At 48.4% G+C, this 57,671-nt stretch carries 56 protein-coding genes and 4 riboswitches (2 of these 60 only partly in view); of the genes, 39 read left to right on the top strand and 17 right to left on the bottom strand.

Annotated elements, in window-relative coordinates; genetic code table 11:
- Window positions 1–45, bottom strand: partial view of a LysR family transcriptional regulator gene (locus tag OHJ21_RS10775; protein WP_207797470.1) — the 5' end (the start) only. It extends 834 nt beyond the left edge of the window; only the first 45 of its 879 coding nucleotides appear in the window; it begins with the start codon at window positions 43–45; the stop codon falls past the left edge of the window.
- Window positions 46–152: 107 nt separating this feature from the next.
- Here OHJ21_RS10775 and OHJ21_RS10770 point away from each other — a divergent pair, with 107 nt between their 5' ends.
- The 6 genes from OHJ21_RS10770 (at window position 153) to OHJ21_RS10745 (ending at window position 6,328) form a co-directional block, all read left to right on the top strand.
- Window positions 153–719: a chromate transporter gene (locus OHJ21_RS10770; protein ID WP_100537635.1), complete on the top strand. Its 567-nt coding sequence runs from the start codon at window positions 153–155 to the stop codon at window positions 717–719.
- Between the two features lie 11 nt (window positions 720–730).
- Window positions 731–1,273, top strand: coding sequence for a chromate transporter (locus OHJ21_RS10765; protein ID WP_486020026.1), 543 nt, complete (start codon window positions 731–733; stop codon window positions 1,271–1,273).
- A 378-nt stretch (window positions 1,274–1,651) separates the two neighbouring features.
- Window positions 1,652–1,897, top strand: a complete 246-nt coding sequence (locus tag OHJ21_RS10760; RefSeq protein WP_127593143.1) for a hypothetical protein — start codon at window positions 1,652–1,654, stop codon at window positions 1,895–1,897.
- Between the two features lie 239 nt (window positions 1,898–2,136).
- A complete protein-coding gene (locus OHJ21_RS10755; protein ID WP_394055250.1) occupies window positions 2,137–3,924 on the top strand; it encodes an ABC transporter ATP-binding protein in 1,788 nt (595 codons plus the stop codon).
- Window positions 3,921–5,783, top strand: coding sequence for an ABC transporter ATP-binding protein (locus OHJ21_RS10750; RefSeq protein ID WP_326118348.1), 1,863 nt, complete (start codon window positions 3,921–3,923; stop codon window positions 5,781–5,783). The genes OHJ21_RS10755 and OHJ21_RS10750 overlap by 4 nt, the downstream gene beginning before the upstream one ends.
- Before the next feature lie 68 nt (window positions 5,784–5,851).
- Window positions 5,852–6,328 carry a GNAT family N-acetyltransferase gene (locus tag OHJ21_RS10745; RefSeq protein ID WP_100537630.1) on the top strand — a complete coding sequence of 159 codons (477 nt, stop codon included), beginning with the start codon at window positions 5,852–5,854 and terminating at the stop codon, window positions 6,326–6,328.
- Between the two features lie 41 nt (window positions 6,329–6,369).
- On the opposite strand, the gene OHJ21_RS10740 is transcribed toward OHJ21_RS10745, so the two are convergent.
- A complete protein-coding gene (locus tag OHJ21_RS10740) occupies window positions 6,370–7,215 on the bottom strand; it encodes a chemotaxis protein (RefSeq protein WP_100537629.1) in 846 nt (281 codons plus the stop codon).
- Between the two features lie 239 nt (window positions 7,216–7,454).
- On the opposite strand from OHJ21_RS10740, the gene OHJ21_RS10735 reads away from it, so the two are divergent.
- Together OHJ21_RS10735 and OHJ21_RS10730 are read left to right on the top strand one after the other, a co-directional pair.
- On the top strand, window positions 7,455–8,282 hold the full coding sequence (locus OHJ21_RS10735; protein WP_100537628.1) for a sensor histidine kinase: 828 nt from the start codon (window positions 7,455–7,457) through the stop codon (window positions 8,280–8,282).
- Complete coding sequence (locus OHJ21_RS10730) at window positions 8,279–8,932, top strand: response regulator (RefSeq protein WP_100537627.1); 654 nt, start codon at window positions 8,279–8,281, stop codon at window positions 8,930–8,932. The genes OHJ21_RS10735 and OHJ21_RS10730 overlap by 4 nt, the downstream gene beginning before the upstream one ends.
- A gap of 74 nt (window positions 8,933–9,006) precedes the next feature.
- On the opposite strand, the gene OHJ21_RS10725 is transcribed toward OHJ21_RS10730, so the two are convergent.
- The 3 genes from OHJ21_RS10725 to OHJ21_RS10715 form a co-directional block, all read right to left on the bottom strand.
- Window positions 9,007–9,354 carry a hypothetical protein gene (locus OHJ21_RS10725; protein WP_100537626.1) on the bottom strand — a complete coding sequence of 116 codons (348 nt, stop codon included), beginning with the start codon at window positions 9,352–9,354 and terminating at the stop codon, window positions 9,007–9,009.
- A gap of 256 nt (window positions 9,355–9,610) precedes the next feature.
- Entirely contained in the window at window positions 9,611–11,317 is a 1,707-nt protein-coding gene (locus OHJ21_RS10720; RefSeq protein ID WP_100537625.1) for an ABC transporter ATP-binding protein, read from the bottom strand.
- Between the two features lie 65 nt (window positions 11,318–11,382).
- Window positions 11,383–11,724: a hypothetical protein gene (locus OHJ21_RS10715; protein WP_100537624.1), complete on the bottom strand. Its 342-nt coding sequence runs from the start codon at window positions 11,722–11,724 to the stop codon at window positions 11,383–11,385.
- 196 nt (window positions 11,725–11,920) lie between these two features.
- Between OHJ21_RS10715 and OHJ21_RS10710 the strand changes: the two genes are divergently transcribed.
- Window positions 11,921–12,421, top strand: a complete 501-nt coding sequence (locus tag OHJ21_RS10710; RefSeq protein ID WP_165789717.1) for a nucleoside deaminase — start codon at window positions 11,921–11,923, stop codon at window positions 12,419–12,421.
- Window positions 12,422–12,462: 41 nt separating this feature from the next.
- Here OHJ21_RS10710 and OHJ21_RS10705 read toward each other — a convergent pair whose 3' ends face one another.
- From OHJ21_RS10705 to gcvT, 4 genes are all read right to left on the bottom strand, one after another.
- Window positions 12,463–13,245 (bottom strand): arylamine N-acetyltransferase family protein, encoded by a 783-nt coding sequence (locus OHJ21_RS10705; RefSeq protein ID WP_100537623.1) that lies wholly within the window; start codon window positions 13,243–13,245, stop codon window positions 12,463–12,465.
- Window positions 13,246–13,653: 408 nt separating this feature from the next.
- On the bottom strand, window positions 13,654–15,111 hold the full coding sequence (gcvPB, locus tag OHJ21_RS10700) for an aminomethyl-transferring glycine dehydrogenase subunit GcvPB (RefSeq protein ID WP_100537621.1): 1,458 nt from the start codon (window positions 15,109–15,111) through the stop codon (window positions 13,654–13,656).
- Window positions 15,108–16,457, bottom strand: a complete 1,350-nt coding sequence (gene gcvPA, locus OHJ21_RS10695) for an aminomethyl-transferring glycine dehydrogenase subunit GcvPA (RefSeq protein ID WP_100537620.1) — start codon at window positions 16,455–16,457, stop codon at window positions 15,108–15,110. The genes gcvPB and gcvPA overlap by 4 nt, the downstream gene beginning before the upstream one ends.
- Window positions 16,454–17,566 (bottom strand): glycine cleavage system aminomethyltransferase GcvT, encoded by a 1,113-nt coding sequence (gene gcvT / locus OHJ21_RS10690; protein ID WP_394055258.1) that lies wholly within the window; start codon window positions 17,564–17,566, stop codon window positions 16,454–16,456. The genes gcvPA and gcvT overlap by 4 nt, the downstream gene beginning before the upstream one ends.
- A 109-nt stretch (window positions 17,567–17,675) precedes the next feature.
- A riboswitch (glycine riboswitch) is annotated at window positions 17,676–17,781 on the bottom strand.
- A 3-nt stretch (window positions 17,782–17,784) separates the two neighbouring features.
- Window positions 17,785–17,886, bottom strand: a riboswitch (glycine riboswitch).
- A 189-nt stretch (window positions 17,887–18,075) separates the two neighbouring features.
- A riboswitch (glycine riboswitch) is annotated at window positions 18,076–18,197 on the top strand.
- Between the two features lie 178 nt (window positions 18,198–18,375).
- On the opposite strand from gcvT, the gene gcvH reads away from it, so the two are divergent.
- Window positions 18,376–18,765 (top strand): glycine cleavage system protein GcvH, encoded by a 390-nt coding sequence (gcvH, locus tag OHJ21_RS10685; RefSeq protein ID WP_100537618.1) that lies wholly within the window; start codon window positions 18,376–18,378, stop codon window positions 18,763–18,765.
- A gap of 116 nt (window positions 18,766–18,881) precedes the next feature.
- Here gcvH and OHJ21_RS10680 read toward each other — a convergent pair whose 3' ends face one another.
- Window positions 18,882–19,796, bottom strand: coding sequence for a DMT family transporter (locus OHJ21_RS10680; RefSeq protein ID WP_394055261.1), 915 nt, complete (start codon window positions 19,794–19,796; stop codon window positions 18,882–18,884).
- Between the two features lie 98 nt (window positions 19,797–19,894).
- On the opposite strand from OHJ21_RS10680, the gene OHJ21_RS10675 reads away from it, so the two are divergent.
- The 6 genes from OHJ21_RS10675 to OHJ21_RS10650 all read left to right on the top strand — a co-directional run bounded on the left by OHJ21_RS10675 (window position 19,895) and on the right by OHJ21_RS10650 (window position 29,368).
- Window positions 19,895–21,370: an aminotransferase-like domain-containing protein gene (locus tag OHJ21_RS10675; protein WP_394055263.1), complete on the top strand. Its 1,476-nt coding sequence runs from the start codon at window positions 19,895–19,897 to the stop codon at window positions 21,368–21,370.
- 68 nt (window positions 21,371–21,438) lie between these two features.
- Entirely contained in the window at window positions 21,439–22,623 is a 1,185-nt protein-coding gene (locus OHJ21_RS10670; protein ID WP_394055265.1) for an NAD(P)/FAD-dependent oxidoreductase, read from the top strand.
- Between the two features lie 39 nt (window positions 22,624–22,662).
- Window positions 22,663–23,523, top strand: coding sequence for an RNA polymerase sigma factor SigJ (sigJ, locus tag OHJ21_RS10665; RefSeq protein ID WP_394055267.1), 861 nt, complete (start codon window positions 22,663–22,665; stop codon window positions 23,521–23,523).
- A gap of 256 nt (window positions 23,524–23,779) precedes the next feature.
- Window positions 23,780–25,849: a catalase gene (locus OHJ21_RS10660; protein WP_486020025.1), complete on the top strand. Its 2,070-nt coding sequence runs from the start codon at window positions 23,780–23,782 to the stop codon at window positions 25,847–25,849.
- Between the two features lie 256 nt (window positions 25,850–26,105).
- The gene (locus tag OHJ21_RS10655) at window positions 26,106–27,389 is read left to right on the top strand and encodes a histidine--tRNA ligase (RefSeq protein WP_394055271.1); all 1,284 of its coding nucleotides are present in this window, start codon (window positions 26,106–26,108) and stop codon (window positions 27,387–27,389) included.
- A 191-nt stretch (window positions 27,390–27,580) separates the two neighbouring features.
- Window positions 27,581–29,368: an ABC transporter substrate-binding protein gene (locus tag OHJ21_RS10650; RefSeq protein WP_394055273.1), complete on the top strand. Its 1,788-nt coding sequence runs from the start codon at window positions 27,581–27,583 to the stop codon at window positions 29,366–29,368.
- A gap of 52 nt (window positions 29,369–29,420) precedes the next feature.
- Here OHJ21_RS10650 and OHJ21_RS10645 read toward each other — a convergent pair whose 3' ends face one another.
- Entirely contained in the window at window positions 29,421–29,627 is a 207-nt protein-coding gene (locus tag OHJ21_RS10645; protein ID WP_100537610.1) for a hypothetical protein, read from the bottom strand.
- Window positions 29,628–29,782: 155 nt separating this feature from the next.
- A complete protein-coding gene (locus OHJ21_RS10640) occupies window positions 29,783–30,706 on the bottom strand; it encodes a cation diffusion facilitator family transporter (RefSeq protein ID WP_100537609.1) in 924 nt (307 codons plus the stop codon).
- A gap of 262 nt (window positions 30,707–30,968) precedes the next feature.
- Here OHJ21_RS10640 and OHJ21_RS10635 point away from each other — a divergent pair, with 262 nt between their 5' ends.
- Complete coding sequence (locus OHJ21_RS10635) at window positions 30,969–32,072, top strand: threonine aldolase family protein (RefSeq protein WP_486020024.1); 1,104 nt, start codon at window positions 30,969–30,971, stop codon at window positions 32,070–32,072.
- Window positions 32,073–32,112: 40 nt separating this feature from the next.
- Here OHJ21_RS10635 and OHJ21_RS10630 read toward each other — a convergent pair whose 3' ends face one another.
- Window positions 32,113–32,526 (bottom strand): hypothetical protein, encoded by a 414-nt coding sequence (locus tag OHJ21_RS10630; RefSeq protein WP_326113323.1) that lies wholly within the window; start codon window positions 32,524–32,526, stop codon window positions 32,113–32,115.
- A 249-nt stretch (window positions 32,527–32,775) separates the two neighbouring features.
- Complete coding sequence (locus OHJ21_RS10625; RefSeq protein ID WP_394055278.1) at window positions 32,776–34,056, bottom strand: XRE family transcriptional regulator; 1,281 nt, start codon at window positions 34,054–34,056, stop codon at window positions 32,776–32,778.
- Between the two features lie 379 nt (window positions 34,057–34,435).
- Between OHJ21_RS10625 and OHJ21_RS10620 the strand changes: the two genes are divergently transcribed.
- The 8 genes from OHJ21_RS10620 to OHJ21_RS10585 all read left to right on the top strand — a co-directional run bounded on the left by OHJ21_RS10620 (window position 34,436) and on the right by OHJ21_RS10585 (window position 41,216).
- The gene (locus OHJ21_RS10620; RefSeq protein ID WP_394055280.1) at window positions 34,436–34,711 is read left to right on the top strand and encodes a CD3324 family protein; all 276 of its coding nucleotides are present in this window, start codon (window positions 34,436–34,438) and stop codon (window positions 34,709–34,711) included.
- 261 nt (window positions 34,712–34,972) lie between these two features.
- The gene (locus OHJ21_RS10615) at window positions 34,973–35,845 is read left to right on the top strand and encodes a phosphotransferase family protein (RefSeq protein ID WP_394055282.1); all 873 of its coding nucleotides are present in this window, start codon (window positions 34,973–34,975) and stop codon (window positions 35,843–35,845) included.
- Between the two features lie 50 nt (window positions 35,846–35,895).
- Window positions 35,896–36,432 (top strand): GrpB family protein, encoded by a 537-nt coding sequence (locus OHJ21_RS10610; protein ID WP_394055283.1) that lies wholly within the window; start codon window positions 35,896–35,898, stop codon window positions 36,430–36,432.
- A gap of 81 nt (window positions 36,433–36,513) precedes the next feature.
- A complete protein-coding gene (locus OHJ21_RS10605; protein ID WP_326113328.1) occupies window positions 36,514–37,023 on the top strand; it encodes a GNAT family N-acetyltransferase in 510 nt (169 codons plus the stop codon).
- A gap of 54 nt (window positions 37,024–37,077) precedes the next feature.
- Window positions 37,078–37,524 carry a hypothetical protein gene (locus OHJ21_RS10600; protein WP_394055286.1) on the top strand — a complete coding sequence of 149 codons (447 nt, stop codon included), beginning with the start codon at window positions 37,078–37,080 and terminating at the stop codon, window positions 37,522–37,524.
- 277 nt (window positions 37,525–37,801) lie between these two features.
- Window positions 37,802–38,176, top strand: coding sequence for a VOC family protein (locus OHJ21_RS10595; protein WP_486020023.1), 375 nt, complete (start codon window positions 37,802–37,804; stop codon window positions 38,174–38,176).
- Window positions 38,177–38,207: 31 nt separating this feature from the next.
- Window positions 38,208–38,822: a histidine phosphatase family protein gene (locus tag OHJ21_RS10590; RefSeq protein WP_486020022.1), complete on the top strand. Its 615-nt coding sequence runs from the start codon at window positions 38,208–38,210 to the stop codon at window positions 38,820–38,822.
- A 183-nt stretch (window positions 38,823–39,005) separates the two neighbouring features.
- A complete protein-coding gene (locus tag OHJ21_RS10585; RefSeq protein ID WP_394055290.1) occupies window positions 39,006–41,216 on the top strand; it encodes a stalk domain-containing protein in 2,211 nt (736 codons plus the stop codon).
- A gap of 205 nt (window positions 41,217–41,421) precedes the next feature.
- Here OHJ21_RS10585 and OHJ21_RS10580 read toward each other — a convergent pair whose 3' ends face one another.
- Complete coding sequence (locus tag OHJ21_RS10580; protein WP_165789656.1) at window positions 41,422–41,592, bottom strand: hypothetical protein; 171 nt, start codon at window positions 41,590–41,592, stop codon at window positions 41,422–41,424.
- Between the two features lie 36 nt (window positions 41,593–41,628).
- Window positions 41,629–42,702 carry a YncE family protein gene (locus OHJ21_RS10575; protein WP_326113332.1) on the bottom strand — a complete coding sequence of 358 codons (1,074 nt, stop codon included), beginning with the start codon at window positions 42,700–42,702 and terminating at the stop codon, window positions 41,629–41,631.
- A 20-nt stretch (window positions 42,703–42,722) separates the two neighbouring features.
- On the opposite strand from OHJ21_RS10575, the gene OHJ21_RS10570 reads away from it, so the two are divergent.
- From OHJ21_RS10570 to OHJ21_RS10560, 3 genes are all read left to right on the top strand, one after another.
- On the top strand, window positions 42,723–42,959 hold the full coding sequence (locus OHJ21_RS10570; protein WP_486020021.1) for a hypothetical protein: 237 nt from the start codon (window positions 42,723–42,725) through the stop codon (window positions 42,957–42,959).
- A gap of 397 nt (window positions 42,960–43,356) precedes the next feature.
- Window positions 43,357–44,007: a type A chloramphenicol O-acetyltransferase gene (gene catA, locus OHJ21_RS10565; RefSeq protein ID WP_394055294.1), complete on the top strand. Its 651-nt coding sequence runs from the start codon at window positions 43,357–43,359 to the stop codon at window positions 44,005–44,007.
- Window positions 44,008–44,180: 173 nt separating this feature from the next.
- Window positions 44,181–44,510, top strand: a complete 330-nt coding sequence (locus OHJ21_RS10560) for a four-helix bundle copper-binding protein (RefSeq protein ID WP_394055296.1) — start codon at window positions 44,181–44,183, stop codon at window positions 44,508–44,510.
- Window positions 44,511–46,293: 1,783 nt separating this feature from the next.
- Here OHJ21_RS10560 and OHJ21_RS10555 read toward each other — a convergent pair.
- Entirely contained in the window at window positions 46,294–47,499 is a 1,206-nt protein-coding gene (locus OHJ21_RS10555; RefSeq protein ID WP_486020020.1) for an MFS transporter, read from the bottom strand.
- 133 nt (window positions 47,500–47,632) lie between these two features.
- On the opposite strand from OHJ21_RS10555, the gene OHJ21_RS10550 reads away from it, so the two are divergent.
- The 11 genes from OHJ21_RS10550 to OHJ21_RS10500 all read left to right on the top strand — a co-directional run.
- The gene (locus tag OHJ21_RS10550) at window positions 47,633–48,868 is read left to right on the top strand and encodes an aminotransferase class I/II-fold pyridoxal phosphate-dependent enzyme (RefSeq protein ID WP_326113336.1); all 1,236 of its coding nucleotides are present in this window, start codon (window positions 47,633–47,635) and stop codon (window positions 48,866–48,868) included.
- A 167-nt stretch (window positions 48,869–49,035) separates the two neighbouring features.
- Window positions 49,036–49,875: a DUF6597 domain-containing transcriptional factor gene (locus OHJ21_RS10545; RefSeq protein ID WP_486020019.1), complete on the top strand. Its 840-nt coding sequence runs from the start codon at window positions 49,036–49,038 to the stop codon at window positions 49,873–49,875.
- 100 nt (window positions 49,876–49,975) lie between these two features.
- Complete coding sequence (locus OHJ21_RS10540) at window positions 49,976–50,410, top strand: VOC family protein (protein WP_486020017.1); 435 nt, start codon at window positions 49,976–49,978, stop codon at window positions 50,408–50,410.
- A gap of 23 nt (window positions 50,411–50,433) precedes the next feature.
- A riboswitch (purine riboswitch) is annotated at window positions 50,434–50,533 on the top strand.
- A 66-nt stretch (window positions 50,534–50,599) separates the two neighbouring features.
- Entirely contained in the window at window positions 50,600–51,763 is a 1,164-nt protein-coding gene (locus OHJ21_RS10535) for an MFS transporter (protein WP_486020016.1), read from the top strand.
- A 352-nt stretch (window positions 51,764–52,115) separates the two neighbouring features.
- Complete coding sequence (locus tag OHJ21_RS10530; RefSeq protein ID WP_100537589.1) at window positions 52,116–52,589, top strand: MarR family transcriptional regulator; 474 nt, start codon at window positions 52,116–52,118, stop codon at window positions 52,587–52,589.
- A gap of 74 nt (window positions 52,590–52,663) precedes the next feature.
- Complete coding sequence (locus OHJ21_RS10525; RefSeq protein ID WP_486020015.1) at window positions 52,664–53,245, top strand: nitroreductase family protein; 582 nt, start codon at window positions 52,664–52,666, stop codon at window positions 53,243–53,245.
- On the top strand, window positions 53,245–53,691 hold the full coding sequence (locus OHJ21_RS10520; protein ID WP_486020014.1) for a nitroreductase family protein: 447 nt from the start codon (window positions 53,245–53,247) through the stop codon (window positions 53,689–53,691). Before OHJ21_RS10525 ends, OHJ21_RS10520 begins: the two co-directional genes overlap by 1 nt.
- A gap of 227 nt (window positions 53,692–53,918) precedes the next feature.
- Window positions 53,919–54,836, top strand: a complete 918-nt coding sequence (gene hprK, locus OHJ21_RS10515; RefSeq protein ID WP_100537588.1) for an HPr(Ser) kinase/phosphatase — start codon at window positions 53,919–53,921, stop codon at window positions 54,834–54,836.
- A 157-nt stretch (window positions 54,837–54,993) separates the two neighbouring features.
- Window positions 54,994–55,788 (top strand): DUF2935 domain-containing protein, encoded by a 795-nt coding sequence (locus tag OHJ21_RS10510; RefSeq protein ID WP_100537587.1) that lies wholly within the window; start codon window positions 54,994–54,996, stop codon window positions 55,786–55,788.
- 272 nt (window positions 55,789–56,060) lie between these two features.
- A complete protein-coding gene (locus tag OHJ21_RS10505; RefSeq protein WP_486020013.1) occupies window positions 56,061–56,450 on the top strand; it encodes a YkvA family protein in 390 nt (129 codons plus the stop codon).
- A 290-nt stretch (window positions 56,451–56,740) separates the two neighbouring features.
- On the top strand, window positions 56,741–57,671 hold the 5' portion of the coding sequence (locus tag OHJ21_RS10500; protein ID WP_486020012.1) for an arylsulfatase. It continues 563 nt past the right edge of the window; 931 of the gene's 1,494 nt are visible here — the first part of the coding sequence; the start codon lies at window positions 56,741–56,743; its stop codon lies beyond the right edge, outside the window.

The following is a 57,671-nucleotide window of genomic DNA, read 5'->3' as shown; positions in this document are numbered from 1 at the left end:
TTCTGCTACTGCCCGAAATATTTCAAAATGTCGAAGAGTCATCATTGATGCTTCCCCTCTCATGAATAAAACTAATCGTTATTGCAAAATAATATCATTTTACTAATCGATCATCAACCTCCATAATAACAGGGTGACAAGGAGGCGAACTGATGATAAGCCAAAGAACCAAACTATATCTCTGGCTTCTGGGCATAAATTTGTTTATCAGCACATTTACATTTGGCGGTGGGTATGTTGTTGTTCCGATGATTCGGAAGTATTTTGTATCCAGGAAAAAACTACTCAGCGAAGATGAACTCATTAATATGGCTGCTATCGCACAGTCCTCACCAGGAGCAATCGCAATCAACTTGTCAACTCTCGCAGGGTTTCGGGTAGCGGGGATGACGGGCGCTGTAATCAGCTGTATTGCTGCTGTCATTCCATCCCTCGTCATATTGGGATTCATCTCTACGTTCTATGTTGCGTTTGCGGCGGATCCGTTAATCTCCGCAGTATTGAGAGGAATGCAGGCAGGCGTTGCAGCCCTTATCGTTGATTTCGTTGTGGATATGTGCAGTATGATGATCCAAGAACGTTCTCTATTTCTTACTCTGATGATTCCGGCAGCATTTTTAGCGAATTTTATCTTTGAAGTCAATGTAGCCATTATCCTCATCTCGTGTTGTTTTTTATGCATAGTGCGAGTGCGGCTTAATGAAAGGCGGCAGAAATAATGGGGGAACTATTGAAACTGTTATGGGTCTTTTTTCAAATCGGTTCGTTCAGTATCGGGGGTGGGTACGCCATCATCCCGTACATTCAGGAACTGGCAGTTCAAAAATACGCATGGGTATCACAAAGGGTTTTTACCGATATCATTACCATTTCGCAAATGACACCCGGCCCATTAGCAGTAAACACCTCCACATTTGTTGGCTTACAGGTCGCGGGGATACCGGGCGCAATGATTGCAACTTTCGGCTGCGTGATTTCAGGTGTCGGCATTTCTATTTTGCTGTATCGCTTTTTTCAAAAATTCAATAAATCGATCTATGTGTTTGAAGCTTTGAATGGCCTGAAGTCGGCTTCACTGGGGCTTATTATTTCGGCTGCTGCAACCATATTGCTAATGACGTTTCTTGGGACTTCAGCAATAAACGTGGCTTCTAAAGTGAATGGGATTGCTGTAAGTGTATTTACAGGATCTTTGTTTGTATTAAGAAAATGGAAGATGAACCCGATCCTTCTCATGGTTCTGACGGGGATACTGGGAGGCATTATTTATTAAAAAAAGCTTCGCGGCTCGTCGCGCAGAAAACAGCGGAGCTGATACTCCGCCGTTCCGCAAGTGTTAGTAGGATGGGATCGAAGTTATCCGATCGAGGAGGGATCAAGGAGCCAGGTTCCGGCTTGTTTGAATAAATGCTTGCGTAGCATACGTTTTTCGCGCTTGTTTGTGTGATCTCAAACATAACTTATGTTATGTAAACTAAAAATTAAAATCAGTTAATACGAAAAATATAGCATATAGCAGAAGGGATGGGGTTTCATGGAAATGATCATATCCTCACTTTACTTAACTGGATTTTAGGCTGCCTTCATCTCTCGTTAAGGTTTGGACCTTATACTAAGTATGTCACTACAAGTGATGGAAGGAGCAACGCAGATGAATAAGAAAAACAAAATGAGCATGTGGTCGATAGGACTTGGGAGTGCTTTTCTGATGATGATGCTAGCTAACCATGACAATGTGCATGATGGACAAGCCCGATCCGGTATCGCTTCAAGTGCAGTCAGATCCAATATTGCCATCCAATCCGTTGATAAGAGCCCGGCAGTCAAAGTGCCCGAGAACCAGGAAATAACCCCCGAAATGATTAATCAATTCTTAAAATTAGTGGCAGAGACATAAGATAGTGTTGATTCTCTATACGTAACGGTTTTGAAGACCAGTTCCCTACTGAGGGGGCTGGTCTTTTTGGCGTGGGGCTCAATAGAGTTCTTAAACAGAGCGATTTTGCGGCAGCAGATGATCAATAATCAATCGGCTGTAATTTTTTTCGAATACAGGAACCCATGTTCTTGTCATATCTTCCCAGGAAGCTTATTATTATCAAGAGGGTTAACCTGAAGCGGGGGGATTATAGACGAATGCAAAGCGATCACACGTTAAACAGCAAGCGAAGGACCACGGGGGTTGGCATGTACCGGGAGATGTTAATCCGATACGTATTCCCGCATAAGAAACTGCTGGCAGCCCTAACGGTGCTGCTGTTATTTTCAATCGGGCTGCAACTGATAAATCCGCAGATCATCCGGTATTTTATCGATACGGCTCAAGGAGAGGGAAGTCTGACGTCCCTTTACTATGCGGCAGGTTTTTTTATCGTATTTTCATTGCTCCAACAAGGCGTTTCTATTGCGGCTGCTTACTATAGCGAGAATCTGGGCTGGACGACAACCAACAAGCTTCGCGCTGAATTGGCGGAGCACTGCCTGTCGCTGGATATGAGCTTTCACAAAACCCAAACGTCGGGTTCTTTAATCGAACGGGTCGATGGCGATGTGAATGCGCTTGCCAATTTCTTCTCCAGCTTTATTATCCATCTGTTCGGCAATCTGCTCCTTATGATCGGAATTCTGGCTCTTCTGTATCGGGAGAACTTCTGGATTGGATTTGTCATGACCGTGTTTGTTGTCGGCAGCATTTACGTCATTCAACATATCCGGCGGTTTGCAATACCGGTATGGAAGCGCTGGCGCGAGCTGAATGCGGATTTCTACGGATTCATTGGCGAACACCTCGAAGGCACTGAAGATACGCGTGCTAACGGGGCGGCAGGATATGTCATGAATCGATTCTACGAGATGGCCAGGCGGATGCTGCCGGTTCGCGTTCGTGCGTTCATCGGATTTTTTCTGATGTGGAGCACAACGATATTGGTGTTTGCGCTTGGCAATGCGGCCGCATTTATCGTCTGCGCCATACTATGGAAGAACGGACAAGGCGGTTTGACAATCGGCTCCATATATTTAGTGTTTTATTATACCGAGCTGCTAGCCAAACCGATCGAGAAGATCCGCACCCAATTGGAGGACCTGCAAAAGGCAGATGCCAGCTTGATGCGAGTCCGGGAGTTGCTTGCAACCGAGCCCCAGATTAAAGACGGACCCGGAGCTCCGCTTCCGGCAGGCCCGCTATCGGTGGAATTCCGCAACCTAAACTTCACCTATGAAGAGGGCGGGCAGGCTACGCTCGAAAATCTTCAGCTGCGGCTCGAGCCGGGCCAGACTCTGGGGCTGCTCGGGCGCACAGGCAGCGGCAAAACGACGATCGCCCGCCTGCTGCTGCGTTTCTATGATCCTCAGGAGGGAAGCATCGAGCTGGCAGGAACGGATATCCGGGTCTGCAAGCTTCATGAACTGAGGCGCAAGGTCGCGATGGTTACGCAGAATATTGAGATTTTGGAAGGGACTGTTCGTGATAACCTGACCTTGTTTGATGAAGGCATCGAGGATAGCCGAATTATATCCGTGCTAGAGGAGCTTGGGCTTGGAGACTGGTATGCTTCGCTTCCCGAAGGGCTCGATACGAGCCTGGCCTCGGGCGGTGGGAGCCTGTCGGCCGGTGAGGCCCAGCTGTTGGCGTTTGCCCGCGTCTTTCTGACGGATCCGGGTCTCGTCATCCTTGATGAAGCATCGTCCCGCCTTGATCCGTTAACGGAATACCGGATTGAAGCAGCCATTACGCGTCTGCTGCAGGAGAAGACATGTATTATCATTGCCCACCGCTTGGCCACGGTTCAGCGTGCCGACCGGATTCTTATTCTGGAAAATGGCAGAATGCTCGAAAGCGGTCGCCGGGAAGAGCTTGCCTCAAACCCGCAATCACGGTTTAGCCGCATGCTTGCCGTTGGAATGGAGGAGGTGCTGGCATGAAAACAAGACATTTCTTCTGGAGGCTGATTCTGTACCGGCCGGGTCTGTATCTTATCAACCTGCTGGCATGGTCCCTTATTCATATGGCACCGCTGGTTCCCGGATTGTTAACCAAAGCTTTCTTCGACCATTTGGAAGGTACATATGCTTTTCCCTACGGCGTTTGGGCAATTGCCGTGCTGCTCATTGGCGCTGCATTAGCCCGAATTGCACTGATCTTCGGCGGTTTCATGACAGACGTGCATTTCCGCTTCCGGATCAGCACCTTGCTTCGCCGCAATATGCTGTCCCATGTCATGAAAGAGCCTGGAGCACGGGCAATACCTTGCTCGCCCGGAGAAGCCATCAGCAATTTCCGGGATGACGTCGATCAGGCCGAAGAAGCGACAAGCTGGTCCGTAGATACGTTAGGACTTATCGGTTTCGTCATTGTTGCCAGCTGGATTCTTATATCCATCGATTTGCAGCTGACGATTCTCGTATTCGTTCCTTTGATATTAGTGGTCACTGCGGCCCAGATTGCGACCGCACGCATTCAGAAATACAGGGCGGCAAGCCGGGAATCGACGGCCAAGGTAACCGGTGCGATCAGCGAAATGTTTGCCAATGTGCAAGCCATTCAAGTCGCAGGGGCTGAGAAACGCGTAGTGGAACGGTTTGTAAGCCTTAGTGAGAAGCGGCGCCAGTCCATGGTGAAGGATAAGCTGTTAACGGAAACCTTGTCTTCCGTATTCACCAACTCCGTCAATCTCGGCACAGGATTGATCCTCGTGCTTGCGAGTCTTAAGATGCGAAGTGGCGATTTTACGGTCGGGGACTTGTCGCTCTTTGTATATTATTTAACTTTTGTCACACAGCTTATATCGAACGTTGGCAACTTCATGACTTACTACAAGCAGATGGGCGTCAGCTTTCAGCGCATCCAATCCATGCTGCAAGGGGCACCGGCTTCGCTGCTTACGGCAGCCAATTATATCGGTATCGGTAAGTTTAAGAACAAACGGAATAAAGAGAAGGAAGCTCATCCTAATCGCTGGGCACAGAGAGATTCGTTGACCAATGGAAGACACAATCCTTCCGCTGTTTCCGTTGCCGAAGACGGCATGGAAACGGCTATTATCGAGGCACCGCCCCTCTCGCTGCTTGAAGCGCAAGGGCTGTCGTATCAATATCCCGAGACCGGACGCGGCATCTCGAATATTAATCTGACCCTGAAGCGTGGTACCTTTACTGTCGTTACAGGGATGATCGGCAGCGGTAAAACGACGCTGGTTCGCACCCTGCTGGGCTTACTGCCAGCTGAAAAGGGCGAGATCCGGTGGAACGGTGAGAGGATAACAGAACCCGCTGATTTCTTTATACCTCCACAGAGTGCGTATACTGCGCAGATCCCCAGGCTGTACAGCGATAAACTGCGTAACAACATCCTGTTAGGTATAATCGAGGAGCCGGGCAGTCTGGACCGCGCACTACATGCGGCTGTAATGGAAGAAGATATCAAGCATCTGCAGCAGGGCCTGGAGACGATGGTAGGACCACGAGGAGTCAAGCTGTCCGGCGGTCAAGCTCAGCGGACAGCGGCCGCAAGGATGCTGGTACGGGACGCGGAGCTGTATGTATTTGACGATTTATCCAGCGCATTGGATGTTGAGACCGAGCGTAAGTTATGGGAGCGGCTGTTCAGCGAGCGCGGCGGGGCGACTTGCCTTGTCGTATCACATCGAAAAGCAGCACTTCACCATGCGGACCATATCATCGTGTTGAATGGCGGAGAGATTGAGGCTGAAGGCACGGCAGAACAGCTGCTGGCTTCAAGCGAAAGCTTCCGGCAGCTGTGGTATGGCGAAGAAACAGGTTAATAAGCAAGATTGCAATCGATAGAGTAAAAGATGTATCCATTTCACCAATGACAGAGGAGATATCCCCCATGCAAAAAGCGGAACAAATTCAGCTGGAATTCCGTTCGGCAGAACACCTGCCTATCTTGAATGAATTCGAGCTTCCGGATGATCAAGTCCAATTTACCGCTCATCCGAAAGAAGCATTAAACCTAGTGGAAGGTCAGTTTCCCATCGTTATTTTAGCTGATGATCATCCTGTCGGCTTCTTTATCCTGCACGCCACGGAGCGCGTCAAGGAGTATACTAGCAATTCTCATGCCATGCTGCTTACTGCCTTATCCATTGACCATCGTCAGCAGCGTAAGGGGTATGCCAGAAGAGGGATGCTTGCGCTGCCATCGTTCATTCGAAGTCAGTTTCCTTCCTGCGATGAAGTGGTGTTGGTCGTGAACCATAAGAATGTTCCGGCTCAGCAGCTGTATGAACGGGTTGGTTTCGAAGATACGGGCAGAAGAAGGATGGGGCCTATCGGAGAACAATGGGTTATGAATATAACCATCTGAAATAAAATGCCGCAAAGACGCCTGGTCTTTGCGGCATTGCTTTATTTAACTTGGTTGACGCTCCGCCAGGTCGCTTCCAAACTTGAAGCGATATACTCCAGAATCGGTTTGCTGTAGAAATAACCGCTGTGTGACAGGGGATTCCAGCAGGTTAACCAGTTTCCCACGTTAACGGATATATCGTTACGTACGGTGCGGTCATACGCTTCATTTATACTCTTAATGGGATAGGCCAGTATATCGTCTTTATCATAGAAATTGACCCATTCCCCCAGCAGCTGATCATGATAGTGCTTCAGCTGCCCGGAAGGGACGTCAATGGGCTTGTCAAAATCACGATACCGCATGCTCCATAGCGGCAAGGTGGTTCCCAGCGTATAGAATAATGTCAGGAGCTCTCCTCGCTCCAACGGAGCTTCCGGGTCAACGACCAGGTGATGCCCGCGGGAGGAGAATTGCAGATCATAGAAGAAATTGCTGGCGATTACAGATCCCAGGCTATGAGAGATTACGCATAATGGAGCCTGGGGACCGGCAGAGAGGGCAAGTCGGTGCAGCGCTTCACTGATTGTCCGATGAATGGCTTCGTAGTTCTGATCCTCGGATTCCACGGGTTGGTAAGCAACGGCATCCGCCAGATTGTGGATCACGTACTGCCGAAGGTGCTGATAACGTAAACGGTAAGGTTTAATGCTGCTGCTGATTAACTCAGACTCGCGTGCTGCGAATACATCGGCCCAATGAACAGCCTCCATGGCCAGTTGCTCATGCGGAATACCTGAGGTTCGGGAGAAGGTTTCTCTCAACTTTTTCATAAATTTATCCGCATAGTCTTTCTTTTGTGTTCCCAATCCGTGTACAATGATCACTGCAATTTTTTGCTTCATCTAACTGCAGCTCCCTTCATCGGAAATGGAATGAATGGATATCTTTTACTCTTTATACGCGATTTGTACTCGAATTGTAAATAGGTTATTACAGTACGGGTGAAACCGGTAAGGTCCGTAGCACTTTAGAGTCATTCCGTCCAGGGCCGAATTTGATTACAATGAAGGGATAACCAGTGGTAACATGATAGATAAAGAGGCAGGTACATTCATGTTTAGATTGAATTAGGAGGCAGGGTATGTCCTATAAACAAATAAAATGGTTGATTCTGATCATTCCCACATTGACGATTGGCATTTGGGAGTATGTCAGGCATGAGTTCCTGCTGCCTTATATATCGATGGATCTTGGCAATCTGCTGGCACCTGTTATCGTGTTCTTGGTTTCCATTCTGTTTCTTACTCAGTTGTTCTCATTGATTGAACGGAACCAGGAGGAACTGAACCAATCCAGGGCATTGCAAGCAGCCATGCATGAAAGGGAGAAGATTGGCCGGGAGCTCCATGACGGAATCGCCCAATCCTTATTCTTGCTGAACGCACAGATTGACCGAATTGAGAAATCGGGGCTAACCGGCGAAATTCCATACCAGGAAATTAAGGAAAGTGTTCACCGAACCAATGCCTACGTAAGAGAAGCCATCGCTAATCTCCGATATCCGGCAGATCCGCAAGCCATTCCGTGGATGCATAGCATGAACAGCTTAATTGAGGAAATCAAGCAGGAGACGAATCTGCATTTCGACGTTCAGTGGGGAATCCCGGATGACATGCTGTCCGCCAAAGAAAAGGTGGAGCTGCTGGCTTCGATCAGGGAAGCCTTATTGAATATCCATAAGCATGCCGAAGCAAAGCACGTGAAGATAACCGCGACAGCGGCGGATTCGAGCTGGCACTGTTCTGTCAGCGATGATGGCAAAGGTTTTGAGTTGGACAAGCCGCTCGGCAGCAACCGGTATGGAATCAAAATCATGAAGGATCGGGCCGAGGCCATGGGCTGGAAGTTCATGGTGGAAAGACATAACCACAAGACGATAATCAGCATTCGGAAGGAGAGAACCGCATGAACGAGCAGCCTTTTCGTGTGTTAATCATCGATGACAGCGATCTTGCGAGAGAAGGCATTCGCACCATTCTAAGCAGCGACCCGACCTTTGAGGTCGTGGCCGAAGGACAAAGCGGCGAGGAAGCGCTGGAGCTGACCGAGTTATGGATGCCTGATATTATCCTCATGGATATTCAGATGCCTGGGATGGACGGATTGGAAGCGACCAAGCGAGTGAAGGACAAATTTCCTTACGTTAAAATTGTCATGGTTACGGTGTCCGACGACATCGCACATTTGTTTGATGCACTGAAACGTGGAGCCCAAGGCTATTTGCTGAAGAATCTGAATCCCGAATCATGGCACGAATACCTTAAAGCCATTGCCGTGGACGAAGCACCGATGAGCAGGGAACTAGCTTTCCGTATATTGAAGGAGTTTTCGCAGTACGATAAGCCGGACCCAAGCAATAGTCCACTTACGGCCCGGGAAAAAGAAATTTTGGGACTTGTAGCCGAGGGATTGTCCAACCGCGATATTTCGGTAGCCTTGTGCATATCCGAGAATACGGTCAAGAACCATCTGAAGAACATTTTGCAAAAACTGCATTTGGAAAATCGGGTACAGCTGACCCGTTATGCCTACGAACAAGGATGGATGGGGAAAAAATAACGGTCACGCTCTTTCGCTAAGATAAAAGCAAAGAATGATTGTAAGCTAGAAAGGCGTCGAAGGAGGGCGTGCGTTTATTTCTGTTTAACAAGGAATATGCCCAGCCCAATGATACCGATGCCGGCCCAATTTTTCCAGGTTGGAACTTCCTTCAGGAACAAATAAGCCACCCCTAACGAGATTAGGATTTCGAGGCACTTGGAGAAGATCAACGTATAGCCTAACTGGTCGGTGGCTTTAAATCCATAACGGATCCCGTATCCGATGCACATGTTGGCCATAAGGAACAGAGGAAGCATGAATAACTGAAACTGCAGCGTAGGCCAGAACAGGTGCTGGATAAACTTGGTTTGGTACGAGAAGACAAGGTTGATGATCGACAGTCCGCCGAAGAGTAGACCGACACTATAAATATAAAACATAAAGCGCCTCCTGTAACGATGTCTTTGCAGTACGCCATTAATGTTTCCATACAGCAACTTTTTTATCCAAGGACAATGAGGCCAAAGTTCTCTTGCGTGATATCATGACAGCTTGTCATAAGGATTAGATTCTTAAGCCGTCTCGAAAAAAAAGGATGACTCCCTACTGAGGGGAGTCATCCTTTTAAATATAATGTTACGGCATTTCATCACTTTCAGTTTAATATCCATGTTTAACTACAGATCATTGGCTTCATTAGTGAACTTGGTGAAGCCTGCTGTACACACCGCCGGAATGAATCAATTCCTGGTGCGTCCCCTGTTCGGCAATGCCCTCGGAATTGACGACGATAATCCGGTCCGCGCTCTGAATGGTGGTGAGTCGGTGAGCGATCACCAGCGTTGTTCTGCCGACGGACAGCTCAGCCAGAGACTTCTGGATTTGCGCTTCCGTTTCCGTGTCGAGTGCCGACGTGGCCTCGTCCAGGATCAGAATCGGCGGGTTCTTAAGGAACATTCTTGCAATGGACAAGCGCTGCTTCTGACCGCCTGACAGCTTAACCCCGCGTTCGCCAATCACCGTTTCCATACCGTCCGGCAGACTTCGGATCAGTTCATCCAGCGAAGCACGCCGTGCGGCTTCCCAGATTTGCTGGTCCGTTGCCTGTAAGTCGCCATAAGCGATATTGTCGCGGATCGTACCGGAGAACAGGAACACATCCTGCTGCACGATGCCAATATGCTTGCGGAGGTTTTGCAATTTGATATTCCGGATATCGATTCCATCCACCGTGATCGTGCCCTGATCCACATCATAAAAGCGGGGGAGAAGGCTGCAGATGGTTGTCTTACCCGCACCGGATGGTCCGACAAACGCAACCGTTTCTCCGGCATGGATCGTGAGATGTATGTTATTCAGTATCGTCCGGGAGGGTTCGTAACCGAAGGTAACGCCTTCAAAGCGGATATCTCCCCGCACGGAGGAAAGGGATACGGCATCAGGCACATCGGCGATCTCCGGATCGGTATCCATAATCTCCAGGTAGCGTTTAAAGCCGGCAATTCCTTTTGGATAGCTCTCAATGACTGCATTGATCTTCTCGATCGGACGGAAGAAGATGTTGGAGAGCAGCAGGAAGGCCATGAATTCACCCATTTCAATTTTGCCCTGGATGAAGAACCACGCGCCGCAGATCATGACGAATACCGTGATCAAACGCATCAGCATGTAGCTGATGGACGTGCTTTTTGCCATTGTTTTATAAGCCAGCAGTTTGGTTGCCCGGAATTGCTTGTTCTCTTCCTGAAACAGTTTATTCTCATGCTCTTCGTTCGCAAACGATTGAACCACGCGGATACCACCGACATTGTCTTCGATGCGGGCGTTGAAATTCCCTACATTACGGAACAGTTGCCGATAGGTCGTGGTCATTCTGCCGCCGAATTTAATGATCAGCCATGCCATCAGCGGCACGATGATAAAGGTCAGCAGCGCAAGCTCCAGGTTGATGTAAGCCATTAAGGAGAAGGAACCGAGCAGCGTCATAACGGCGATGAATACGTCTTCCGGTCCGTGGTGGGCTACTTCTCCCACGTCATTAAGATCATTCGTGATGCGTCCCATGAGATGTCCGGTTTTGTTGTTATCAAAGAAACGGAAGGAGAGCTTCTGAATGTGGGAGAACATTTTTTCCCGCATATCCGTCTCGATATTAATCCCGAGCATATGCCCCCAATAAGTGACGATGTATTGCAGCGCGGTATTCAGCGCATAGATCGAGAGAAGGACGATGCAGGCAATCAGGATCAGCGGCCAATCCTGGCTTGGCAGCAGGTCGTCAATAAATTTGCTGACGGCAAGCGGGAAAGCAAGCTCCAGCAGTCCGGCAATAACGGCGCACGTAAAATCCAAAATAAACAGTCCCTTGTAGGGCCGATAGTACGAAAAAAACTTTCTGATCAAGAATTATCACGCTCCAAGTTCTACCTCTGTCATGGTAATTGGTTTGAATGGTTGGCGGACAGCCATTATTGGCTGTCTTGCGATGGGTTCGTATCATACAGCTCAAACGCCTGAATATACTCCTGAATGATCTGGTCTACTGCTTTCAGCTCTCCGCTGACCACTTCTCGGATGGCTTCAAAGTCCGGGTCATTGACTTGCTTCTTCAAGGTTTCCCGTTTCACAACTAAATGGTCCAGAAAAGAAAGCGCGCGCCCCCGGCGGAATGTCTGCGCCATCTTGCCGCCTTCCCTGCCGCCATGCCCTTCCTCACGCCGTCTTCCGTGCCGCCCGCCGTGCCGGTGGTTATCCCGGTCGCGAGGCTCCGACCGTATTTGACTCGCTGTATCCTGATCCTCTTGGCGCATATAACATCAACCTCCTTTACGTATACGTTTGTATACTATTTAAAGTGATTGTATACATTTGTATACAATTCGTCAACCCGTTTTTCTCCATTAGATTGGAAAAATTGAGGAGAGCGAAGGAAGATATGCTATGATGATAGTTAGCAGTCCCAGGAGATTGACATGGATGAATACGAACACCGGGATCAGGATGAACATGGGAAGGGAGCTGTACATAGTGAGCGAACATAATCATGAGTACTGGATGCGTCAAGCGATTGCGGAGGCCCATCGAAACGTTCAACATGTGGAGGGTGGTCCTTTTGGAGCGATTGTGGTGAAGGATGGTCAAGTGATCGGCAGGGGCCGGAATCTGGTTACTGCGCTGAACGATCCGACGGCTCATGCCGAAGTGCAAGCCATAAGGGAAGCATGTTTGCACCTGGAGGATTTTCAATTAAAAGGCTGTACGATTTATACCAGCTGCGAGCCTTGTCCGATGTGTCTAGGGGCCATTTACTGGTCCAGGCCCGATGCCGTTTATTATGCAAGCACGAAGCAGGATGCGGCTGAGATCGGATTCGACGATCATTTCATATACGATGAAATCGCGATGCCGATGGACCAGCGCTCCATCCCTATGAAGCAGATTCAAACAGCGGATTATTTGCTGCCATTCCAAGCGTGGAGCTCCTCCGAGCGCAAAATCGAATATTAAACATAAAACCGGGCTCCCTTCAAGGGAAGCCCGGTTTATTCTTATTTATGGATAGGGATGCCGAAATAGGTATAGAGCGCTTCAGCATATTCTTGCGCATTACCCGGTTTGAAGGTGTGGACGCCGCCGGCTTTATAAATTCTGAATTCGTCATCATCCACGGTGTTTCTGCCTTCTGCCGTGCGTATGGATACCCGAGCTGTTTTATTAAAAGGCGAATCGGGGGCATACTCGCACCAGAATGAGGTGGTGATGAAATCTCTCGGTAAGTTAGGCTCTTCCGTAAAGGAGAAGACGGGATCCCACGCTTCTTTTTTCCACTCTTCGAGCATCCAGCCATACGCTTCGGTTTGGACGAGCCGGTAGGTTTCGTTTCCCTGGGTTTGCTCAAGGCCATCAACCAATTCCAAAGGGTGACGCGGTCCGGCTCCTCCGACACCAACATCGGCAATATATCGCTGATCTTCGATATCCACCTGCAGAATATGATGCCGGCGCTTAGCAGGCGTATCGGTTTCATCCCGCCAGAAGCGTCCGAAGTAATGAGTGACCTTAAATCCCAGTTCCTGCAGCAGCCAGCCAAACAACGCATTAAGCTCGAAGCAGTAGCCGCCGCGGTGCCGAGTTACGATTTTATCGTAAAGATCGGGGATATCCAGGGAAAGCGGAATTTGATGAAGGATATCGAGATTTTCATAGGGTACGGTATGCACATGCTGTTCCTGCAATCTGGCGAGCATATAAGCGCTGTTTACAATCGGGCCCGTGTATCCAATACGCTCAAGATATTGGTTTACGTCAAGGCCTTGTATCGGGTTACTCATTCGATCACCGCATCTTTCGTCTTTTGTCAGCTTGGTAGAAGTAAGCCGTATATAATTATATCCTTTATATCATATATTTAGGCGTTCTAATAGAGAACAAGAAGGAGGCGGAAGAGGGACTATGCCCATGGATATCACGTCCCTTCGGGCAGCTGATGAGGCTTCCTGCTAAATACGACATGGAAGGGGATGAAGATCACCATCGACTGGTCTTATGCAGCACAAAAATGGTGTCCCGACCGCCAATCCTCTGGCGAGGGACACCCTTTCTTAAGAGAGAAGAAAGTATAAACTTCAGAGGCTTACAACCTTTGCCGTGTAAGAAAGAAAAACTTTCGCTATATGCGGTTTGTCTTCTGAGAAAGTACGTCGATAGACGTTTTTCTTATATAATCGATCAACTCAACATTAACCGCAGGTGCAGTTCAGAACCGGTTTGCGTGCCGCCGTCGTTTCGTCGAGCCGCTTCACGACCGTGGTATAAGGGGCGCCTATGACAACCTCCGGCGTGGTTTCGGCTTCTTTGGCGATCTGGATCATCGTGTCGATGAAACCGTCCAGCGTTTCTCTGCTCTCCGTCTCGGTCGGCTCAATCATGATGCATTCCTCCACGTTGAGCGGGAAATAAATGGTTGGCGGATGATAGCCGAAATCAAGCAGCCGCTTGGCAACATCCAGGGTTCGCACGCCGTACTCCTTCAGCTTTCTGCCGGACAGCACGAATTCGTGCTTGCACAGCCCCGGGTAGGCCACTTCGTAGTATGGGGCCAGACGATGCATCATGTAGTTGGCATTTAGTACGGCGAGCTCCGAGACGCGGCGAAGTCCTTCCGGTCCATAGGTTCGAATATACGTGTAGGCGCGGACCAGGATGCCAAAGTTGCCATAGAACGCCTTTACGCGCCCGATTGACTGTGGACGGTCGTAATCCCAATAGAAGGTGCCGTCCTCGCGTTTGGACACGATCGGTTTGGGCAGGAACGGGATCAACAGGCTTTTCACGCCGACAGGGCCTGCACCGGGACCGCCGCCGCCATGCGGCGTACTCATCGTTTTGTGCAGGTTGAGATGGACCACGTCAAAGCCCATGTCGCCTGGGCGGGTAATGCCCATGATGGCGTTGGAATTGGCTCCGTCATAGTAAAGCAGGCCGCCGGCTTCGTGTACGATTTCCGCAATTTCCAAGATCTGCTCTTCGAACAGTCCCAGCGTGCTAGGGTTCGTGAGCATTAAAGCCGCCGTATCGTCACCAACGACAGCACGAAGGGCATCCAGATCCACCATGCCGCGTTCATTGGACTTAATCGTAATCGTGTCGTAACCGGCCACCGTTGCGCTGGCGGGGTTAGTACCGTGCGAGGAGTCGGGAACAATCACCTTGGTTCGCTTCTCGCCACGGCTTTCATGGTAAGCACGGATCAGCATCAGCCCTGTCCATTCCCCATGCGCTCCCGCAGCGGGCTGAAGCGTTACTTGATCCATGCCGGTCAGTGCAGCGAGATCATTCTGCAGAGTATAGAGCAGCTCCAGAGCGCCTTGTATGCTTTCTTCAGGCTGGTACGGATGAATCTTGGCAAAGCCGGCAAAACGGGCAACATCCTCGTTGATCTTCGGGTTGTATTTCATCGTGCATGAGCCGAGCGGATAGAAGCCGTTATCGATACCGAAGTTCCGTCTCGACAGCTCGGTATAGTGACGAATCACATCCACTTCATATACCTCAGGCAGTTCCGCCGGTTTGCTGCGAAGCAGGCTTTCCGGAATCAATGAAGCGGCATCGGTCTCCGGAACGTCGCATTCGGGAAGGGAATAGGCGACACGGCCGGGCTTGCTGAGTTCAAATATCAAGGCTTTTTCCGGTTTCATACGATCGCCTCCAATTCACCAATAAATTGGTCGATTTCTTCCTTGGTCCGCCGTTCGGTTACGGCGATCAGCATGCATCCTTGAAGCTCTGGATAAGCTGTACCAAGATCATAACCGCCGATATAACCTGCACCCAGCAGCTTCGAGTTGACCTCCTTCACGTTCGTTCCTTCAGGCAGCTTTACCACAAATTCATTGAAGAACGGCGAACTGAACGGGAGGGAGAAATTGCCTTTGGCGATCCGGTCGGCAGCGTAATGGGATTTGCGCACATTCAGAAGCGCGGCTTCCTGCATGCCGGCTTTGCCCAGCGTGGACATATATACGGACGCGCACAAGGCGAGCAGGGCCTGGTTAGAGCAAATGTTGGACGTTGCTTTTTCGCGGCGAATATGTTGTTCGCGCGCCTGCAGCGTCAGTACAAATCCGCGTTTGCCGTCCTGATCGACGGTTTGGCCCACGATACGACCGGGAATGCGGCGCATCAGCGGCTCGGATACCGCGAAGAATCCGCAGGTCGGTCCACCGAGAGAAGCTGGAATGCCAAGAGGCTGGGCATCGCCGACAACGATGTCGGCTCCGAGCACGCCAGGGGATTCCAGTAAACCGAGGGACAGCGGGTTAACGCTCAGCACAAGCAGTGCTTTTTTCTCATGAACCAGCGGCTCGATTGATTTCACGTCTTCGATGCAGCCGAAGAAATTTGGTGATTGCAGCAGCACGGCGGCGGTATCATCCGTTATGGCTGCAGCGAGTGCATCCTGGTCGGTAACGCCATTGACGATGCCGACTTCCACGACGTCCAGATCGAGTCCGCGGGCCGAAGTCAGAACGATTTCACGGGCTTCGGGATGGACAGCACGCGAAATGACGATTTTCTTCCGTTTGGTTGCGCCGCTGGCGAGCGCCGCAGCCTCGGCAAGTGCCGTGGAACCGTCATACATGCTGGCATTGGCAACTTTCATGCCGGTCAATTCACAGATATAGGATTGAAATTCAAAAATCGCTTGCAGCTCGCCTTGGCTGATCTCCGGTTGGTATGGCGTATACGCGGTGTAGAATTCAGAGCGGGAGATCACATGATTGAGCACGACAGGAATGTGGTGGTCGTACAAACCAGCCCCCAGAAAGCTTGTATAACGGTCGAAATCGGCATTGCGGTCTGACAGGCGGCGCATATGCTTGAGAAGCTCAGGCTCACCCAGCCGTTTTGACATGGGGAGGACGCCGTTGTAACGGACCGCTTTGGGGATATCGGCAAACAGATCTTCGATCGTTTCCGCGCCGACCGCAGCAAGCATATCGGCTTGATCCTGATCCGTCATAGGCAAGTAACGATGCTTCATGTTAAGGCAGCTCCTCTTTTGTAGAATGGTGTCTTTACCACTTTGGCTTTTAACTTCTTACCGCGGATCTCGACCCATACCTCGGTATCGAGGCCCGTATATGGGGTTTCGATGAGGGCCAATCCGAGATTTCGCTTGAGTGAAGGGGATTGGGTACCGCTGGTCACTTCACCGATGAGTTCTCCTTCATCGTTGTATACAGGATAGTGGGAGCGCGGAATTCCGCGATCGATGAGTTCAATGCCAACCAGCTTACGCTGCACACCGTCTTGCTTCTGCTGTTGAAGCGCTTCCCGACCGATGAAATCACCGCTGTCCAGCTTCACGAAGAAACCGAGACTGGCTTCAAGCGGAGAGATCGTGTTTGAGAGCTCTTGGCCGTACAAGGGCAATTTCGCCTCGAAACGGAGTGTATCGCGGGCGCCGAGTCCGGTTGGAACAAGACCATGTGGTTCTCCGGCTGCTAAAAGATCTCTCCAAATGACGGGAGCATCCCCAGCGGAACAATAGATTTCAAAGCCGTCTTCTCCGGTATAACCAGTACGGGAGAGTAGGGCGGTACAGCTGCATACCTGTGCGTTCTGGATAAAATGGAAGGAAGGGAGTTCGCCTAGCGCCTCGGTCGTTACCTGTGACATGATGTTCGCGGCGGCAGGTCCCTGAAGTGCAATCAAAGCTGTTTCTTCGGACACATTCCGGATGGTGACATCACCTGCAAGATGGTCTTGAAGCCACTGAAAGTCTTTGTCGATGTTGGATGCGTTCACAACCAGCATGAATCGATCTGCCGACAGTTTATACACAAGCAGGTCATCTACCGTACCGCCGTTGTCGTAACACATTAACGTGTATTGGGCCTGGCCAATTGATATGCGGGTTACGTCATTCGTGGTCATCTTCTGGATAAAAGCTTCAGCGTCTTGTCCGGTGACGATAAATTCACCCATATGGGAGACGTCGAACAGGCCGGCGTGCTTGCGTACGGCTTCATGCTCTTGAACAATGCCGGAAAATTGCACGGGCAGTTCCCAGCCGCCGAAGTCGATGCAGCGGGCAGAAGGAAAATCGGAATAAAGCGGGTAAAGCGGTGTACGTTGTAATGAACTCATCTCTTCACCTCTTCTAATTGGCATGATCAATTGGGGAAACACCAAAAAAGGACAGACAGAAGGATAACAAGCCGTGCTAAAAAAGCCCGCCCGTTGCGTAGTCCTTCTGCTCTGTCCTTTGTACCTGAGAGTTACCCCACATGTCATGTAAGTATAATGTCAAGCGTGTGTGAGTTTCCCCGTGGGTGATTCTACATTCAGAATTCTCTCCAGAGGTGCGTCCGGTAAAGGTCCTTTTGCCTGAGAGATTCACCGTGTTACGGCTTACTCCTTCGGCGCTACCTGTCAATCCTGTCGGTAATCTCTCCCGCTACCATCATCCGCGTGAAAATTATTGAGTTGTCATCAGCTTCCTTGCGTTCTTGTGATTATTATAAACGTGTCGCTCCATAAAGTGTCAACCTTTTATTTCACCAAATTATTTTCATTCTTAAAATTTTTGTCAGATATCTTGACATCATCTCGTCCCTGTTTTATTCTGTGGGAGAATAAGCCAACCGAATATGCGGATGACGATGGATGGGAGAGACCGCCCCACGAGGGTTGAAACCTTGGCGGCACCGAAGGAGCAAACCGTTATGCCTGCCGGGCTGACGAGTAATCTCTCAGGTACACGAACCGCCATCTGACGCAGCTCTGGAGAGTGCGCAAGCCACCCAAGGGGAAAGATCGAACCGGTGCAAGAAACGGTCGATCATAAACTCTCAGGTACCGAGGACAGAGAAAAGGCGAATGCCTTTTTTCGCGTCCTTTTTTTTCATTTATTCACCCTAATTTCATTTCTTTTAAGAAAAGAGGAGTATCCGTAAATGAGCGAAATCAGAGAGAATTTGGTGTACAGCGACGATCATGAATGGGCATTGAAGGTAGATGGAAATGTGGTGCGCGTCGGTATTTCCGATCATGCGCAATGCCAGCTGGGCGATATCGTATTCGTTGAACTCCCCGAGACGGGCGCTGTCGTTTCAGCAGGTGACAGCATCGGTACCATTGAGTCGGTCAAAACCGTATCGGAACTGTATTCCCCTGTAGCAGGAACCATTACGAAAGTGAATGCTTCCCTGGAAGATCAGCCGGAGCTTGTGAACGGAGAGCCGTACGAAGGCGGATGGATCATTGAGGTAGAGGTGGAAGGCGATTTGGAGGAAGCACTCGGACAACTGCTGACTGCGGAAGCTTATCGGGCTAAAGTGGATTAAGTATGGAATCATAACATTGAATCATGAAACATAACGGCTGCTACTCGTGATGAGGTTTACGAGTAGCAGCCGTTTTTATTTTTGGCGTTAATTCTAGGAACCTAGCAGGTTCGATATCAAGTGCTCGAAGCCACACGGCGTGCGATCCGGCGTGCTCGAAGCTCAGGCAGATTCACGACCAGAATTCCGCCGATGATGAGCATGCTGCCAACGATGGAATAGAGAGAAATCGCTTCGCCGTACATAAATGCGCCCAGCCCCAGCGCGATGATGGGAGAAACAAAGAGCCAGGTGGACGGAAAAAAAGCATTGGTTGCTTTTAGCAGCCAGGCATACAGACTATGGCCCAGCATCGAGCCAACCATCGTCAAATACAAGACGGATCCGATGGCTGGTAACGTTTGAATACCATTCCATTGTACATGTTCACTGAATAGGGATAACAGCAATAGGGCTGCGCCGCCATACATCATCTGCACCGCATTGATCGTAATCGGTGAGATAACCGGCATGTCAAAGGATAACTTCCGGGTAGCCAGGGAGCCCACGCTATAGCCGATTTCACCTATAAGAATGGCGATACAGCTCAGAATCCAGATGAGATCGCTCCCCATCGCCATCTCGGGCATGATAAGCAAACATACCCCCGCAAAACCGACCGCGCACCCCCAATAATCACTGCGCCGGGCATTCTTCCGCATCACGACCGATTGGATCATCAGAATCATCATGGGGCCTGTTGCCGATAGAATGGCAGCGATCCCCGAGGATACGTGCTGCTCGGCCCAATACAGCGTTGCAAACGTCAAGAATGTGCTGGTCATCCCGATTAGAAGGAATTCCTTTCGCAGGAGAAGACTTGGTTTTGCCTTCCGCTGTAATATCATCCATAGGAAGATGAAGGCGCCCGCCAGAAGAAATCGAAGTCCCGCTGAGAGAAACGGCGGCAATCCTGCTTCAACTCCAATCTTGATGGCGAGAAACGTCGTGCTGAAAATGGCGCACATTAGCAAGTAGTTAAAAATAATCATGTAGCATCCTCCTTTTTCTATACTATAATAGGTAGTTAATAGAACAGATTGGTGATAGGTAGAACAGATATGCTTTATTGGGATCGGGGGAAGAACAGATGGAAATATCAATGCTGGACGACAAACATCAAGGGAAGCGAACATTACAGCAGTCGGTCTATGACACCATTCTGGAAGGAATTGCTCGGGAAGAGTGGAAGGAGAAGGGCAAAATCCCGTCCGTGCGGGCGATGGCCGAACGTTTGAACGTTCATCGATTAACGGTGCTGAAGGCTTATCAGCAGCTGTTAGAGGACGGGATCGTGGAAGTTAAATACAGATCGGGATATTTCGTAGCGGCGAAGGCCCCTGTCACATTGCCGGAACGCTGTTCATCCAGCCCGCCATGGGCATATCAAGCCAAATCGATATACGTCAATCGCAGCCGCTTGTCCGAAATACACAGGCATCAAGTCGATTACCAGATGTCGGAAGCGCTGATTGATCCTACACTGCTGCCGAATGCATTCTTGTCCAATCACGTGAAACAAGTGTTTGACATGTATCCGAAAGTATTAAGCACGTATTCTTCCGTGTCCGGAGATTTGGAGCTGCGCGAGGAGATGGCTCGCTATTTTATGGACAAACAAGGCATAACGGTCCATCCGGAAGAGCTGCTCATTACGACGGGATCCCAGCAAGCGATCGACCTAATCTCGCGTTCGCTCGTCAAAAGCGGAGATTGCGTATTGATCGAACGACCGACGTATAGTCCGGCGATCGATGTTTTTGTGCAGCAAAATGTCAAGCTGCTTCCAATTGAGATAACGCCGGAAGGGTATGACCTTGAACGAATTGAAGGTCTTATGCAAACGGAGAAACCGAAGCTGTTCTACATGAACCCAACGTTTCAGAATCCGACGGGATACACGGTTCCGATCGCACAGCGCAAAGCACTGGTTGAACTGGCGGAACGATATCAGTGCATTCTGGTGGAGGATGAGGTATATCACGACATTTATTTTGGAGATCCGCCGCCGCTGCCCTTTTTTTATTACGATACTGAAGGCTATGTCATTCACATTCGAAGCTTCAGCAAATATGTGGCCCCCGGCTTGCGGATATCGGTGCTGGCTGCCCGTCCGGAACTGATGAATGTCATCCTTCCGATCAAGGCGCTGTCGGACAACGGGACGCCGCTGTTGACGCAAAAGATTTTCCAGCACTATTTCTTCTCGAGCAGACTTCAGGAGCATGTGGCCAAGCTTCGGATTGCGCTGGAGCTTCGTAAAGCGAGGATGGAGAAGCTGCTTGAGCCCACAGAATGGCGATGGAACAGCCCCGGCGGCGGCTTGAATTTGTGGATACAGCTGCCGGAAAACGTCAACGTGGATGCGTTGTTGCGGCAATGCCTAGCGGAGTCGGTAGCTTTTGTACCGGGGCGTATATGCGACCCGCTGGATCAGATGGATTCGTGGATCAGGTTGAGTTATTCGTATATCAGCGAGATTCAGCTGGAAGAAGGGATACGTCGTCTCATCGAGATATCGGAACGGGTGAAGCAAGAATCCTATTCTAAAAATGGTCTAATTTAATGTCACAAAAACAGCCCTCTTCTCGTGTTATGTGCAAAATCGCATAAAACAAAGGAGATGGTTGTCTCATGAAGGATCTTACATGTGTTGTTGTTGGTGGAGGCTTTGCGGGTATACACACCCTAAAAGCGATTCAAAAAGCTTGTCACAAAGGACTTAACGGAAGGAAGCTGCGCCTGATCCTTATCGATAAAGGTTCCGCCCATGTGCGGAAAGTGCTTTTGTTCCGTCCTGCAGTGAGCGAAGAGGGAATTACGGTTCCATGGGAACAAGTCATGCCGGAAGGTACCCGGTTTATACAGGGCAGGGTAACTGGCATTGATAAGCAGAGCATGCAGTTGAGCTGCGAAGATGACAAAGGGCTGGAGCATAAGATTCATTATGATGTCCTTGTTATGGCCGTTGGAAGCATCGTGCGTCAGGCAGCACCGGACCTAGGCGGGATATCGCTGACAGGTGTTGAAGCGGCGGAACGTATCCGGGAACGGTGGCACTCAAACCTTAGGCTGGCGGCAGAGGAAACGGATCCGCAAGAGAAACAGCGGCTGATGAGTGCAGCCGTAGCAGGTGCAGGCATAACGGGAATCGAAACGTCCGCCGAGCTGGTCCACGCCATGCGGACAGAGGCGGTTAAGCTTGGTTTAGATCCGGAGCAAATCCGTGTGCATCTATTCAATTCTCAGGAGCGATTGTTCCTGGAAGGACCTGCGAAGGTGGGACATCGGCTTGAATCATATTTAATCGATCTTGGCGTAACTATTCACCATGGGAGCAAAGTGCTCAAAGAGGAACAGGGACTGGTTCATGTTAATGTTGGATCTCCCATCCCTGTTGGTTTCATGGTGTGGGCGCTCGGCCTGGCTCCGAACCCCGCCCTGCTCAGCCTTGGACTGCCGGTTACGGCAGACGGTCAAATCGTTGTAGATGAAAGCTATCGTGTCAAGGATGCGCCGGGAGTATACAGCATCGGCGATTGCGCGCATGTGGTTGATCCCGCAAGCGGTGCTGCTGACAGAATGACATGCAAGGAAGCGATCCCCCAAGCGGCGCGACTTGGTGGCATTGTGCATGCGGATTTAATCGGTGCCCCCGCCGCCAAGCACAGGAGTGTAACGGAGGGTTATACGGTAGGGCTGGGGCCGGGACATGGGTTAGTCTGGTCGCGTACCTGGGGATTGGATATCATGATCACAGGAAAGCTGGCTTACAAGGTGAAATCGTTCATGTGGAATTATTCCAGCATGGTTCGATAGATGAGGAGCAATCCTGCTTGAAAGGGATGAAGAAACGGCATGTTAGAGCTGTATGAGCAGTATAAGGGGCTCCTGTTTCATCTTGCATATCAAATGACCGGAACGGTGGCGGACGCAGAGGATGCGGTACAGGATGTGTTCGTGAGAGTTCAAAGTCTCCCCCTGGGGCAGTTGGAGGAGCCCAAAGCGTATCTGTGCAAAATGGTGACGAATCGCTGTCTTGATGAGATCAAGTCAGCCCGAAAGCGAAGAGAGCAGTACTACGGCCCCTGGCTTCCGGAGCCGATTCCGGCGTCTTATAGCGAGTCCTTTGAAGCCATCGAGAATCATGAACTGCTCTCTTATGCCATGCTGGTTCTGCTGGAGCGGCTGTCTCCTTCGGAGCGGGCCGTATTTGTCTTGCGGGAAGCGCTTGGATTCGATTATCCGGAAATCGCAGGACTCATCGATAAAACCGAGTCCAACTGCCGCAAGCTCATGAGCAGGGCGAGAGGAAAGATGGGGATCACGGAGGACGATCTGATCGGCGTGGGGTCTATGGCAGAGGAATGGGTGAGCAGATTCTTCACGGCCCTTTCCGAGGGAGATGCCGAACATGTCCTGACCCTGCTAGCGGATGATGCTGTGCTGCTCTCCGATGGCGGCGGTAAAGTAATTGCAGCTGCAAGACCGGTCGAGAGCAAGGAGCGGGTTGCCCGTTTCCTCATCGGCATTCTTCACCAAGCGCAGCTGGAGGATGGAGAAGCTCCGGAGATCGAGGTAAGGGAACTGAACCATCAAACTGCTGTTATTTTCCGTCAGGGACGAAGTGTCACCGGCGTTATCTTTGTCAATATTCGCAACGGATTGCTGCAGAATATTTATATTGTGAGGAATCCGGATAAACTTGCGGGGATCTAAGCGTATGCTTGAAAATCGTTAAAGTACAATTAGAGCAGCCTACCTCTAGGGAGGGGCTGTTTTTTACTGGAGACAGGAGATGCATGAGCGAAACCCAATCGAACGGTTAGATGAGATTTTCATGAAGGAAGTTTGATCCTGGATTCGTATTCCAGTATGCAGGGTAATTACATTTCGGGTTCGCAAGCGGATCTGTTACCAAGTGCATTTTCGTCAGGCACTCATCTACTACCTACATACCAGGAGGTTCCGACAAATGGACAATTCAAACGCCAATTCGAATGCTAACAGCAGCCACAACAAGACGAGCAAGGACCAACACCTGGAACAATTCACGGTAGACAATGACGGTAAGGAACTGACAACCAATCAGGGACTTAAGGTCTCTGAGGATGAACATTCGCTTAAAGCGGGCGAGCGCGGTCCGACCTTGATGGAGGACTTCCATTTCAGAGAGAAGATGACGCATTTCGACCATGAGCGGATACCGGAACGAATCGTCCATGCCCGCGGTTTTGGGGCTCATGGTTATTTTCAGCTATATGAATCCATGAAAGATTATACAAAAGCCAAATTTCTGCAGGACCCTTCCGTCGTCACGCCGGTGTTTGTCCGATTCTCCACGGTTGCGGGCTCCAGGGGATCAGCCGACACCGTCAGGGACGTGCGCGGCTTCGCAACCAAGTTTTATACGGAAGAAGGGAATTATGATCTTGTTGGCAACAATATGCCGGTCTTCTTCATACAGGATGCCATGAAGTTTCCCGATTTCGTTCATGCTGTCAAGCCTGAGCCGCATAACGAGATCCCGCAAGCACAGTCCGCCCATGATACGTTCTGGGATTTTGTCACTAACAACTCGGAAAGCGCGCACATGATCATGTGGGCGATGTCCGACCGATCGCTTCCGCGAAGTTTCCGAATGATGGAGGGCTTCGGCGTACATACCTTCCGTTTCGTGAACGAAGAAGGACAAGCGCATTTCGTGAAGTTTCACTGGAAGCCCGTGCTCGGCACACATTCCCTTGTATGGGATGAAACGCAGAAGCTGGCAGGCAAGGATCCCGACTTTAACCGCCGTGATCTATGGGATGCGATCGAATCAGGAAATTATCCGGAATTTGAGTTTGGTGTTCAAATGATTCGGGAGGATGAAGAATTCAATTTTGGTTTTGACATCCTTGATCCGACCAAGATTTGGCCCGAAGAACTCATTCCCGTCAAAATCATCGGCAAGATGACGCTCAATCGCAATACGGATAATTTTTTTGCGGAGACGGAACAGATTGCATTCCATCCGGGACATGTCGTACCCGGAATCGATTTTACCAATGATCCGCTTCTGCAAGGCCGCTTGTTCTCCTATACCGATACCCAGCTTTCCCGGCTTGGTGGACCCAATTTCCACGAAATTCCGATCAACCGCCCGATTGCACCGGTTCATAACAATCAGCGTGACGGGATGCACCGTATGACCATTAATAAAGGACCAGTCAGCTACCACAAGAACGGTATTGCCGGTAACACGCCGAAGCCGGTTCCAGTGGAGCGCGGCGGTTACGAGCATTACACCGAGAAGGTGGAAGGACGTAAGGTGCAGGCACGCAGTGACAGCTTTAAGGATCATTTCAGCCAAGCGGCCCTGTTCTGGAACAGTATGTCTGAGGTCGAGAAGCAGCATATCGTATCCGCGTTCCAGTTCGAGCTTGGTAAAGTGCTGCGAAAGGAAATTCGCCAGCAAGTCGTCGATCTGTTCGCGAACGTTGATAGCGAACTTGCCACACGGATTTCGGAGGGCATCGGAACCATGCCTCCGCAAACCAGCGGCTCCGCTTCCAGCGACTCTTCTCCGGCACTGAGCATGATGAATACCGTGAAGCTCCCGTTAACCCGTAAAGTGGCGGTGCTGGCAGGCAACGGATTTACGGACGAACTTCCCTTTGTGCTCACGCAGCTGCAGCAAGCCGGCATTATCACCGAGGTGGTTAGCGCGAAGCTCGGCGTCATTCAAGGCAAAGCCGGCGCGGAACTGGAAGTGAACCATTCGCTGCTTGGGGCGGATTCCGTCTTGTTTGATGCGGTGCTTGTTGCAGGCGGCGCGTTAAGCTTATCGGAGCTCCTGGCGGATCAGAAAGTGCTGGATTTCGTCAAGGAAGCGTATCAGCATTTCAAGCCGATCGCAGCCATAGCCGAAGGGGCAAACTTGCTACCATCATCCAGTGGTGAAGGGATCGTGGTTGCGCAAGAGAATGAGGATTTGAAGCCGTTTGGCGAAGCCTTCATTGATGCCATCGCGGCGCATCGCCATTGGTCGCGTACGATCTAAGAATGGATTGCCCTTGAATATATAAAACGATTGCGCTATAATTCCCTTTAATCATTGGCTGAAAAGTGAAGGGGATTACACGATGATGAACATCCAATTCAATCAACTTCATCATCACAAGCAGCGTTAGCACGCCTGTCATTCTACAGGGTGGGCTAACGCTGTTCGCGTTGGCCTCCCTGCCGCATATCCAGCGCGCGGGACCAAGAGGTCCGGCGCGTTTTTTATTTTCATTAGAACGAAAGGATGAGTAGCGATGCAGAACGTAAAAGGAACGTATGATTATTTTGGCCAAGAACAGGCGATCCGAAGAAAGGTGCAATCGACGCTGCGTGAAGTGTTTGAATGCTATGACTATGCTGAAATGGAGACAACCATTCTGAATGAATCGGACCTGTTGTCTTCCAAATACGCAGGAGGGGAAGAAATTCTGAAGGAGATGTACCAGCTGACGGATCAGGGCACGCGACGTCTGGGGCTCCGGTACGACCTAACAATTCCATTCGCCAAGGTGATCGCGCTGAATCCCGCCATCAGCCAGCCATTCAAGCGTTATGAGATGGGAAAGGTATTCCGGGATGGTCCCGTCAAACGGGGAAGATTGCGGGAGTTTCTGCAGTGCGACGTTGATGTGGTGGGAATCTCGGGACCGGAAGCGGAAGTTGAGTTAATGCAGCTTGCAGCCGAAGTGTTTCGGAGACTTGAAATCCCGATCGTGCTCCGGTGGAACAACCGAAGCTTTCTTGGTGAAATTCTTGGAGCTATGGGCGTACCGGAAGAAAGGAAAACATCTGTCATGCTGACGCTGGATAAGCTCGATAAGATTGGCAAGGAGGGAGTTCAGCAAGAGCTTGCGGGTAAGGTGCTCCCATCGGAGATTTGTCGTCAAATTCTTGATTTTGTTGATCTCAAGGAGCCGACATTAACGCAAATAACAAGCACATACAACCTGGACAACGAGCGCGGAGCACGAGAAGTCCAGATCCTGCAAAATATGCTGCAGCGCGTCGGGTTGCAAGAGATCTGCGTATTTGATCCTTTTCTATCAAGAGGCTTGTCATTTTACACGGGAACCGTTTACGAAATCTTTGACGCATCTCAGGGCTTTCGTTCAAGCTTGGGCGGAGGCGGCAGATATGATGCGATTATCGGGCAGCTCGTTGGCCGCGAGGACATTGTTTATCCTACGGTGGGTCTTTCGTTTGGTATGGAATCCATCATGGAGATGATCCGGAACCGTCCAATTGAAACAAACAAGCCGCTCGTTGTGGTTATCCCGATTGGAGAAACCATACCGGAAGGATTGACGGCTGCAGCGGCACTCCGGAATCGCGGGATTCATGCGCGATTGGCGGACAACCGCCGCAAATTGAAGAAAACATTAGCTTCCGCTTCAGCTGAGAGTATTCCATATGCCATCCTGATCGGTGAAGATGAAGCGGCGGCGGGCATGGTTCGATTGAAGAATATGACCGAGGGCAAGGAGCTTGCATTGACTCTGCAGAAGGCGGTTGAGCTTATCATGCAATCCTGTGAATGATGACATGGAGGAAGCCGCGCTTATCCATCATGGCGTGTAAACTCATGACTAACAACTTGTGTAGGCCGACATATGGAATGCCTTTGTTCTTTTTCGAATATAATGGTTTTCTACCGAAAAGGGACTCGCGCTCGAAACGATCTCCAAGTAGAATAAAGCGTATAGATGTTACCAGGGGGGAGCGGATTGCAATGCTGTACGAACAATTCTTCATGCTGCATCAAAAGCTTGCTGTTAACGCTCCAGCCAACACGGCTACGGAAGTGACGCTTGAGCAGATCGCCGAAACGCTGTATTGCACAACGCGGAATGCCAAGCTCGTTATACGCAAGCTCGAGGAGAAGAGTTGGATTATATGGAAGGCAGGACGCGGGCGAGGAAACCGTTCCAAGCTTACGTTTCTAGCCGATCAAGCTGATCTGCTTCAGGAAGCTGCGCAGCAGCTCGCGTTAAAAGGGGAATATCGGCAGGCCTTCGAACTGATGCGTACCTATGGTCAAGGTATTCACACTAACGATTCCTACGTGGAATGGATGAATGGGCATTTTGGCTTTAGCAAGGAGATGAGAGAAGGGGAAGCGGAAGCAAGGGATTCGCTGCGGCTTCCCGTTTACCGCTTGATTGAAACGTTGGATCCCGCCGAATGCTACTACAGTTTTCAAGCTCATATGATCCAGCAGATATTTGACCGGCTGGTGATATACGATAATGCCAACGATCAATATCTTCCCGTTATCGCGCATTATTGGAACAGCAATGAGGATGGAACGATTTGGACTTTTCATCTCCGTAAAGGAATACTATTCCATGACGGTAAGGAATTATCGGCGGAGGACGTGAAATTCACGGTGGAACGTCTGGGACGGGATAAACGAAATGCTTGGATCGTGCGTGAACTGCAGCGGGTAGAGGTGGTGTCCCCTCGTGAGGTTCGTTTTATTCTTAACAAGCCGAATCGGATTTTTATCCGGTTTCTTAGCTCCACTTGCATGTCCATCGTGCCTAAGCATTTGGCGAGCGTCCATGAAGAACAGTTCTGGAAGCAACCTGTCGGAACGGGACCCTTTCGGGTAGAGGAATGGACCGATGAACGGCTGACCATTCATGCTAACCCCCATTATTATCAAGGGCGGCCGCATTTGGACAACATCCACATTATCTTGATGCCGGAAGATGCGGAGCATTGCGAGGTCAGCTGGGAGCGGCTGCTGCGGGATCCGGAGCATGTCAATCATAGCGGTGAGAAACATGCAGTGGATATCATCGAATCATCCGAAGGCTGTACGACTTTGATTACATGGAATATGAAAAAGCAGGGGCCCTATCAGTCCATTGAATTTCGTCGGGCATTCAGCCTGATTCTGAATCGTACCGAGATGATACGCGAACTTGGCGACAATCGGCTTTACCCGGCCAAAGGATTCATTATGGATGAGCAAGCGCCTTACCGTAAAGACCGATATGATCCCGAGCTTGCAAAATCAATGCTGGAACAATCGGGTTATGACGGCTCTCCCATTACCATGGGGACGCTCGTCAATCATATCAAAGACGCCGAATGGGTGCAGAATCAGTGCGCTTCCATCGGGATTCCATTGATCATCCGGGAGGAGAGGATGGATACCATACACCAATCGGATGTGATGAACAGCATGGATTGTATCTTGCATGGTCTGGTTCTTCCAGGTGAAGAAGTATGTTTAATCGAGAATTACGAACAGAAGGGAAGCGTAGTCAAGGAGTTCATGGATCCATCGCTGCATCATTGGGTGAAAGATTGCGTAGATGATGCGCTTGCCAGCGAGTGGTATGAGGAGCGTATGAGTTTGTTATCCCATATCGAAGAGAGGCTTCGGGAGGAAGCGCATGTATCATTCTTGGTTCATACAAGATTTTACGCAAGCTTGGATCCTTCTTATAAAGGGCTTGTCATCAATAATCTGGGATGGCTGGATTTTAAGCAGATTTGGCGAGTATGATTTCTTCTCATAAAAAGAGCAAGCGCAAATAACCGCGCTTGCTCTTTATTTCTTATAAGGATTTCGTGCGGCTTCTTCGGGATCTCCGCTTTCGAAAGAAGCCATAAAGTTTATCGAGAATTCGGGTATTGCTTGTGGTATGCTGCGATTCACTTGCGATCTCGTCATGAATAATGAATCTTCCTTGGCGATCAAGTTCGTCCCATTTAGCTTGCTGGTATTCGTTCAATTTCTCCAGCGTATAATGATCATTGTTCATGTTAACCTCCCTATCAGACATTCGGAATTCGCTGTAACGCCGGTAGAATGTCTTGATACTCTCATTATGGAGGTCAACCGAACTTGTAAAAAGTGTAAACCTCGGCCGCCTTTTTTCCCCTTTTCATGAACTAAAGGACTACCGCAGAGAAGAGATTAGACTTTATGTTCACGATGCGTGATGGTGGAATTCTCAATCTGGATCGTTGAATGCTCGATGTGGAATCGACTGTCCAGAAGATCAATCGCTTGTTGCAGAATCTCATAACTATTCGCGTCATCCTGGGCGACGAGATGGCAGCTCAAGGAATCGAAATTGGACGTAATCGTCCAAATATGAAGATCATGGATGCCGGTGACCCCTGGAATAGACAGCAAGGACTTCGTTACTTCTTCAGGGTTTATCGCTGCCGGTGCACCCTCCATTAGAATATGAACGGTATTCTGTATGATTCTCCAGGCGCTCTTCAGAATCAAGATCGACACAAGGATGGATATGATCGGGTCCGCAATGTACCATCCGAAGGCAAGCATCACGATTCCGGCGATGATTGCGCCTACAGAGCCGAGTGCATCACCGATAACATGGAGGTACGCGCTGCGGAGATTGACATTGTTCTTCACATCCCCCGTCCGCATCAAGAACCAGGCACTGAGAAGGTTAGCCAACAGGCCGATAGCTGCAATGAGCATCATGCTTCCGCTAGCGACGGTAGGCGGGTCATCAAAGCGCTGAATCGCTTCCCATACGATAAAGCCGGCGATGACAAACAAGGCGACGCCATTTAATAGTGCTGCCAATATTTCAAAACGATAAAAGCCATAGGTTTTATTCGGCGATGAGGGCTTCGTGGCAAACCATAATGCAACCAGACTGAGCAGCAACGCACTGGCATCACTTAACATATGTCCGGAATCGGATAACAGCGCCAAACTGTTGGTTAGCAAGCCCCCTACAAACTCTAGAATCATGATGCCAAGTGTGATGATGAGGGCAATGGCAAGTCCTTTTTTGTTTCCTGAGCGGGCATGATCATGGTGGCTGTGGTCATGCCCATGATGATGGTTATGATGATGCATAATCGAAAACTCCCTTCGGATCCATCTGTTAAATGTAATCCATAATCATAAAATAATTTACATTATATATAATATGAACATATGCTCATATACAGTGTAATCCCTCCGTTTGTTTTTGTCAAGTTTTTCCGGAGAGTCTGCGAATGTGAAAATCATTTTCCACTTGTTCATTTATCTAGTATGCTTGATTAGCGAGATAATTAGATCTCCGAGTGATGATCTTGGAACTAATATCGGTTGTAGAGAAGGAGTGGTATGCGACATGGGAGAACAACGTAAATCGATTAGTGAAGCTTATGGCGAAACAGCCTATCCATTGATTGGACATAGCCGCAGGAATCTTGAGGTGCTGCTGGAGGCATTTCGGGATGTGGATGGGTCGCAGATGGGGGATACATACGGCAAAGGCGCTATCATTGAGGAATTTCAGGCGCGCATGGCAGACGTACTGGGCAAGGAATCGGCTGTCTTTTTTCCAAGCGGAACCATGGCGCAGCAGATTGCTTTGCGGATCTGGTGCGATGATGCTGGGCTGAAACGAGTGGCCTATCATCCCCTCTGTCATCTGGAGATCCACGAAGAGGACGGGCTTAAGGAGCTGCATCATATCGAACCGATTCTTCTTGCCGATAAAGAGCGTTTGATCACGCTTGAAGACGTGCAGAGCCTGGATCATGACATTGCTTGTTTACTGCTGGAGTTGCCGCAGCGTGAAATCGGAGGTCAGCTGCCCGATTACGAAGAGTTGGAGGCCATATCGGCGTATTGTCGTTCTCAAGGCATTAAGCTGCATCTGGACGGGGCAAGATTGTTCGAGATCACCCCGTATTATCAAAAAACGGCGGCAGAAATCTGTGCTCTTTTTGACAGCGTATATGTGTCCTTCTATAAAGGTATAGGCGGGATTGCCGGCGCCATTCTGGCTGGCGGCACCGATTTTGTGGCGAAGTCCAAAGTATGGAAAAGGAGGCATGGCGGGGATCTGGTCAGTCTTTACCCGTATATCATTAGTTCAAGTTATTATTACACGGAAAGAATAGGTAATATAGGCCGATATTACGAGGAGGCTAAAGAGCTTGCAGCTTTGTTTAATTCGTGCGAGGGCGTGAATACGAAGCCTGCCGTGCCCGTATCGAATATGTTTCATGTCCATTTTGAATGGGACAAAGAACAGCTTGAGCCCATTCTGATCGAGGTTTTCCGCGCGACGGGCGTCGGATTGATCAGTTATCTAAACGAAGCAGGGGAAAGTCAATGTTATACGGAAGTTCACATTGGGGAACGGTACGGCAAGACGCCGAGAGAAAGCATTCAAGAAGCTTTTCAATTGTTGAATGAGAAATTGCAGGAAGCTGCGAGCACATGACAAAAGGACCTGAATCAGGTCCTTTTTCATTTGCCTATATTCATCCAATCGGTCCCATATAGACAAGCTCGGACGAATTGGCCGGATGCTGGGCAAGACCAATGATATCACCAGCTCTGGGAATTTGCAGCTTCGATACAAGGGTCTCCAGCGTTTTGGTATATTGGCTTCCATCGTTCTCCGTTACATCCAATTCAAGGATGACAACCGGGTCGAAATTGATCAGCTTCCCGGTATCCCGTACGGTTCGTACTTTAGCGGTGGACGTTATGGCCAGCGCTCCGGTCGCTGCCAGCTGCGCTTGCTTCGCCTGCTCTAAACTTTGGTTGATGGCATTGCGATGCTCCTTCGGTACAAAACCTTTCATCATCATGCCCGTTAAACCCTTGTTCATCATTTTATCTGCTTTCTCCAAAGCATCCTGCGGACTTTTCTTTTTTCCAAACCATCCCATAAGCTCAGCACCTCGCTAGTTAAATTATTTATTATTCCATGTTACCCGTGGGGTCTAAAGGAGACAATGGTTTGGCAAGGATACAAAACTTTCGGCGTTAGGAGTAAATTAATACGATACTCCTTCAAAAACTTTTGCCGAATGAAATGGTTTGCGCACTCTTTATCCTGTCACACAGCGAATAAAATGAAGGGAACGGCAAAAGTTTTGCTTGTAAAGCATGCTTTTGTAACCATTTTGGCGCATGAGTTATTTACTTCGAAGCAGGTAGACCAGCTTTTTGTAGTAAGACGTTGACTCTTTGTATTTCCTTGCTTCCTCTGATACCACGGCCAATGCTTCATATAAGGATTCGAGTCGCAATGTAAGCTGATTGGACTCGTAGTACGGTAAACAAGAAAGGGCATACCCCATAAATTCATCATGATGACCGTGAGCCAAGGCCAGCTGGCATTGGTAGTAGGCTGCCGACATTTCTTGATCCGTTGTCAGCTCTATCGCTTTCAGCTCTTGAATATACTGGGTTACAAGCCCCCACTGCTTTTGAGCCAATGCCAATTCACACCGGTAAATCAATAGAACCGGGCGGAATTGCTGACGTACCTCTACGGCTTCCCGCGCGAGAAGTCCTTCAAAACGGTGGATTTCTTCTTCGGCTTTTTCATGATCTCCCTGCATCGTCAGCATGATGATCCGATTGTTCAAGATGGTTGACACCATGTTCCCCTGGTTTACCGCATAGACCAAATGGGCTTCCGCCATGGAGAGGGTAACCAGCGCTTCCTGATACAATCCCATGGAATAACAATAGCCGCTGTACGCGATGTACAGATCGGATAAGCGGTGAAACAATCGGTCTTCATAAACCCGTCTCATCGTACCTTCAAACACCTGCTTGGCCTGGTCATATTGCTTCAAAAATATACAGGCCTCCATCTTGAAGTTTTGGGTGGTCAGCCATAAATCGGTGCCGTCCTGCACATATTCGCTTAACCGGTTCACTTGGCTTAAAGCCTCATGATAGCGGTTCTTGGAGCGATAGAACTGGATTTTATAGAACAGCATCGCTTTTTTCGCGGGGAGCGGGAGCCCAGCGTCGTCAGGACGGCCGTATTTCTCCAGATAAAAATTGAGGTAATTCTGGTGCAGATAATCATGGGATACCGCATCGTTCACTTGTTGATAATAGACCGCCTTCATCAAGGCAGTTGTAAGTTCTACCGTCAGACAGTCATGTCGATCGGGAAGATCGTGTATGCGCTCCTCTGTAACGTGAGAGACCGATTGGGATAATTCTTCAAAGATGCGTTCCGCTGTCTCGAGTGTATCCTTATCGGAATTAGCCGTATGGATTAAATAGGAGGGGGTCACTTGCAAACGCTGTGCCAGATGCCCGGCAAGGTCCTCGGCCAATGGATAACGATCGGCAAGGATGTTCGCAAAATGGGTGGTTGTCACGAATCCCTCAACTAGCTCTTTGCGGGATATTCCTTTTTTCTTGCACAAGAAATCAATTCGTTCTTTTAACACGGGAACAAGCTCCTTAATAACTGGATTTTGGGAAAAGTATACCATGCCGGGCGCGACCTATCCGGACTGATGGTTAAAAGAGGAGCAAGGACCTAGTCACTTGTGAGCGGTGAGTGCGGGTAAGCAAGGAATTTGTTAGAATAGAAAGTAGAAGCGAGTAAATTTTGAATCATCCAATTCGGCGAGGTGAAAATCATGATGGCTCACATTAGAACCACAACCGTTCAAGTCGTTAAATCAGGCTCCGGGCAAAGCCGCACGGAAATATCGGGCAGACTATTTGTTCGGAGCCTTCTTCAACATTAATTAGAACTGCATTATTTCATGTGTCGGCTTTGCTCACTATTTACACGATTCTATGTAGATAGGAGCAGGGAGAATGAAATACGAGAAAGCACTAGATATTTTACCTGAACACGTAGTCAAAACCATTCAACAATATATTGATGGAAGTTATATTTATATTCCGAGAAAGTCGGAGAACCGGAAGTCCTGGGGTGAACAAACCGGGGTTAAGAAGGATCTGGATATTCGGAATCGCAGCATTTTCAAAAGTTTTTTGCATGGCGACTCCATCCGTGCATTGTCAGAACGATATTATTTAACGGAGCAATCGATCCGTAGAATTATTCGGGCAGAACGACTGAAAGATTAGGTGAGATCGGATATCATTTTCGTGAAACGGTTATATGGCATTCGATTATCATCAGGAAAGAGCGGCTAGGACACTTGTCCTAGCCCTTTCAATTTAGGAGAATAACCTATCAGAAATTTAGAACGAACTGGACCCGACGGAAATGGGAACAGTGTGCCTTGGGTCATTGTAATGCAGCCAATTTGCTCCGTCATGATTTACCATGTTAAGGAAAAGCATTAAAATAGAGGTTAACGACATTGCAAGTAGAAGGAGTTATGCATGAACCCGTCATATACCCGGCGCATACAAGAAGTTTATCCGCACCTGGATATTCAAGACGTTGAGATGAACAACATAGGCCAGAACAACGATGTGTTGATTGTGAATCAGACGCTGGTCTTCAGATTTCCTAAGTACGCGGAAAGTTTCCAAGCGTTGATCAGAGAAACCCAAATATTGAATGGGATCAAGACCAAGTTGACGCTGCCTATACCGAATCCGATGTATGTTTCATTTGGCGATATGCAAGTGGGCAAAATGTTCATGGGTTATCCTTTAATCGAGGGTCAACCGTTATGGACAGAAGATTTGCTTTCACACCGGAATTCGGACATCGAGGATAGGCTGGCAGAACAGATGATCGAATTTCTCATTCAACTTCATGCTGTGGAGATCAATGAATGGATCGCTGGCGATAAACAGATTGTAAATGTCCACGAAGAAATGTCCGGATTGTACACTCAAATTCAAAACCTATTGTTTGGTTACATCAGACCCGATGCACAGGTGGAAATCTCAAGCAACTTCACCGGATTTTTGAACAACCCTGCGAATCATGACATTCGTCCAAGCTGCATTCATGGTGACTTTGGCTCGTCCAACATCTTATGGAGCCCGGAGAAAGGTCGAATTACAGGCATCATTGATTTTGGAGGCTCAGGGATCGGAGACCCGGCTTATGATCTTGCGGGAATTCTGTCGGGGTATGGTCAAGCGTTCTTCGATAAGTGTATCGCCATGTATCCGAATGGAGAGCAAATCGCGGAGCGCGTACATTTTTATAGAAGCACATTTGCCTTGCAAGAGGCGCTGCATGGGGTCATTCATCAAGATGCTGAGGCGTTTGAGGCAGGCATACGAGATTTTAGATGAAACATAATCATGGGGTTATACATGATACAAGTACTGGAGGTATCCCATAAATGACACCTAAACCCGTCATCATCGAGGAATATAATCCCGAATGGCCGAAAATGTTTCAGGTGATTCAATCCATATTGGCACAGACCCTTGGTGCTGATGCGCTGAGTATCGAGCATGTGGGAAGCACCTCCATACCAGGGCTTGCCGCAAAGCCAATATTGGATATTGACGTTGTGATCGAATCCATGAAATCGCTTCCGGCGGTCATTGCGAAATTAGAAACGCTTGGCTATAACCATCAGGGGGATTTAGGGGTCGAGGGCAGAGAAGCTTTTGAAAGGAAAGATGAGTATGCCCCACACAGCGAGAAGCTTACATTGAGAATGACCCAGCATTTATATGTCTGCCATCGGGACAGCAAAGAACTGTTCAGGCACATTACTTTTCGGGATGCTCTCATCAATAACCCGGAGCTGGTCAAAGAATACGCCTCATTAAAGAAAGACTTAGCCATAACTTTTCGAAATGATCGGAAAGCCTATACGGAAGGCAAATCTGATTTTATCCAGCAGGTATTGAAGCAAGGTGCACGCTAAAATGCTGAAAGAAATCCAGCATAACAACTTATATCATGAGCTGAATCCTACCAACAAAATACATAACAGCGAGGTAAACCAATGAACGTTACATTAAAGGTGTTAGATAACACGGAGCTTAAAAGCATCTGGAAGGAAGCGTTTCAACAGCAAAATATAAAGCGACCGGATGAGTACTATGATTTGTGCGAATATGAGAACCAAATTGGCAAGCGTGTCACTTTGTTGGCATTTGTTCATGAGGAGCTGGCCGGGGTTTCCCACTTGAAATACGAATCGAGTTATCCGTATTTTCGAGATCAGAACATTCCGGAAATCAATGATCTGAATGTGTTCCCGGAGTACCGGAGAAACGGCATAGCGAACTGCATCATGGAAGAATTCGAGAACATCGTTCGCAAAAAAATGGCGCGTATCGGTATCGGGGTTGGATTGTACAAAGACTATGGTGCAGCTCAAAGAATATATGTCCGTCGCGGTTATATTCCCGATGGCAACGGGATTATGTACAGCAATGAACCTGTGGTGCCCGGTGACATGGTATGTGCGGATGACGATCTGAATCTGTATCTGATTAAAGAGCTGGTTTAATATAGCGTACTGCAAATAATCGGCTTCAGTTATATAAGTTTCAGGAGCGTGAGCATGAGCATGAGCTTTTTCATTCGATTAAATATATCGAGTTTTTTGTATGCACTGTTCCCTTTTGCCGGGATTGAACTCATGGCTAACGTTTACCGACTCAGTCGAGTAACAGGGTGGGGGCTGGATCACGTGAATGTTGTGATTATGGTCTTCTCCTTAGTTGGCCTGCTTCTATCGGGTTACGGATTTCCAAAGCTGATCAGGCATTGGTTGGGTGGCCGTAAAACGTCTTTCTTTTCGCTTCTTTTGTGGATCCCCTATTTCATGATTCTGACCTATATTGTGGCTGCATGGTTTCCGATCATCGATCCGGCAGACAAACCGAATCCTGTAACAGGGCTCATTGCCATCGCAGTTTTGGCACTGTACCCATTCTATCTGGCTATCCTTCATCTGTTTGGAACTACCCCGATTACTGAGGGGATGGAGGAGGATCAAGTGACATGAGTTTAATGAATAAATATCAGGTGAATGTATCAGGTTCAGAAAGGAGCGGGCTATGATCATCGGCATCCTTATCGTGGTGCTTATTATTGAACTCCTTGTAATTGAGGTCAGACTTAAAAAGAAGTTGCATCATGACGAGAGAATCATTGAGAGACTCGATCTCATGATCAAAGATATCCGTGAATTAAAGAATAAACAATAGATTCACGGTCTAGAGGAGTAAGTAAAGATGGGCAATGTGGATAAGCATAAATAAGCTCGAACAGGAGAATGAACGATGAATAAAGGGTTTTCCCATTGCTTGCAAATTTTCCCGACGTCTAACTTCGAGAAGACCAGCGAGTTTTATGAGCGAATCGGGTTCCGTGCTGTGAACTATTTTGATGCAGCAGAACCGCATGTGTGCCTCTACAAGGACTCTATTGAGATTGTATTAACGAAGACGGAGATTGAGGTTGTTCCCAATCGAATCCGTTACGGATATGGGTACGATGCTTATTTTATTACTTATGGACAACGGGAGATCCAGCAAGCGCTTATGGATTTGGACGTGAATATTGTTAAAGCCTTATCGACGACGGATTATAACAATCATGAGTTTGTGTTTGAGGATGTGGACGGACGCTGGATCGCAGTTGGTAATAAGCTATAGAAACTAGGCGCGAAAAGGAGGGGGATGAGACATGGTTGAAATTCTGGTCGTCAGGCATGGACAATCGGAAGCGGATATTTTGAATCGGTGTGAAGGACGGGCTGACTATGCACTGACGGGTCTTGGCCAGCAACAGGCACGGCTCCTGGCAGAGTGGATTCATCGTGAATATACTTTGGATGCCATTTTCTCCTGTACGTTAAACCGGGCCAAGCAGACCGCGGCAGCCATAGCTGAAACAACAAAAGTCCCCGTTACCTACGATGATGATTTAATGGAGCAAAATAATGGGGTCATAGCCGGTATGCTAAGAGAAGAGGCTTTACTTAAATATCCCTTGCCTGATGGAGGAAGAAAGCGGCACGATTCGATCGAAGGCGGAGAGTCTGAAGTGCGTTTCAGAGCAAGGGCCGAACAATTCATATCCAAGCTGTTTACTACAATCCATAGCGAGCCTGACTTGAAAAGAGTATGCATTGTCTCCCATGGCGGAATGATCACGATGTTGTTCCGAAGCTTCTTGAATCTTCCTTATCATACGGATATTCATATCCCGACAGGCGATACAGGCGTTCATCTATGGAGATATGATCGTAGCGGGAAAAAGATAATCGCGGCTACGAATTTGCAGGAGCATCTATTATGAAATAATATGCACATTAAAATCCCGCTATAGCCATCGTGCTGTTGCGGGACTTTTCATAGGCTTTACAATGATCTACATTATCGTAAATATTATTAACAGATCAGAGAAACTTTTTTACCAAAATTTGCGTCTAATAGTATGACCTAAATAAAATATCAAAAAAGGATTAGAAGGAGTTATGGAATGAAACTGAAGAAACGATCATTGCTAACCGTATTGGCTGTTGCCCAATTAGCGGCAGCTTATCCGGCGAGCGCGGATGCAAATACCGCAGACAAACCACAACAGTCAGTCACCCAAGAAGTGTACGAGCAAAACGCTGCGGCAACCAAAGCAGTAACATCCGGGGGTACAGACGCTGCTCAAGAGACAACCGATACAACAGAGACAGAGACAGAAGGGTCTCAAGAGCCGAATGAAGCAGGAACAACCGAAGTACCGGTTGAGGAAACCGGGGAAGTGCAAGATCCGGCAACAACTACGGAAGAGCAGGGCAACCAGAATAACCAGCAAACCGTGACGGGTAAAGAACTTATTCTATTTTTTAATAGTACAAAAATGGTACAAGACGGCGTTACCTACAATGCACCGCAACCGATGCAAGTCAAAAAGGGAGTATCCTATGTTCCCATTCGTGCCCTTGTGGACCGTGTAGGCTTCAAGGTCACTTACGATAAGAAGACCAAAGAAACCGTCATTACCAAAGGAACCAATGAGCTTCGCTTCAAAACAGACAGCAGCAAGTATACCGTGAATGGCGTAACGAAAGAGATGAAAGGCACCTCCTACCAGACAAAGAGTACCTTCATGGTTCCCCTGACAGCTATAACCCAAGCGCTCGACATTCAATATAAAGTGGATAATGTGGGTAAACGCGTCATCATGAATCTGGAAACCAAGCCCGTAGCCAAGTTTACGGTGGGACCTAAAGAGATTTATGCAGGACAAACTACAGTGACCTATACACCGCAGCTGGAGAATGTACAAGGTGAAATCATCGACGAACGCTGGGAAGGCAAACAGGATATTTTCGATGCACCAGGCCAATACATAGTCACTTACTCGGTTCAGGATTCTACAGGAGCGTGGAGCGAGCCATACAGCCAAACGATTACGGTCATTCAGCCGAATCTTCCGCCTGTTGCCATGTTCGAGACCGATAAGTCCGAGTATAAAATGGGTGAGTTGATTACTTATACGAACCAAAGTACAGATGATCAGGACAAGCCTGAGGATCTGACGTACAAATGGGAGAATAAACAATATGCTTTCTTCACACCGGGCGTTTATACGATCAAGTTAACGGCTACCGACAAGAAGGGACTTAGCTCCACCTACGAGACGACGATTAACGTGACAAACGAGACATTATATCAAGAAGAGGATTTCAATATGCTCTTTATCCCGGAAGGTGAGAAATTCACGTTCCTCGGCAATGTGACTTCGCGTCCGAAGATTAACTATGATTTTTACGACGAGCCAAGCACCTTGATTCGCAGTAACAGTCCGGAAACCGTCAACAGCGAAGGCATTGTGTACCAAGAGACGGCGGTTGGCGATATGCGCTTTATGATTCACCATGTAAACAATTTGAATAAAAATGTGAAAATGTACGTTATTGCAACGAACAAGAACAGCACCCCGGTAACGCTCAGACAAGATTACTTGGGATTTGCAGGTCCGTCGCCGATCGCAACGGCAGCAGGCAAGAAGTCTGTGCTGAACTACTTCCAATCCATGCAGGACGATTCGAAGCGAACTTCAGTAACGCTTGCACCAGGTGAACAAAAGCTGGTCATGACGGAACTGAGCGATGTTAGAATGAAGCAAGGACATGTCATTTCCCTTTACTCGGATATGTACAGCGACCTGCCGATTCAGTTCGATGTGGTGATGATTGATGAGAAATCCGATCCGTTGAAGGTTCTGAGCACACTGCCGATCCTGAATCGCGATGGTGTTCATAACCGTGGAACCTATCCGGATTCGACGCGGATCATCCGTTATTCCGAACTGGTGGGTGCCGAATCCGAGCGTCTCATACTTGGAGACAATCAGGATGACCCTAACTTGGAAGGGATGGACCCTATGGTTGGGGACATTACGCACAATACGGGTAACTTTGGTGTTCTGTATAAAATAACATTGGATCGCGTAGCACCGGATACCCTGATCTCGTTTAACCCGCGGGGCGGTAAGTACTCGGGATATGCTATGGTAAATGGAACAATTGTACCGATCTATTCCCTTGGACAGGTCGCTCCTGGCGAGCAAGCGGTCCTCTATCGTACAGGCGATTACGAACAAAAGGTTGAAATCATGCTGACGGCTGCGCCAGGAAGCAATTTGCCAGTCAACCTGCTGTTTACACAAATGCCTGAAGCAATTCATTAAGACCTGATTGCATATAGGCTTCACGACTTGAGCAGCTGCTTGAGGAGTGAAGCCTTTATTGTTGTTAGTCGATAGATGAACAGGAGTAAAGAGTGCGGTGGTATTGCATGGTTTGCGTTAAATCATGTTCCTCTGCTGGGCACTGTTTCTTCCTCTGTTGAGAGTCGGTTCACCTATCGCCTCATACGGGAAGCGGAATATGGTATTATTCATGCTCTTTACGTGGTGTATGATCAACACCCTTTAATAATTTGTCTTTCATCATTTGGACGATATGCAGTGGAATTCGATATTTCTCCGCAAGCTGTATGCTTGTGATGTCCGGATGCTCATCCAATTCTTTTTGAATCCAAGCACGGATATCATTTTTCCGCATAAAACACCTTCTCTCATCGATTATTCTTTTGAATCATTAAATCGTTATAGGTGTTATGCCAATCCCTGTATATCCCGTATTGGTTAAAGGCAATGAGGTAACCGTGTTGGATGATGTGTTAATGATTGAAATGTTGGGACTCAGTGTATTCGTTACATACGCTCTTGTACCATCTGGAGTAATTGCGATACCGTTCGGACTATCTCCAACCGTGATTGTGGGAGCAATAACCGTGTTGGCTGCAATATGAATGATGGATACGGTATCTGAGCCGGCATTGGTGACATATGCTCGAGATCCGTCAGGCATAATCGCGATTCCGGTAGGGTTATTTCCGACCGGGATGGTCGCAATGACCACGTTGGAGGCGGTATCGATGACGGAGACAGATGCGCTTGAAAAATTGGTAACGTACGCTCGCGTACTATCCGGCGTAATGGCGACCTCCTGAGGCAATAAGCCAACCGGTATTGGCAAGCCGAGCACCATGTTAGAAGCCGTATCGATAACGGAGACGGTTCCATCGGTTGAGTTAACGACATAGGCTCGCAGGCCGTTTGGCGTAATGGCGATTCCAGTAGGACCGTCCCCTACGGGTATCGGCGTTCCGATGACCGTATTTGTGACCGTATCAATGACGGAGACGGTGCTGTCAATAAAATTCGTGACGTATACCCGCGAACCATCCGGCGTGATGGCATTCCGATCTGCACCATCGCCAACCGGAATCGGCAAACCGATGATGGTGTTGGAGGCCGTATCAATCACCTGTACACTATCATCGCTAAAATTGGTAACATAGGCACGAGTGCCGTCGGGCGTGAACACAATATCGTTTGGACTATCTCCGACTGGGATGAAACCCATAATGGTATTTGTAGCCGTATTAATGACGGTGATGACATCATTGAAACCAAATATAGCGTAAGCGAAGGGTCCATGGTCCACGGAATTGATGGAGCATACCGGAATGATTCGCGTTCCGAAAACACCGGTAACAATAACCGTTCCTTCTCCGGTTCGCAAAATCCGGCCCTCGATACTATCGGCGAAGCCGGAAGTCGAAACCGAAATGTATTGATTGTCTAATTGCAGTAAAGTATCTCTCAATTCTTCAAAACAGGGATCCGTTGGGCTTTCACCTGCAGGACCTTGAGGGCCCTGAAGACCCTGAAGACCCTGAAGACCCTGAAGACCCTGAAGACCCTGTGGACCTTGAGGTCCTGGTACGCCCTGAGCGCCTTGTGGACCAGGGATTCCTTGCAGTCCTGGTGGTCCAGGTGGTCCAGGTGGTCCTGGAATACCCTGAGATTCTGTTAATCCTGAAGTACCCTGTGGGCCTTGTGTCCCTGCAGTTCCGTTTATGATCGTAGGTGGAGGACATTTTACCCGGATCACTTTCTTTTTGACAATAATACATCGACGTTTTTTCTTTTTTGGTTTACGTATGAGGATCATTTTTTTCTTCCGGCAGCGTTTGGCCTTCCTAGGTGGACATCCCATCCGCGAACACCTCCCCTTGAATTGGTATATCATACGTATCCTGTGCATGAGTTGAGTGCACAAGTACCCAGTGGGCGCATAGACAGACACCTATTTTTCAATGGGTGTATCATTTATAATAGGGAAGTGGGGCAGAATCGGATACATCAGAAGATCTAACAGAAATCTGCTAATACGGAAACTTGGAGTGATGGCGTGTGATTAGATCAGTGGATATTCCCTCCTGAAATAGAACGATTTTATTTTAGGAGGGCATAAACGATGAAATTTCATATTATAGATGTTGAACAGTGGACGAGAAAGCCTTATTACGAGCATTATCGATCGAATAAATGTACCTTTAGCATTACCGTGGATATCGACATTACTCGCTTGCTGTATTCGCTAAAAGCCTATGGATTCAAGCTTTATCCAGCTTTTATTTATATGGTTACCAGCGTTGTCAATAACCGGGTCGAATTCAAAACGTCCTATAGTCCCGAAGGGGAGTTGGGTTACTGGGATCGGATGACGCCGAGTTATACCTTTTTCCATAACGATGACCATACCTTCTCCTGCTTATGGACAGCATGTTCAAATGATTTTTATCGATTCCACGATCATTACGTGCAGGACATGGAGCGATATCGGGATGCAAAAGGGATTTTCGTTAAAGAGAACCCACCGCTGAACACGTTTCCCATATCCATGATACCCTGGGCAAGTTTTAGCGGATTTAATCTAAACATTGTCAATGAAACAGACTATCTTCTTCCCATCATAACCGGCGGAAAATATATCGAGCAGGGTGGCCGTATACTACTCCCGGTTTCATTGCAGGTGCACCATGCTGTGTGTGATGGTTACCATGCCAGCATGTTCTTTCAAGATTTGCAAAATTTGGCGGATTCATGTGAAGATTGGTTAACATAATTCATGAAAAAAACGACAAAGAAAGACGACTGCAATGCAGTCGTCTTTTCTGTTCGCCACTGGTATCGAAATCATAAAATATCCTCACATAATCTTCACAAGTTTTGGTTAATTACATACAACCTTGAAAAAAGGTAATCCTAGGATCGCTAAGACCGAAAGGAGAATGTATGATGTCCCATGAACAATTTCAACAATGTATCGAGGAATGCTTACGCTGTATGGTAGCCTGCAACCATTGTTACACCGCATGTTTGGATGAACATGATGTGGCGATGATGAAAGAATGCATTCGCTTGGATCGGCAGTGTGCGGATATTTGCGGATTTGCGGCCCAAGCGATGTCCACGAACAGTATGTATGCCAGCGAGATATGCAGCATCTGCGTCGATGTCTGTGAAGCATGCGGTAACGAGTGCAAGAAGCATGATATGAAGCACTGTCAGGAATGTGCTGAGGCATGCTTTCGATGTGCAAAAGCATGCCGGGAGATGGCTGCTTAAGCACGGCATCCATCGAACAGGTGGACGATGCGGGAAGAACCGCTATATGAGGGAGACGGCCTTTTTTTTTTTGGGCACATGTGGGCAGAAGAGGCTCCGATATATGGCCCCGTTAATATGCTGAAAATCGCCCGTTAAGGAGATCATGAGGACAGAGGATCCGTTAATTGCGGAAATCGGCGTATTATGAAGTTCGCACGGACAGAGGATCCGTTATTGCCACATAATCACGGATTATTCCGCTGAAAATCCCGCGATAGCGGATCTCTTGTCCGCTTATTGCTGCAAAAAGGGTGAAAACAAGGAAATAGCGGAACCAGTGTCCTCAAATATCGGAACTCGTAGGACTATAACTAACCTGGGTGGCGGTATTAAAATGAGGGATTCTGTAGACGACTAATCGCTGCTGAACAGAATAACAGAAATACGCCGAATCGGCCTTTTTTTGGCACATGTGGGCAGAAGAGGCTCCGATATATGACCCCGTTAATATGCTAAAATTCGTCCGTTATGGAGATCAAGAGCACAGAGGATCCGCTATGTTGTGGGAATCGGCCAATAATCGAATTCTTGCGGACAGAGGATCCGTTATTTTACTGGAATCGGCCTATTATGAAGTTCACACGGACAGAGGATCCGCTATTGCACCATAACCCCGCTGAAAATCCCACGATAGCGGATCTCTTGTCCGCTTATTGCTGCGAAATGGGTGAAAACAAGGAAATAGCGGAACCAGTATCCTCAAATATCGCAACTCGTAGGACTTTAACTAAGCTGGGTGGCGGTATCATAGTGAGGGATTCTGTAGACGACTAATCATTGCTGAACGGAATAACAGAAATACGCCGAATCGGCCTCTTTTTGGCACATGTGGGCAGAAGGAGCTCCGATATATGGCCCCGTTAATATGCTAAAATTCGTCCGTTATGGAGATCAAGAGCACCAGAGGATCCGCTATGTTGTGGGAATCGGCCAATTATCGAATTCTTGTGGACAGAGGATCCGTTATTTTACTGGAATCGGCCTACTATGAAGTTCACACGGACAGAGGATCCGCTATTGCACCATAATCACGGATTATTCCGCTGAAAATCCCGCGATAGCGGATCTCTTGTCCGCTTATTGCTGCGAAATGGGTGAAAACAAGGACATAGCGGAACCAGTGTCCTCAAATATCGCAACTCGCAGGACTTTAACTAAGCTGGGTGGCGGTATTAAAATGAGGGATTCTGTAGACGACTAATCATTGCTGAACGGAATAACAGAAATATGCCGAATCGGCCTTCTTTTGGCACATGTGGGCAGAAGAGGCTCCGATATATGGCCCCGTTAATATGCTAAAATTCGTCCGTTATGGAGATCAAGAGCACAGGATCCGCTATGTTGTGGGAATCGGCCGATTATCGAATTCTTGCGGACAGAGGATCCGTTATTTTACTGGAATCGGCCTATTATGAAGTTCACACGGACAGAGGATCCGTTATTGCCACATAGTCACGGATTATTCCGCTGAAAATCCCGCGATAGCGGATCTCTTGTCCGCTTATTGCTGCAAAAAGGATGAAAACAAGGACATAGCGGAACCAGTGTCCTCAATATCGCAACTCGATAGACATTAACGATGCCGGGGCATAAGGTAGCTGTTCTTATTACTGTGTCATTCTTACGATAAGGTATCTGTTATTTTTCTGATAAAGTATCTGTTCTTACGGGAGCGGCCGATTTCCCGCCGGTACCAAAAATCCCTCTCACCGGAAAATGAGAAGGATTGAAGAATAGCGTTCTATGAAGCTTTAGCCGATGTCAACGGCGTTATATCCAAATGCTCTTGATCCAGCTGATGGCAGCGGGACGTAACGGCAAATGCTCCGATAGCGAACAAAACTGCAGCCCAAGGCAGGTGTTCGAGTCCGACGTTATCCACGACTAGGCTGCCCAGTAGGGAACCAACGGCGATACCCAGATTGGATGCAACCGGCATGAGCGTGGAAGCGAAGTCCTTGGAGCCGGGTGAAGATTCATCCGCCAGGTCAATCAGGTATAACTGAACGGCGGTACTGAGCGCAAAGGAGAAGCAGGCGACCAGCATTAACGACACTAAGGCCATCCATGGGAGTGATAGGGTAAGGGCAAGAGCCATCATAATCATCGCTTGGATGGTGAATATGACTTTCAATTTTACCCTGGAATTGCCTTGCGCTACCTTGGCCCCGAGCCAATTGCTAAGAATTGTGAAAGCGCCGTAGGCCAGCAGGACGGTGCTGATCCATTGCTGCGGAATCCCCATCACATTCTCTAAGAGCGGCGTTATGTACGTGTATACGATAAATACGGAGCCTACGCCAAGGACCGGAATGAAGAAGGCAAGACGAATCCGCTTGTTCTTGAACAAGGCTAATTGCTGTTTCATGGAGCTTACGCTAATGGTATTGCTCTTGGGCATGACTGCCATCATCAAGACTAGCGGGAGGATCCCGACCAATGAAGTAACAATGAAAGCCGTTTGCCAGCCTGCCATCTGGCCGATCTGCGTTCCGACCGGAACGCCCAGGACATTGGCAATCGAGAAACCTCCGATGATCCAGGCAACCGCACCAGCCCTGCGGGAAGCGCTCATATGCTCGCTTGTAGCGGCAATGGCCAGCGATAAGGTTAAACCGCACAAAATCGCGGTGATGATGCGAATGAATAACATGACGGGGTACGTGGTGGCAAAGATGGTCAAATAATTAAACACTAACACCGCAATATACGCTGTCAGAATGGTAACATGCCGCGGAATGCGTCCGAGCAGCGTCACCGCAAACGGCGTTCCGAGGGCATAAGCAATGGCGAAGCTGGATACGAGGACACCGGCTCCAGCAAGCGATATGCTGAGACTTGCGCTAATGTCTTTTAATAATCCAACAATGACGTATTCGGTAGTACCCAATACAAAGGCGGCAAAAGTAAAGGCGATAATAAAGATGGTCTCTCGTGTTCTGGTCATGGTTGTCTCTTCTCCTGATTTCTCTTTTTGTATGCTTCGATCTTACGTTATGAAAGGCTTTTCAAGTCAAGCCTGAAATGAGGATTTCAAAGAGATGCTCCCCCAGCTTCATGCTATAATGTAGGGAAAAAAAGTGGAGTGGGTGGATATCTTGCCGAATCAAACTTCAAAACGCACATGGCGTGCGGACAAGCTATCGCAGATCGGTTCTTCCATATTTGCCGAGGTCAGCGAGTGGAAACAAGAGGCTCTTCAAGCGGGAAGACATATAATCGACTTGAGCATCGGCAGTCCTGACCGTGGTCCTTCTGCGGATATCCGTGAGGTGCTTAGCCAAGAAGCGTTGAAAGAAGATAACTATACATACCCAGGTACTAGAGGAATCGCGGAGTTTCGAGAACAGTCAGCGGCTTGGATGGAGCACCGTTTTGGTGTAAATGTTAACCCGGATACCGAAATACTGGCTTTGATGGGATCCCAGGACGGATTATCGCATCTGGCTCAGGCCATATGTAATCCGGGGGATGTGGCCATTGTGCCGAATCCGGGGTACCCGATCTATGCCGGAGCGCTTGCGATTGCAGGCGTGACGCCTTGGTATCTTCCGCTGAAGGAAGAGTTTGGATTTGTACCGGATCTGGACAGCATTCCGGAGGAGATTTGGGCGAAGGCGACCTTCATTCTGCTGAATTTTCCGGGAAATCCGATTGCGGTCCGGGCAGATGATGCTTTTTTTGAAAAATTGGTCGGCTTGGCGAAACAATGGGACGTGCTTATCGTCCATGACCTTGCATATTCCGAGATGGGGTTTGACGGCTACCGTCCCATGAGTATTCTGCAGGTTCCAGGCGCCATCGACATCGCGGTGGAATTTCACTCCTTCTCCAAGAGCTTTAACATGGCAGGCTGTCGCATCGGCTTTCTTGCCGGTCACGAAGAAGCAGTGGGCGCGCTGCGGGAGTACAAAAGCAACATCGATTTCGGCGTATTCAAGCCCGTACAGATTGCGGCTGTCCATGCACTCCGTCAAGCCATGGCATCTGGCGATGAGGAACAGGGTGTCGCTTCACTATATGAACGCCGGCGTGATGTCCTCGTGGCAGCGCTTGCCGAAGCGGGATGGGTTGTTCCTAAGCCGCTGGCCACGATGTTCCTATGGGCCCGGCTCCCTGAAGCTTTTCGTGATGTTCAATGGAGCTCGCGCCGTTTCGCCCGCGAATTACTGCTTGAAACCGGCGTAGCAGTTATTCCTGGAGATGCTTTCGGATCCGAGGGAGAGGGTTATGTGCGCATCGCGTTAGTCCAGGAAGAGGAGGCACTCCGCGAAGCAGCGCAGCGAATAGGGAAGTTTATAATGGCAAGAAATTAACGGTTAAAGATCGTAACATGAACAGCTTGGGCAAAGTGATACTGAATGTCTACTGAGGAACGGAGGAATTCGGATATATGGATGTCAAAGCCGGCGGGCAGTATGAATCAGATGCTATAATTAAATGGAGTTATTTGAATCATTTGCATATCCAACGCTAATAAAGGGTGAGCACATTGCGGAACTATGTCCCTATACAAGCACCAACGATAGAGAATCCACCTCCGGACTCTTCTTACACCTATCACGAACATTTGCCAAGCCCTCCATTAACTCTTTATGTGGCCTGTTATTGGACCTTGGATTATCAAGCTTCGTCACTTCAGCAGCCGCTTCATCGTATCCTTCCTGACGGTTGCGTGGATATCATATTTAATCTGAAGGCACCGGCAGCTTCAACCTCCGGCTTCATTACCGGTCTGATGTCATCTTACGAAGCCATGAGGCTCACACAGGATCAGTCACTGTTCGGCATCCGCTTTTTCGCGGAATCCGTCCGCCCCTTCATACATTATCCCGCTTCCGATTTCCGGGAGGGTCCTGTATTCTTGGAGGAAGCCTGGGGGCTGAATGTGAATCAGCTCAACGAGGAAATGGTCACGGCTCTGGATTCCGCACACCGAATGGATTTGGTTGAAAGGTTTTTAATGGGCGTCTTAGGACAGAATAACGTCCGTCCCGAGCCGCTGCTGGAGCACGGCATGCAGTATCTGTACGCCGCCAAAGGAAGAATAACGGTTCGTGCTTTGGCCGAAAAGCTTAATTATAGCGAGAGAAACATAAGAAGGATATTTCAGAAGGAATTGGGCGTCAGTCCGAAGGTCATGGCAGAGATCATTCGTTTTCAATATTTGCTGCAGGAATTGCATCAGGCCAGGCTAACGCGGTTTCCCGACATCGCTGCCCAATACGGATACTATGATCAGCCTCATTTTATTAACAGCTTTAGGCGTTTATATGGCATGTCACCAAAACAGGCTTTAAGTGATCGATCATGGAATTCTTGATGTCTAAGCGCAAGTTGTCCGTTTTTTACAATCTTTTAATAGCGTAATCGACGAAAATAGTAACGGGTAACAAAGATGATGCATAGGAGGTATTACCATAATGAGAGCGCGTATATCCGTACTTACAATCGGCGTCGATGACCTGGAGCGGTCATTGAAGTTTTACCGTGATGGACTCGGCCTCCCGACCGAAGGGATCATGGGGACGGAATTTGAGCACGGGGCTGTAGCATTCTTTGACTTGCAAGCAGGCGTGAAACTGGCGATCTGGAATCGCAAAGATCTGTCAGTTGAGGCAAATGTTCCTCTGTCCCCTCCGAGTTCCTCGGAGTTTACCATCGGTCACAACGTCGGCAGCAAGGAGGAAGTGGATGAGGTGATGGAGCAAGCCAGAAGGGCGGGTGCAACGGTTACCGTTCCGGCACAAGACACATTCTGGGGAGGATACTCCGGCCACTTTCTCGATCCGGATGGTCACTTGTGGGAGATTTGCTGGAATCCTGCCTGGGAGCTTGATCTTTCGAAACGAATGTGATAAATTAATCAACGATTGTTGTGCAACTGAATAAAATATTTGAATGTATAACCTCATTAATATGGTCTGAGGGTCTCTACCAGGAACCGTAAAATCCTGATTACAGAAAATGTTTCTCATTTTTTGTAATCAGGATTTTTTGTTGTTTATAGGCAAATATGACATCGAAGAAAGGGGATTCCATTCCAGATGAATCTGAAAGTATTAATTCTAGCGATATCGACGATATCCGTCGGGCTGGTTGAACTTATTGTTGGCGGAATACTCCCGCTCATCGCGGACGACTTGCATATTTCACTCGGTACGGCTGGTCAGCTGATTACTGTGTTCGCCCTGGTCTATGCGGTAGCTGGACCGGTTCTCCTTGCACTGACGGCAAGAGTGGAGCGGAAACGACTCTATATGATTTCCTTATTCGTTTTCTTCATTGGTAACTTACTTGCATATCTAAGTCCAAGTTTTATGTTGTTAATGGCTGCCAGAATATTAACCGCCATGAGTACAGCGCTGATTATCGTGTTATCGTTGACCATTACCGCCAAGGTGGTTGAGCCTGCGCATCGGGCGAAAGCATTAGGCGTTATTTATATGGGGATCAGCTCGTCATTGGTGCTTGGCGTGCCGCTCGGCATTTTGATCAGTGAAGCTTTTGGATGGAGGGTATTATTCCTCGGTATCGGCATTCTGTCAATTGGCTCCATGATCTTGATCTATATGTTCCTGGATCGAATCAAGCCTGAAAATGTCACGCCGTTATCCGTCCAGATCAAGGCGCTGGGCAAATCGAAAATCGCCGGAGCGCATCTCGCCACCTTGTTCATGCTTGCAGGGCACTACACGATTTATGCATACTTCACGCCGTTTCTTGAATCCGAGCTTGGGCTGAGTCCATACTGGATCAGCATTTGCTACTTCCTGTTCGGACTATCCGCAGTCGGCGGCGGAGCGTTTGGAGGCGCGCTCGCCGACCGACTGGGGTCGAATAAAAGCATCGTCATCATCATTACGTCATTCATGTTGGTTCTGTTTCTACTTCCGTTCTCTACATTCTCGATCGGCGTATTTTTAGTCGTGATGATGATGTGGGGAGCATTAAGCTGGAGTCTGGCTCCTCCGCTGCAGAATTACTTGATTCAAGTGGATCCAAGCTCGTCTGATATTCAGCAAAGTTTTAACAATTCGGCGCTGCAAATCGGAATCGCGCTGGGATCCGCTATCGGCGGCCTCGTGTTAGAGCAGGGAGGTACCGTAGCCAGTACGTCTTGGGTAGGCGGAGGAATTGTCATGGTGGCGCTAGTCTGCGCCGTTTATTCCTTAACGAGACCTGCGCTTGAATTAAAGACAAGCAAATAGTCCATGACTGCTTATCCAAAAGGCAGCTGCGATCACGCAGCTGCCTTTTTTTCTCCGCTAGGAGAGCGCGGTATTCTTACGGAATTTGACATCGGATCGAAATAACCTTAAAATGAAATTGTTTCATATGAATAAATATTTTAGTGACTCATCGAATTATCTCCTATTTTATCGGTTAATTTTTCTTTCTATAGAAACAATATACTAATGCGAAGGAGCGTGATATGGCTGAACAACTGAAACCACCATTTCTTTCCGGGGTGTAATTTCTTTAATATGCTCATATTGTTTCTCGCGAAACTAATTTTGGTTATAATGAAAAAAAACAATGAGTCGAGGAGCTTGCATAATCATGAGTACGAGCAAAATAAAAAACGCTATCCATGAAAATTTCATTCAATTTCTGCAGCAAAAAGAACAATATGAGAACCGGTTAAGCAGCGCTTTTATCGAAGAACTCCGGAAAATAATAGAGATAGACTCCACCCTAAACATAACGGAACTACATACCATCGCATGTATTGGTGAGCAAGAACCGATTAATGTCACTTCCATTGCCGAAACGATGAGCCTGAGCAAAGGGAACACCTCCAAGATAACCAATAAATTATTGAAGGCGGGTTGGGTTCGCAGGGCCCAGCTCAATGATAACAAAAAAGAAGTGTACTTCCGGCTTACAACGGCTGGGAAAAAGCTTTTTGCCATACATGCTGAGCTCCATATCAAGGAGCAGCAGAGGATGAACGAGTTTTTGGATAGGTATAGCGAATCCGAGCTTGACCTTATGAAGCGATTATTTGGAGATTTGGCTGACTTTTATCAATAAGAATATGTTCGCCGATGTGATACTTGAAGATCTTAAAGGGTTATTCAAGCGAGCAATGGCTGGGGGTTGAATACATGAATTTCGTGAAGACGATCAGAGAACGAAGAAGCATTCGCAAGTTTAACTCCATTCCCGTGGAGCAGGAGCTGGTGATCGAATTACTCTACGCTGCGCGGCAGCTTTATCCGTCCAGAGAGGAAGTGGCGTTCCGAAGCATGTATGCGGGGACGGATGATTCGAAAGAACGTTTGGCTGTCAGTATGCTGGAACCGCTCGTGAAGAACAGACTGGTCAAATGGCTGCCGGAAAAGGTTCGGGATTTCGTTCGGAAGAGGGTCACCGATATACCTGGCCATCTCATCATCCTTGCCTCTACGGATGCGGACAGAAGGAAAAGTGATATGAATTATGCGGCGGTCTGCGGGATCATGCAAAATTTTCAGCTTCTTGCCTGGCAACGTGGGCTCGGTACGCTGTGGGATACTGAACCGATGATGCAGAGCAACGAATTATTCGAGCTGTTGAAGCTGCAGCCCAATGAGAGGCTGGTTGGTATTTTTCATCTGGGATACTTCGATAAGGCTCCAAGAGCCAGAGCACGAACACAAGCAGAAAAGAAATGGACGATTTTATCGAGTGGAGGAGGGTCCTTTTGATGAGCTATATCGATAGACCCGTTTCCGAAAATCATATACTGGAACTATTAAATGTTGCGGTATGGGCTCCTAATGACGGAATGCGGGAACCTTGGCGGTTTATATTTATCGGCTCAAGCAATACAGACTTGCTATCTGAATTGCAGGATCAGGCACCGGCTTATCTGATATTGGTCATTAAGGAAGATCATGATCCTCATAAAAGAGAAGAAGATTACGCAGCAGCAAGCTGCCTCATGCAGAATTTCCGTCTGCTCGCTCAGGATCGTATGCTCCATGTGCGAATGACGATGAATGACTGGATTTATGATAGAGCTTGCACCCTTCGTTTTGGTGTTCATGATGACGAGCGGATCGTTGCTGTGCTGGAATTGGGATATCATGAACGATCCATGGAGTTTGAGAAGGCAGAGAACACACCCAGCCTTACTTTTGAGTTGTTGTAAAAGGTTGCCATGCAGCCTACGATATTGATCACATTATATACTCACAAGAGTCGCCGAATAGGCGGCTTTTTTGATGTAAACTCATGTTTGGAGGCAGTTAAGGTCGTCATTGATCTAATTATCTGGAAGGGTGGGGGGCTCATAAATGGAAACAAATAGGCAGGAAAATACCTGTTGTTTGTTGAATATATTCCGAATACATACTGCAATCGCAGGAGGAGAGCAACATGAAGTCGATCACCGTTCAAAGTCTTACGGAAATTTTTCATTTGGAAGTACTTGCAGGAGCCAATCGCATGGATCGTATGATTTCCCGTCCACAAACGCACCGACCGGGGCTGGAGTTTGTCGGGTATTTCGATTTTTTTCCTATGGAGCGAGTGCAGGTGCTTGGTCGCAAAGAAATCAACTATTTATTGACGCTTACCATAGAAGAACGCAAGTTACATATCGGGAATATCGTCAAATATCATCCGCCGTGCTTTATTGTCACGTCAGGACAGCAGGAGATTCCATATCTGACCCTTTTCTGTAATCAAGAAGGCATACCGTTATTGCGGACGACAGAGACAACAACGGAATTTATCGCCAAGTTGGACAGCTATTTGGTGAAGACACTGGCACCGGAGATGTCGATCCATGCAGTATGTGTGAATGTATCGGGCATAGGAATCCTGCTTCGGGGTAAATCCGGGATTGGCAAAAGCGAGACAGCCCACACCTTGATCAGACGAGGCCACCGGTTTGTGGCAGACGATATCGTGGTGCTTAAAAAGCTGGGTCCTTCGACTCTTCTCGGCACACACAATGAGACAACCCGCGAGTTTCTGGCGCTGCGAAGCATCGGTCTGATCAATGTCGTTCGTCAATACGGACGCACGGCGTTTCAGGACGAGACGCGAATTGTGCTCGATATTGAGCTGTCGCCTTGGCGGGAAAATTCCCTGAACAACGAGCTGGAGGCGGTGCCTCAGTTTACCGAGTATTTAGGCATTCAAATTCCGCATATCGAGGTTCAGCTTCAGCCGGGACGGGACGTCGCCAGTCTCATCGAGGCGGCGGCCAACAATTGGTATCTTAAACAACTTGGATACAGCGCGGCTGAAGACTTTATGAAACGGATCGAAAACGAAATGCAGTCGTAAGGAGGCCCTAGGCAAAGAACTGAAAACTTTCTATCCCGTATTTTGTCGTGAATGATGCTCGAGTTGCAAATATGGTCCGATGATCCCTTCCGCGTTCTACTCCGTTGTCATCAGCATATATTTTCTGAGAATAACGCTATTGGGAGGGGCAAGATCAATGAGTGATCCCTTGTATGAGCACCGGTTTTGGCTACAGATTCTTGGCGACCACTGTCGTTTTATTTTTACTGCGCTTTCACCCAAGGAAAAAGGGGATATCGCCACAGCCGAGTCCTTAATGGCTACATTTGATATGCTGCTTGGGGAGGCGCGAAGACCCGATGCATCCACATTCATCGCAAAACTGACGAATGATGCCTATAATGCCACGTATGAACTGCGCGAATTCAAGCTGAATTTGCTGGAACGACAGCTTGCAGGCAAAATTGATTTGCTCCTGACGCCTTCCTTTGTCAACCATATGGTCAATGAATTGGAGGAATACCTTCGGATCTTACAGGCGTTACAAGAAGGTAAGGGCGTACCTCTGTTCCACCCCTTGCACTATGATATGGTTTGGCTGCAGGATGCATTTGGTCATGCAGCAAGCCTTGCGGCCGATCTGGATTTTGCTGAAAAGCCGTTAATTGCAAAAAGTTTGGCGTTCCAGAAAGATTTTGAAGGCTTTTATTTAAAAGCAGTAGAAATGACGGGTTATTTAAGGACCCATTTAAAGGATTTTCCTGCCCTGCGCAAATTTCACGCTGATATTGATCTGGAAATGAGAGTGTTCATGCACTTTCTGGCAGAACTCGAAGAATTTGAACTCCGCGGGGAGGTGCTGGACCGGATTAATCCGCTGATGCCGGATCATATGTATCGAGAAGAGTGCTACTATTTGTCCAAGTTGGCCGCTTTGGGTGAAGTACAGAACCCGAACTGCGATCCGACAAAGCCGAGAGTCACAGGTTGAAGAATCGTGCCGCATGCCAAACATCTGAACGGAAGCATGTCTTGCGATGCAAGCGATCAATAAGAAGGTGGATGTGCATCAGGAACTGACCAAGGTAGTCTCGGAATAAGCAAAGTATTTACGAAGTCGTCATATTGGCGGCTTTTTTGTTATAACCAATAATGGGCTGGGAGTTTGCAGCCATTGCCGCTTGACTAACCAGTGGAAAGCAGTTAGCCGCCGGACAGGATTGCGTGGTAATATGAAGTAAAATGCAGCGTAGGAGAACGGTTATGAAGGATCGGATAAAAAAATGGGCTGGGATGTTAAAAAGAAAGGTCTTTTTACATTATTATGCCTACAAGGATAATCGGACTCCTTGGTACGCCAAAATATTCGCCATATGTGTTGTAGCTTATGCCTTCAGTCCCATTGATTTGATTCCGGATTTTATACCTGTACTAGGCTATCTGGACGATGTGATATTAGTCCCCCTTGGAATTGCGATCACATTGAAAATGATACCTAGCGCCGTGGTCCAAGAGCATGAACTGCAAGCCGACGAACGGATGAAGCGCGGTAAACCCAAAAATTGGTTTGCAGGAAGTATAATTATTGCTATATGGTTAGCAGCTTTGCTATGGGTTTCACTTTTTGCGTATCGATATGTGTTGAACGAATAGGATCGATAGCTTCAATGTATCATGGAGCGTTTGCTAGCAACAGAACGATAGGAGCCGCAAAATTCCGGCTCTTTTTTCACTTTCTTGGGTGATCCCATCAACAATTTCTTCAACAGGGACATTAGGAATTTAATAAAAGGAAATGAATGAATTCGGACGAATACATTCAATAGAACATCTCGTTTTTGGGAAACTGCCATGACTTATTAGTCAGTGGGTGCCGTCCCCGATAAAGTAGAGTTGACCAAATGTTCAAGAAACCGCGGGGTGTAGTTGGAGGGGGGAAACTGATGAATTTGAGTCAAAACCAAGGAAAGCCGAATGTGTTGCTCATTACAGTCGATCAGATGCGTTTTGATTGTCTCAGCATAGCGGGTCATCCCGTCGTCGAGACGCCCAATCTGGACGAGCTTGCGAGGACAGGTGTACGGTTTAGCCGTGCGTATTCTGCCACACCGACTTGCGTACCTGCAAGGGCAGCCATATTCACCGGGCAATCACAGCGGGCTCATGGCCGTGTCGGCTATCAGGACTGCGTGCCATGGGATTATAAGAGAACGCTGCCGGGGGAATTGGCCGATGCCGGTTATCACACACAGTGTATCGGTAAAATGCATGTCTATCCGGCACGGAATCTGATGGGGTTCCACAACGTCATGCTTCACGACGGTTACCTGCATCACAACCGCAATAACCACAGCATTCCGATGCAGGAGCATTACGATCAAGTCGACGATTACTTGCCATGGCTTCATGAGCGGGTGCCCGGCTCGGATATGATCGATCTCGGTCTGGATTGCAATGCATCGACCGTCGCCCGTCCTTGGCATTTGGCGGAAATGCTGCATCCGACAAATTGGGTAGTCACGCAGTCTATTGATTTTCTACGTCGCCGGGATCCCGGGAAGCCATTCTTCCTGTGGATGTCATTCGTCAGGCCCCATCCACCGTTCGACCCTCCACAGGCGTATCTGGATCTATATGAGGATGCTGATATTCCGGAGCCGCCGATTGGCGATTGGGCGCAGACGGAAGATCCGGATTTGGCCGGATACTCCCCTATAACGGGGCGGGGGCTGGTCCCGAAACGCCGCCTGCGTAAAGCGATGGCTGCCTATTACGCTCTGATCACGCATATCGATCACCAAATTGGCCGCTTCTTGCAATCGTTGAATGAATATGGCGAGCTACAGAACACCGTGATCCTGTTTACATCGGACC

Origin of the sequence: Virgibacillus sp. LDC1, assembly GCF_025792345.1 — a bacterium.
Lineage (GTDB): Bacteria > Bacillota > Bacilli > Paenibacillales > Paenibacillaceae > Paenibacillus_AQ > Paenibacillus_AQ lautus.
The sequence above is the reverse complement of the archived record's forward strand: the minus strand, read 5'-3'. Positions and strand labels throughout refer to the sequence as shown.

Coding starts and splice junctions, on each gene's coding strand:
- OHJ21_RS10560 (WP_394055296.1), top strand. CDS start 44,181: ATGTCCCATGAACAATTTCAACAATGTATCGAGGAATGCTTACGCTGT.
- OHJ21_RS10650 (WP_394055273.1), top strand. CDS start 27,581: ATGCTGTACGAACAATTCTTCATGCTGCATCAAAAGCTTGCTGTTAAC.
- OHJ21_RS10555 (WP_486020020.1), bottom strand. CDS start 47,499: ATGACCAGAACACGAGAGACCATCTTTATTATCGCCTTTACTTTTGCC.
- OHJ21_RS10530 (WP_100537589.1), top strand. CDS start 52,116: ATGAGTACGAGCAAAATAAAAAACGCTATCCATGAAAATTTCATTCAA.
- gcvH (WP_100537618.1), top strand. CDS start 18,376: ATGAGCGAAATCAGAGAGAATTTGGTGTACAGCGACGATCATGAATGG.
- OHJ21_RS10580 (WP_165789656.1), bottom strand. CDS start 41,592: ATGCGGAAAAATGATATCCGTGCTTGGATTCAAAAAGAATTGGATGAG.
- OHJ21_RS10630 (WP_326113323.1), bottom strand. CDS start 32,526: ATGGGATGGTTTGGAAAAAAGAAAAGTCCGCAGGATGCTTTGGAGAAA.
- OHJ21_RS10590 (WP_486020022.1), top strand. CDS start 38,208: ATGGTTGAAATTCTGGTCGTCAGGCATGGACAATCGGAAGCGGATATT.
- OHJ21_RS10670 (WP_394055265.1), top strand. CDS start 21,439: ATGAAGGATCTTACATGTGTTGTTGTTGGTGGAGGCTTTGCGGGTATA.
- hprK (WP_100537588.1), top strand. CDS start 53,919: ATGAAGTCGATCACCGTTCAAAGTCTTACGGAAATTTTTCATTTGGAA.
- OHJ21_RS10645 (WP_100537610.1), bottom strand. CDS start 29,627: ATGAACAATGATCATTATACGCTGGAGAAATTGAACGAATACCAGCAA.
- OHJ21_RS10680 (WP_394055261.1), bottom strand. CDS start 19,796: ATGATTATTTTTAACTACTTGCTAATGTGCGCCATTTTCAGCACGACG.
- OHJ21_RS10640 (WP_100537609.1), bottom strand. CDS start 30,706: ATGCATCATCATAACCATCATCATGGGCATGACCACAGCCACCATGAT.
- OHJ21_RS10755 (WP_394055250.1), top strand. CDS start 2,137: ATGCAAAGCGATCACACGTTAAACAGCAAGCGAAGGACCACGGGGGTT.
- gcvPB (WP_100537621.1), bottom strand. CDS start 15,111: ATGAAACCGGAAAAAGCCTTGATATTTGAACTCAGCAAGCCCGGCCGT.
- OHJ21_RS10535 (WP_486020016.1), top strand. CDS start 50,600: ATGAATCTGAAAGTATTAATTCTAGCGATATCGACGATATCCGTCGGG.
- OHJ21_RS10735 (WP_100537628.1), top strand. CDS start 7,455: ATGTCCTATAAACAAATAAAATGGTTGATTCTGATCATTCCCACATTG.
- OHJ21_RS10725 (WP_100537626.1), bottom strand. CDS start 9,354: ATGTTTTATATTTATAGTGTCGGTCTACTCTTCGGCGGACTGTCGATC.
- OHJ21_RS10520 (WP_486020014.1), top strand. CDS start 53,245: ATGAGCTATATCGATAGACCCGTTTCCGAAAATCATATACTGGAACTA.
- gcvT (WP_394055258.1), bottom strand. CDS start 17,566: ATGAGTTCATTACAACGTACACCGCTTTACCCGCTTTATTCCGATTTT.
- OHJ21_RS10705 (WP_100537623.1), bottom strand. CDS start 13,245: ATGAGTAACCCGATACAAGGCCTTGACGTAAACCAATATCTTGAGCGT.
- sigJ (WP_394055267.1), top strand. CDS start 22,663: ATGTTAGAGCTGTATGAGCAGTATAAGGGGCTCCTGTTTCATCTTGCA.
- OHJ21_RS10740 (WP_100537629.1), bottom strand. CDS start 7,215: ATGAAGCAAAAAATTGCAGTGATCATTGTACACGGATTGGGAACACAA.
- OHJ21_RS10710 (WP_165789717.1), top strand. CDS start 11,921: ATGGGAAGGGAGCTGTACATAGTGAGCGAACATAATCATGAGTACTGG.
- OHJ21_RS10745 (WP_100537630.1), top strand. CDS start 5,852: ATGCAAAAAGCGGAACAAATTCAGCTGGAATTCCGTTCGGCAGAACAC.
- OHJ21_RS10585 (WP_394055290.1), top strand. CDS start 39,006: ATGAAACTGAAGAAACGATCATTGCTAACCGTATTGGCTGTTGCCCAA.
- gcvPA (WP_100537620.1), bottom strand. CDS start 16,457: ATGAAGCATCGTTACTTGCCTATGACGGATCAGGATCAAGCCGATATG.
- OHJ21_RS10540 (WP_486020017.1), top strand. CDS start 49,976: ATGAGAGCGCGTATATCCGTACTTACAATCGGCGTCGATGACCTGGAG.
- OHJ21_RS10620 (WP_394055280.1), top strand. CDS start 34,436: ATGAAATACGAGAAAGCACTAGATATTTTACCTGAACACGTAGTCAAA.
- OHJ21_RS10505 (WP_486020013.1), top strand. CDS start 56,061: ATGAAGGATCGGATAAAAAAATGGGCTGGGATGTTAAAAAGAAAGGTC.
- OHJ21_RS10750 (WP_326118348.1), top strand. CDS start 3,921: ATGAAAACAAGACATTTCTTCTGGAGGCTGATTCTGTACCGGCCGGGT.
- OHJ21_RS10675 (WP_394055263.1), top strand. CDS start 19,895: ATGGAAATATCAATGCTGGACGACAAACATCAAGGGAAGCGAACATTA.
- OHJ21_RS10510 (WP_100537587.1), top strand. CDS start 54,994: ATGAGTGATCCCTTGTATGAGCACCGGTTTTGGCTACAGATTCTTGGC.
- OHJ21_RS10715 (WP_100537624.1), bottom strand. CDS start 11,724: ATGCGCCAAGAGGATCAGGATACAGCGAGTCAAATACGGTCGGAGCCT.
- OHJ21_RS10595 (WP_486020023.1), top strand. CDS start 37,802: ATGAATAAAGGGTTTTCCCATTGCTTGCAAATTTTCCCGACGTCTAAC.
- OHJ21_RS10605 (WP_326113328.1), top strand. CDS start 36,514: ATGAACGTTACATTAAAGGTGTTAGATAACACGGAGCTTAAAAGCATC.
- OHJ21_RS10525 (WP_486020015.1), top strand. CDS start 52,664: ATGAATTTCGTGAAGACGATCAGAGAACGAAGAAGCATTCGCAAGTTT.
- OHJ21_RS10600 (WP_394055286.1), top strand. CDS start 37,078: ATGAGCATGAGCTTTTTCATTCGATTAAATATATCGAGTTTTTTGTAT.
- OHJ21_RS10610 (WP_394055283.1), top strand. CDS start 35,896: ATGACACCTAAACCCGTCATCATCGAGGAATATAATCCCGAATGGCCG.
- OHJ21_RS10770 (WP_100537635.1), top strand. CDS start 153: ATGATAAGCCAAAGAACCAAACTATATCTCTGGCTTCTGGGCATAAAT.
- OHJ21_RS10615 (WP_394055282.1), top strand. CDS start 34,973: ATGAACCCGTCATATACCCGGCGCATACAAGAAGTTTATCCGCACCTG.
- OHJ21_RS10760 (WP_127593143.1), top strand. CDS start 1,652: ATGAATAAGAAAAACAAAATGAGCATGTGGTCGATAGGACTTGGGAGT.
- catA (WP_394055294.1), top strand. CDS start 43,357: ATGAAATTTCATATTATAGATGTTGAACAGTGGACGAGAAAGCCTTAT.
- OHJ21_RS10730 (WP_100537627.1), top strand. CDS start 8,279: ATGAACGAGCAGCCTTTTCGTGTGTTAATCATCGATGACAGCGATCTT.
- OHJ21_RS10635 (WP_486020024.1), top strand. CDS start 30,969: ATGGGAGAACAACGTAAATCGATTAGTGAAGCTTATGGCGAAACAGCC.
- OHJ21_RS10655 (WP_394055271.1), top strand. CDS start 26,106: ATGCAGAACGTAAAAGGAACGTATGATTATTTTGGCCAAGAACAGGCG.
- OHJ21_RS10660 (WP_486020025.1), top strand. CDS start 23,780: ATGGACAATTCAAACGCCAATTCGAATGCTAACAGCAGCCACAACAAG.